Source organism: Buttiauxella warmboldiae, assembly GCF_003818135.1.
Taxonomy (GTDB): domain Bacteria; phylum Pseudomonadota; class Gammaproteobacteria; order Enterobacterales; family Enterobacteriaceae; genus Buttiauxella; species Buttiauxella warmboldiae.
This window is the reverse complement of record NZ_RPOH01000086.1, coordinates 1-40944: the sequence shown is the minus strand read 5'-3', so window position 1 is coordinate 40944 and position 40944 is coordinate 1. Positions and strand designations below refer to the sequence as shown.

Annotated in this window: 38 protein-coding genes; 23 read left to right on the top strand and 15 right to left on the bottom strand. The window is 52.1% G+C overall.

Annotated features, from left to right (window positions below; all coding sequences use genetic code 11):
* A partial coding sequence (locus tag EHN07_RS17960) for an RNA-guided endonuclease InsQ/TnpB family protein (RefSeq protein WP_148085478.1) occupies positions 1-752 on the bottom strand: 752 nt, incomplete at its 3' end.
* A gap of 23 nt (positions 753-775) precedes the next feature.
* On the opposite strand from EHN07_RS17960, the gene EHN07_RS17955 reads away from it, so the two are divergent.
* The 3 genes from EHN07_RS17955 to tusE all read left to right on the top strand — a co-directional run bounded on the left by EHN07_RS17955 (position 776) and on the right by tusE (position 2237).
* A complete protein-coding gene (locus EHN07_RS17955) occupies positions 776-979 on the top strand; it encodes a hypothetical protein (RefSeq protein WP_124025400.1) in 204 nt (67 codons plus the stop codon).
* Between the two features lie 160 nt (positions 980-1139).
* On the top strand, positions 1140-1799 hold the full coding sequence (yccA, locus tag EHN07_RS17950) for an FtsH protease modulator YccA (protein WP_124025399.1): 660 nt from the start codon (positions 1140-1142) through the stop codon (positions 1797-1799).
* A 108-nt stretch (positions 1800-1907) separates the two neighbouring features.
* Complete coding sequence (gene tusE, locus EHN07_RS17945; RefSeq protein WP_124025401.1) at positions 1908-2237, top strand: sulfurtransferase TusE; 330 nt, start codon at positions 1908-1910, stop codon at positions 2235-2237.
* Here tusE and yccX read toward each other — a convergent pair.
* Positions 2234-2515, bottom strand: coding sequence for an acylphosphatase (gene yccX, locus EHN07_RS17940; RefSeq protein WP_124025398.1), 282 nt, complete (start codon positions 2513-2515; stop codon positions 2234-2236). The genes tusE and yccX overlap by 4 nt on opposite strands.
* Positions 2516-2605: 90 nt before the next feature.
* Here yccX and rlmI point away from each other — a divergent pair, with 90 nt between their 5' ends.
* The gene (gene rlmI / locus EHN07_RS17935) at positions 2606-3796 is read left to right on the top strand and encodes a 23S rRNA (cytosine(1962)-C(5))-methyltransferase RlmI (RefSeq protein WP_124025397.1); all 1191 of its coding nucleotides are present in this window, start codon (positions 2606-2608) and stop codon (positions 3794-3796) included.
* A 60-nt stretch (positions 3797-3856) separates the two neighbouring features.
* Entirely contained in the window at positions 3857-4174 is a 318-nt protein-coding gene (gene hspQ, locus EHN07_RS17930; RefSeq protein WP_124025396.1) for a heat shock protein HspQ, read from the top strand.
* 37 nt (positions 4175-4211) lie between these two features.
* Here hspQ and EHN07_RS17925 read toward each other — a convergent pair whose 3' ends face one another.
* Positions 4212-4625 (bottom strand): CoA-binding protein, encoded by a 414-nt coding sequence (locus tag EHN07_RS17925; RefSeq protein ID WP_124025395.1) that lies wholly within the window; start codon positions 4623-4625, stop codon positions 4212-4214.
* A 185-nt stretch (positions 4626-4810) separates the two neighbouring features.
* Here EHN07_RS17925 and csgI point away from each other — a divergent pair, with 185 nt between their 5' ends.
* Positions 4811-5470, top strand: a complete 660-nt coding sequence (gene csgI, locus EHN07_RS17920; protein ID WP_124025394.1) for a curli synthesis inhibitor — start codon at positions 4811-4813, stop codon at positions 5468-5470.
* A 96-nt stretch (positions 5471-5566) separates the two neighbouring features.
* A complete protein-coding gene (gene mgsA / locus EHN07_RS17915; RefSeq protein WP_124025393.1) occupies positions 5567-6025 on the top strand; it encodes a methylglyoxal synthase in 459 nt (152 codons plus the stop codon).
* On the opposite strand, the gene helD is transcribed toward mgsA, so the two are convergent.
* A complete protein-coding gene (gene helD / locus EHN07_RS17910; RefSeq protein ID WP_124025392.1) occupies positions 6026-8080 on the bottom strand; it encodes a DNA helicase IV in 2055 nt (684 codons plus the stop codon).
* 131 nt (positions 8081-8211) lie between these two features.
* Between helD and EHN07_RS17905 the strand changes: the two genes are divergently transcribed.
* A complete protein-coding gene (locus EHN07_RS17905) occupies positions 8212-8664 on the top strand; it encodes a YccF domain-containing protein (RefSeq protein WP_124025391.1) in 453 nt (150 codons plus the stop codon).
* 18 nt (positions 8665-8682) lie between these two features.
* Positions 8683-10818 (top strand): YccS family putative transporter, encoded by a 2136-nt coding sequence (gene yccS, locus EHN07_RS17900; protein WP_124025390.1) that lies wholly within the window; start codon positions 8683-8685, stop codon positions 10816-10818.
* Here yccS and EHN07_RS17895 read toward each other — a convergent pair.
* Positions 10815-11429, bottom strand: a complete 615-nt coding sequence (locus EHN07_RS17895; protein ID WP_124025389.1) for a TfoX/Sxy family DNA transformation protein — start codon at positions 11427-11429, stop codon at positions 10815-10817. The two genes, yccS and EHN07_RS17895, sit on opposite strands and share 4 nt — an antisense overlap.
* Positions 11430-11649: 220 nt before the next feature.
* Between EHN07_RS17895 and sulA the strand changes: the two genes are divergently transcribed.
* Together sulA and ompA are read left to right on the top strand one after the other, a co-directional pair.
* Complete coding sequence (sulA, locus tag EHN07_RS17890; protein WP_124025388.1) at positions 11650-12159, top strand: SOS-induced cell division inhibitor SulA; 510 nt, start codon at positions 11650-11652, stop codon at positions 12157-12159.
* Positions 12160-12520: 361 nt separating this feature from the next.
* Positions 12521-13594 carry a porin OmpA gene (gene ompA, locus EHN07_RS17885; protein WP_124025387.1) on the top strand — a complete coding sequence of 358 codons (1074 nt, stop codon included), beginning with the start codon at positions 12521-12523 and terminating at the stop codon, positions 13592-13594.
* 98 nt (positions 13595-13692) lie between these two features.
* Here ompA and matP read toward each other — a convergent pair whose 3' ends face one another.
* Positions 13693-14145 carry a macrodomain Ter protein MatP gene (gene matP / locus EHN07_RS17880; RefSeq protein WP_124025386.1) on the bottom strand — a complete coding sequence of 151 codons (453 nt, stop codon included), beginning with the start codon at positions 14143-14145 and terminating at the stop codon, positions 13693-13695.
* A gap of 175 nt (positions 14146-14320) precedes the next feature.
* Between matP and EHN07_RS17875 the strand changes: the two genes are divergently transcribed.
* Both EHN07_RS17875 and fabA read left to right on the top strand, forming a co-directional pair.
* Complete coding sequence (locus EHN07_RS17875; RefSeq protein WP_124025385.1) at positions 14321-16075, top strand: AAA family ATPase; 1755 nt, start codon at positions 14321-14323, stop codon at positions 16073-16075.
* Between the two features lie 69 nt (positions 16076-16144).
* Positions 16145-16663: a bifunctional 3-hydroxydecanoyl-ACP dehydratase/trans-2-decenoyl-ACP isomerase gene (gene fabA, locus EHN07_RS17870; protein ID WP_120065166.1), complete on the top strand. Its 519-nt coding sequence runs from the start codon at positions 16145-16147 to the stop codon at positions 16661-16663.
* Between the two features lie 70 nt (positions 16664-16733).
* Here the strand turns inward: fabA and rmf are convergent, their stop codons facing one another.
* From rmf to rlmKL, 6 genes are all read right to left on the bottom strand, one after another.
* Entirely contained in the window at positions 16734-16901 is a 168-nt protein-coding gene (rmf, locus tag EHN07_RS17865; RefSeq protein ID WP_124025384.1) for a ribosome modulation factor, read from the bottom strand.
* Positions 16902-17157: 256 nt separating this feature from the next.
* Positions 17158-17724 carry a membrane integrity-associated transporter subunit PqiC gene (pqiC, locus tag EHN07_RS17855; RefSeq protein ID WP_124025383.1) on the bottom strand — a complete coding sequence of 189 codons (567 nt, stop codon included), beginning with the start codon at positions 17722-17724 and terminating at the stop codon, positions 17158-17160.
* Complete coding sequence (gene pqiB, locus EHN07_RS17850) at positions 17721-19361, bottom strand: intermembrane transport protein PqiB (RefSeq protein ID WP_124025382.1); 1641 nt, start codon at positions 19359-19361, stop codon at positions 17721-17723. Before pqiB ends, pqiC begins: the two co-directional genes overlap by 4 nt.
* On the bottom strand, positions 19351-20619 hold the full coding sequence (gene pqiA / locus EHN07_RS17845) for a membrane integrity-associated transporter subunit PqiA (RefSeq protein WP_124025381.1): 1269 nt from the start codon (positions 20617-20619) through the stop codon (positions 19351-19353). Before pqiA ends, pqiB begins: the two co-directional genes overlap by 11 nt.
* 16 nt (positions 20620-20635) lie before the next feature.
* The gene (locus EHN07_RS17840) at positions 20636-22543 is read right to left on the bottom strand and encodes an ABC transporter ATP-binding protein (RefSeq protein ID WP_124025380.1); all 1908 of its coding nucleotides are present in this window, start codon (positions 22541-22543) and stop codon (positions 20636-20638) included.
* Between the two features lie 5 nt (positions 22544-22548).
* Positions 22549-24666 carry a bifunctional 23S rRNA (guanine(2069)-N(7))-methyltransferase RlmK/23S rRNA (guanine(2445)-N(2))-methyltransferase RlmL gene (gene rlmKL / locus EHN07_RS17835; protein ID WP_124025379.1) on the bottom strand — a complete coding sequence of 706 codons (2118 nt, stop codon included), beginning with the start codon at positions 24664-24666 and terminating at the stop codon, positions 22549-22551.
* A gap of 113 nt (positions 24667-24779) precedes the next feature.
* Here rlmKL and EHN07_RS17830 point away from each other — a divergent pair, with 113 nt between their 5' ends.
* On the top strand, positions 24780-25892 hold the full coding sequence (locus EHN07_RS17830) for a YcbX family protein (protein WP_124025378.1): 1113 nt from the start codon (positions 24780-24782) through the stop codon (positions 25890-25892).
* Here the strand turns inward: EHN07_RS17830 and zapC are convergent.
* Together zapC and pyrD are read right to left on the bottom strand one after the other, a co-directional pair.
* Entirely contained in the window at positions 25889-26431 is a 543-nt protein-coding gene (gene zapC, locus EHN07_RS17825; RefSeq protein WP_124025377.1) for a cell division protein ZapC, read from the bottom strand. The two genes, EHN07_RS17830 and zapC, sit on opposite strands and share 4 nt — an antisense overlap.
* Before the next feature lie 165 nt (positions 26432-26596).
* Positions 26597-27607, bottom strand: a complete 1011-nt coding sequence (gene pyrD, locus EHN07_RS17820; RefSeq protein WP_124025376.1) for a quinone-dependent dihydroorotate dehydrogenase — start codon at positions 27605-27607, stop codon at positions 26597-26599.
* Positions 27608-27855: 248 nt separating this feature from the next.
* Here pyrD and ssuE point away from each other — a divergent pair, with 248 nt between their 5' ends.
* Genes ssuE through ssuB form a run of 5 tightly spaced genes read left to right on the top strand, consistent with a single transcriptional unit; the run spans position 27856 to position 32115 of the window.
* Complete coding sequence (gene ssuE, locus EHN07_RS17815) at positions 27856-28431, top strand: NADPH-dependent FMN reductase (RefSeq protein WP_124025375.1); 576 nt, start codon at positions 27856-27858, stop codon at positions 28429-28431.
* The gene (locus tag EHN07_RS17810; RefSeq protein WP_124025374.1) at positions 28424-29401 is read left to right on the top strand and encodes a sulfonate ABC transporter substrate-binding protein; all 978 of its coding nucleotides are present in this window, start codon (positions 28424-28426) and stop codon (positions 29399-29401) included. Before ssuE ends, EHN07_RS17810 begins: the two co-directional genes overlap by 8 nt.
* A complete protein-coding gene (gene ssuD / locus EHN07_RS17805) occupies positions 29398-30543 on the top strand; it encodes an FMNH2-dependent alkanesulfonate monooxygenase (RefSeq protein ID WP_124025373.1) in 1146 nt (381 codons plus the stop codon). Before EHN07_RS17810 ends, ssuD begins: the two co-directional genes overlap by 4 nt.
* Before the next feature lie 10 nt (positions 30544-30553).
* Complete coding sequence (ssuC, locus tag EHN07_RS17800) at positions 30554-31345, top strand: aliphatic sulfonate ABC transporter permease SsuC (RefSeq protein ID WP_124025372.1); 792 nt, start codon at positions 30554-30556, stop codon at positions 31343-31345.
* Positions 31342-32115, top strand: coding sequence for an aliphatic sulfonates ABC transporter ATP-binding protein (ssuB, locus tag EHN07_RS17795; RefSeq protein WP_124025371.1), 774 nt, complete (start codon positions 31342-31344; stop codon positions 32113-32115). Before ssuC ends, ssuB begins: the two co-directional genes overlap by 4 nt.
* A gap of 41 nt (positions 32116-32156) precedes the next feature.
* Here ssuB and pepN read toward each other — a convergent pair whose 3' ends face one another.
* A complete protein-coding gene (pepN, locus tag EHN07_RS17790; RefSeq protein WP_124025370.1) occupies positions 32157-34769 on the bottom strand; it encodes an aminopeptidase N in 2613 nt (870 codons plus the stop codon).
* A gap of 268 nt (positions 34770-35037) precedes the next feature.
* Here pepN and pncB point away from each other — a divergent pair, with 268 nt between their 5' ends.
* From pncB to EHN07_RS17770, 4 genes are all read left to right on the top strand, one after another.
* Positions 35038-36240, top strand: a complete 1203-nt coding sequence (gene pncB, locus EHN07_RS17785; RefSeq protein WP_124025369.1) for a nicotinate phosphoribosyltransferase — start codon at positions 35038-35040, stop codon at positions 36238-36240.
* Positions 36241-36433: 193 nt separating this feature from the next.
* Positions 36434-37834 (top strand): asparagine--tRNA ligase, encoded by a 1401-nt coding sequence (gene asnS / locus EHN07_RS17780; protein ID WP_124025368.1) that lies wholly within the window; start codon positions 36434-36436, stop codon positions 37832-37834.
* Positions 37835-38385: 551 nt separating this feature from the next.
* Entirely contained in the window at positions 38386-39477 is a 1092-nt protein-coding gene (locus EHN07_RS17775) for a porin (protein WP_124025367.1), read from the top strand.
* Between the two features lie 188 nt (positions 39478-39665).
* Complete coding sequence (locus EHN07_RS17770; protein ID WP_124025366.1) at positions 39666-40856, top strand: amino acid aminotransferase; 1191 nt, start codon at positions 39666-39668, stop codon at positions 40854-40856.
* Positions 40857-40944: the final 88 nt, after the last annotated feature.

Sequence of the window (40944 nt, the reverse complement as noted above, 5' to 3'; positions counted from 1 at the left end):
TGAAGGTAGTCGCGGCGGATGTTTGCGATACGAGAGTGCAGGTTTTGTACTTTGCGTTTAGCCTTCTTCCAGTTGTTGCTGAACTTCACCTTGCGGCTCATTTCACGCTGGAGTCTGGCGAGTTTCTTCTGATTGGATTTAAAGCTGTTTACAGGCTCAAACACGGTGCCATCAGAGAGCGTGGCAAGCTTTGCTACCCCTGCATCCAGCCCAACCATTGATGTTGATTCATGTTGAGGTTCAGATACTTCGTATTCCGTCTGGATGCTGACGTACCACTTACCGCATACCTGACTGACGGTGACGTTTTTCACCTCGCCAACAACCTCACGACTGTTGCGGTAGCTGATCCAGCCCAATTTTGGCAATGATATGCGACTATTGTCCTGATCCAGTTTCACGCCTTGCGGATAGCGGAATGAATCACTTTGACCGCGCTTTTTAAACCGCGGAAATGATGCGCGTTTCTGAAAGAAGTTTTTATAAGCACGCTCAAGATCTTTCAATGCCTGCTGCAAAGGCTGAGAAGGTGATTCTTTCAACCATTGAGTTTCAGGTTCTTTTTTCCATTCAACCAGCCATGCTGTCATTTTTGCACAGGAAAGGTATTTGTTACCGGCCTCATGATTTTCATTCTGCAAGGCCAGTGATTTGTTGAATACAAAACGACACGCCCCAGCGAAGCGCCGCATATCGCGCGCTTGCTGACCATTAGGTCTTAACTGGAATTTGAAGGCTTGTAGTCGTTTCATATGGAAGATGATATTTTTGGCCTATGACAAAAGAAACTGATATTCGTCGAGGAAGACACGGTACTTTCCTGATGCATGTTCACCTGGTATTTGTTGCCAAGTATCGACGCCGAGTATTTGATCAGGATGCTATCGAGAAGTTACGCAGTTACTTTGCCAGTAGTTGCGGCGGAGCGCCAATATCCATCATCAGGCAATACATTGAGCAACAGCAAACACCAGGTTAGGTAGAAAACCGTGCCTTATATCCCTGCCCTGAAGGACGGGGCTTTACGGCACACCGGGTAAAACGGAACAAGGTAAAGATGGGTAAAAAGGCTTTCTTGCAATAAAAGAGGCTACTATTCTCAGTCACCATATACACCTGTAATAAGAGAGAGTTTCTGAATGGATCGCATAATTACTTCCTCGCGTGACCGTTCGTCACTGCTAAGTACCCATAAGGTACTGCGTAACACCTATTTCCTGCTCAGCCTGACGCTGGCGTTTTCTGCCATTATCGCCACCGCCAGCACCGTGTTGATGTTGCCTTCTCCGGGGTTAATTCTGACGCTGGTCGGCATGTATGGCCTGATGTTTTTAACCTACCGCCTGGCAGATAAGCCAACCGGTATTCTGGCGGCGTTCGCTTTCACCGGCTTCCTGGGTTACATCCTGGGGCCAATATTGAACTCTTATATTTCCGCCGGAATGGGCGATGTGATTGGTATGGCGCTGGGCGGCACCGCACTGGTGTTCTTTAGCTGCTCCGCCTATGTGCTGACCACTAAAAAAGACATGTCTTTCCTCAGCGGTATGCTGATGGCGGGCGTTGTGGTGGTGTTAATTGGCATGGTGGCAAACATCTTCCTGCAACTGCCTGCTCTGCACCTGGCCATCAGCGCGGTGTTTATCCTGATCTCATCGGGCGCGATTTTGTTTGAGACCAGCAATATCATCCGTGGCGGTGAAACCAACTATATCCGCGCAACAGTGAGCTTGTACGTGTCGTTGTACAATATCTTTATCAGCCTGTTGAGCATCCTGGGTTTCGCAAGCCGCGATTAATGGCCGAAAACTCCGCTTTTCAAAGCCTCGCTATCGCGGGGCTTTGTTTTTTCTGACACGCAAAAATTTGTTACACTGCCGCCAGTTTGTCTGGAGCAAAGAATCATGATGTTGATGTTTGAAGGCCGAGAAATAGAAACCGATGCTGATGGTTATCTGAAAAATAGCCAGCAGTGGAGCGAGCCGCTGGCACAAGCTATCGCTGCGAATGAAGGCATTACGCTTGCAGTTGAACACTGGGAAGTGGTGAGGTTCGTGCGCGAATTTTATCTGGAATTTAATACTTCCCCGGCGATTCGCATGCTGGTTAAAGCGATGGCAAACAAATTCGGCGAGGAGAAAGGCAACAGCCGCTATCTGTACCGTTTGTTCCCAAAAGGACCGGCTAAGCAGGCGACAAAAATTGCAGGCCTGCCAAAGCCGGTGAAATGCATTTAGTAGCGAATACTAAAGTCTGTCCATTGGCGCTCAGGTTGATGAGGTTCAGTCAGCACTTTATCAACCCTGGCACTGCGTGGCCCGCCAGCTTTTAGCCAGGCGACAAGCTTTTCAACCTGTTGCGCTTCACCGCAGGCCAATACCTCAACGCTGCCGTCATCCATATTGCGGGCATAACCGGTTAACCCCAGTTTTATCCCTTCACGCTGGGTGCTGTAGCGAAACCCAACCCCCTGAACCAGGCCGTGGACCCAGGCAAGTGTGCATACTGTGGCCATAACTTCCTCCGTTTCGGGTTCTTGCGTTGCATTTAGCCGGTGTAAGCCGGAAAATGACGCCCAAATCTTAGCAAGAAAGCATAGTAAATTATGAGTGTACGTTTAGTGTTAACCAAAGGGCGCGAAAAATCTTTATTGCGCCGCCATCCGTGGGTATTTTCTGGCGCTGTTGCACGCATGGAAGGCAAAGCCAATCTCGGGGAAACCATCGATGTTGTCGATAGCCAGGGGAAATGGCTGGCCCGCGCGGCATATTCGCCGTCGTCGCAAATCCGTGCCCGCGTCTGGACGTTCGACCCTAATGAAAGCATCGATAGCGAATTTTTCACTCGTCGTTTACAGCAGGCGCAGCAATGGCGTGAATGGCTGGCCGCTCGTGATGGGCTGGACAGCTACCGCCTGATCGCGGGCGAATCTGATGGCCTGCCAGGCGTGACGATTGATCGTTTCGGTAATTTTTTAGTGCTGCAATTACTTTCAGCGGGCGCAGAATACCAACGTCCAGCGCTGGTTGCGGCCTTACAAAGCCTTTACCCGGAATGCGCTATTTACGACCGTTCGGACGTCGCGGTGCGCAAGAAAGAAGGCATGGAACTCACACAAGGCCCCGTCAGCGGCGAGTTGCCACCAGATCTGCTGCCAATTGAAGAGCACGGCATGAAATTGCTGGTCGACATTAAAGGCGGCCACAAAACCGGTTATTACCTTGACCAGCGCGACAGCCGTTTTGCCACGCGCCAGTATGTGAAAGATAAGCGTGTGCTGAACTGCTTCTCTTATACCGGCGGCTTTGCGGTTTCTGCGTTGATGGGCGGCTGTAGCCAGGTTGTCAGCGTAGATACCTCCCAGGATGCTCTCAATGTGGCGAAACAAAACGTTGAGCTGAATAAACTCGATCTCAGCAAAGCTGCGTTCCTGCGCGACGACGTGTTTAAACTGCTGCGCAAATACCGCGACCAGGGTGAGAAGTTCGACGTTATCGTGATGGACCCACCGAAATTCGTCGAAAACAAGAGCCAATTAATGGGCGCTTGCCGTGGCTATAAAGATATTAATATGCTGGCCATTCAGCTGTTGAACCCGGGCGGCATTCTGATGACCTTCTCCTGCTCGGGGCTGATGACCACGGATTTATTCCAGAAAATCATTGCTGATGCTGCCGTAGACGCCGGGCGTGATGTACAATTTATAGAACAGTTCCGTCAGGCCGCCGATCACCCGGTGATCGCCACCTACCCGGAAGGGCTGTATCTGAAAGGGTTTGCCTGTCGCGTCATGTAGCTTGAAAAAGGGAATGTTGCCCGCATATTTTTGGCAGATAATGTTTCTCAGGAGGTGACTATGATTGCCAGCAAATTCGGCATTGGCCAGCAAGTCAGGCACTCTTTGCTTGGTTATCTGGGGGTAGTGGTCGATATCGATCCCGAATATTCCCTCGACGAACCGGCGGAAGATGAACTGGCCGGCAACGATGCCCTCCGTAGCGCGCCCTGGTATCATGTGGTCATGGAAGATGATGATGGCCAGGCGGTGCATACCTATCTTGCTGAGGCCCAGCTCAGTGGGGAGTCACAAGATGAGCATCCTGAACACCCCTCGATGGATGAACTTGCGGCTTCAATACGGCAGCAGCTGCAGGCTCCTCGCCTGCGTAATTAGCGAAAACCCCGCGGAGGCCAAACTGCGGGGTTTTTTATTATTTAGCCAGACCCAGCCTTGGAATTTCAATCGCCGGGCACTTATCCATCACCACGTTTAATCCCGCATCCTGCGCAAGGACGGCGGCTTGTTCGTTAATCACACCCAGCTGCATCCATAATGTTTTTGCGCCGATAGCGATGGCTTCCTGCGCCACTTCCCACACCGCCTCTGAATTTCTGAACACGTCGACCATATCCACTTTCTGCGGAATATCGGCGAGTGCGCCATAGCCTTGCTGCCCTAACAGCGTCTTACCGGCTACTTTGGGCGCAACCGGGATCACTTCATATCCCTGATCCAGCAGGTAAGCCATTACCCGGTAGCTGGGGCGATCGGGTTTGTCACTGGCTCCCACCAGCGCAATGGTTCGGGTCTGTTTCAGAATTGTTTCGATATCTGCCTGTTTCATCACTCTCTCCGCCGGGACTCAGTCACCAAAAGTGTAAGCCATCCCTTACGGACTCACCATCTTTCCCATACCCTGGTAGTAGAGCAATCCCCGGGAATATGTCTATATGTTAATAAACAGCTATGATGAAAAGTTTTGATACATTCAGATAAGAGTTGGTTCTATTTCCCAGGCAGGAGTGAATAATGAGAAGCGCGTTGTTGATCGCACTATGCTGGGCCTCTGTGTTGCCGTCTCAATCCTGGGCAACCACCCTGCGTCTGTCCACAGATATTGATTTGCTGGTGCTGGATGGCAAAAAAGTGTCCAGTTCGTTACTTCGCGGGGCGGATAGCCTTGAGCTGGATAATGGCCCGCACCAATTAGTGTTTCGCGTGGAAAAAAATATTCGCAGCGGTACGCGTGAACAGCGCCTTTATATCTCCCCTCCTTTAGTGGTGAGTTTCGATACGAAAAAAGTCAGCCTGGTCAATTTTAATCTGCCGCGTATTGAAAACGATAGGGAAAGCAATGCGTTTGACCAGGCTCCCCGTATTCAACTGCTGGATGGCGAGGCGACGCTGATTCCGTTGCAGGTTGATATCCTGCCGGTGAAGGCCACTGCCAGGGGAGTTGACTACGAACGCGATACTCAGCATTACAACAGATCAGGCAAAACTGCAGCGGTAAAGGGCTTCGCAACCATGATGGCTGATGATAGTGAGCTACTTTCAAAAACATCTGAACTCGATGCCCCCCAGTCCGATACCTTAGCCGAGCAGCGCCTGAGATATTGGTTTTTACAGGCAGACCAACCCACCCGCGAGCGTTTCTTACAGTGGGTAAAAGATCGCCCCGTGCAATAAATTGCCTCCGAAATCCCTCATTTTTAAAACCCTTCTCTTGCAGCATCAGTAGCTTCCAGTAAGCTGTAGCCAGGATAAATCACTCAGGAAAAACTCATGGAATTAACCTCCCGCACCCTGGCGGCACAGAAACATATTGCGCTGGTTGCGCATGACCACTGCAAAGACGCGCTGCTGAAATGGGTCGAGCGTCATAAAGCGATTCTGGCTCATCATGTACTGTATGCCACCGGCACGACCGGAAATCTCATCGAGCGCGGCAGCGGTCTTGATGTTAATGCCATGCTGAGCGGCCCGATGGGCGGTGACCAGCAGGTCGGCGCGTTGATTTCTGAAGGTAAAATTGACGTGCTGATTTTCTTCTGGGACCCGCTGAATGCCGTTCCACACGATCCAGACGTTAAAGCGCTGCTGCGCCTTGCCACCGTGTGGAACATTCCGGTTGCTACCAACCTCTCAACCGCCGATTTTATTATTCAGTCGCCGGGCTTTGATCGGCCAGTGGAAATCCTGATCCCGGATTACGTGCGCTATCTGGCAGAACGACTCAAGTAATTACGGCCGGTTTGCTGCGGGCACGCCAAGGTGTTTCAGGATATCGACAAAGCGGGAAGGTTCCTGTTTGTTGAACAATAGCCAGACGCGGTGGCGAGCCCGCGTCATCGCCACATACAGTAAGCGCCGCTCTTCAGCGTCAGGATACTCTTCCGGCTGCGGTAACAATGCCGCTTCCATTACCGATTCCCGCGCCACCGCCGGGAAACCATCTTTGCCCTGCTGCAATCCCAGCACCACAACGTAATCAGCCTGTTGCCCTTTGCTGGCATGAATAGTCATGAAATCGATGGCCAGTTTTGGCCAGCGCGTCGCGGCCTTTTCCAGTATCGATGGGCGTAAATGGTGATAACGCGCAAGCACCAGGATCCGCTGCTGCGGCTGCACATAGCCGCTCATCTTATCCAGCAGCGCTTCGAGCTGGTCATCAGCCAGCAACGTCACGGCTTTTTTATCGCCTTTTGAAAGACTATTCAGCGGTTTGGCAAGCTGGTGTGGGTTCTGTTGCACAAAACGGTTAGCAATTTCACCAATGCGATCGTTAAAGCGATAGGTGGTGTCCAGAGCACACTGGTCAGCAGCGCCGAAGTGGTGCGCAAAGGCAGTGGTCAATGTCATTTCAGCACCGCTGAAACGATAAATTGCCTGCCAGTCATCGCCCACGGCATAGAGTGAAGTTTGTGAGTTTTGTCGGCGCAGCGCCGCCAGCAGCGCGGCCCGCTGCGGTGAAATATCCTGAAACTCATCCACCAGAATATGTTTCCAGGGGCTGATAAAGCGCCCTTTTTCCAGCACATTGATGGCCTGATGAATCAGGCCTGAGAAATCGACGGCCTCTTCGGCCTTGAGCGCGCTTTTCCAGGCTTTAAGTAACGGAGCCATTAACTTAACGCGCTTTGCAAACAGATCGCGGATCTCGATCGGAGCGGAGTCAATCATTTCAGCCTGCGAGCCGCCATGCATGCGCATTAGCCCCAGCCAGCGATCGAGGCGGCTTGCCAGACGTTTAGCTAATCGCTCATCTTGCCAGTATTCACCTTCCGGCACTTCCCATTGCAGCTCGTCACGCAGCCAGTCGCGCCAGCCTTTCGCCTGCGCTTTTTTCTCACGACACTGCTGCTGCCAGCTGTCGATAAGCAACCGCTGGCGAGCGCCGGTATCGGATTCCAGTTCGCTCACCCGCGGCGCTTTTTTGCTTCCCTGCTGAATGATATGGAGCGCCAGGGCATGGAACGTACGGGTAGAAATGGCATCCGTATGCAGGCGCTCAGCGATGCGAGCATCCATCTCCTGCGCGGCTTTACGCCCGAATGCCAGCAGCAAGATTTGTTCTTCACTGGCTTCGCCACGCTGCAGTAACCACCCTGCCCGCGCCACCAGAACGGAAGTTTTGCCGCTTCCCGCGCCAGCCAGAACTAACAGCGAATCCTCACCGTTGACCACGGCACGAGCCTGAGAAGGGTTAAGCGGTGAGCTCTCAACTTGCTGGAAAAAATCAGCGTATTTTTCCAGCATATGATTAGCAAAAGCGCTATTACGCTGGTGCCTGCGCGCCTCACCTTGTTCAAGCCAGGCTTTGCACTGTAACCAGACCTCACGGCAATGATCAAAAGCTTCAAGACGGGCCTGAGGCAGGGGTAGTGCGGAAAAAGCTGCGCTAAGGTTTTGTTGTAACGCTTTCATATCGCTACGTTTGAACCATTTCTCTTGCTGAAGCTGGCGCATTATTTCGCCATATTGCTGGTGCAGTACCTGAGCCGCCACCTCGCTCATCTCGGCGCTCCACTTCTGCCATAGCTCATCAAGATGTTGGTAGAAGCGCTGCGTTTCACTCCATTCCGTGCCGTGCAGTCGCACCACTTTGTCATCCGGCAGCACAAACTCCAGCTCGCCCCACACCAGTCCACGCTTACAATTAATTGCTATTAACTGATTGAATGGAATAAGGTATTCATGACGATCGCCCTTAACCTCTACGCCCGCCGTCAGCAATCTCACGCGATTGTAAGGATGTTGTGCTAAATGTTTGCCAAGGGAGGTCGCTTTCAATTCCATTACGCTGTGCCTGATCCAAAAATGGGTTGAGGTTAAGTTTACCCCTCGAAGGAATGACGCTCCAGAGTAAAAACGCGTTACAATTATTGTGGTTATTCATTTATCTATATTTAAACCCACGAAGAGCGATTATGCGTACGGTCCTTAATATCTTGAATTTTGTGCTGGGGGGCTTTCTCACCACCCTGGCCTGGCTGCTGGCCACGCTTGTCAGTATCATTTTTATTTTCACGCTTCCGCTGACTCGATCCTGCTGGGAGATAACCAAACTCTCGCTGCTGCCCTACGGCAACGAAGCTATTCATGTTGATGAACTCAACCCGCAAAGCAAAAGCGCCCTTATGAATACTGGCGGTACGCTGCTCAATATCCTGTGGCTGATATTTTTCGGCTGGTGGCTTTGTTTGCTGCACATCGGCACCGGGATTGCGCAATGCATCACGATTATCGGTATTCCTGTCGGCATCGCTAACTTCAAGATTGCGGCTATCGCGCTGTGGCCCGTTGGCCGTCGCGTCGTTGCGGTTGAAATAGCGCAGGCAGCGCGCGAAGCGAACGCACGCCGCCGCTTCCAGTCATTCTGATAACAATAGTGAGTATTAATGCTTAGCCCAATTCTGCGTCGCTATACCTGGAACAGCAGCTGGCTGTATAACTTGCGCATTTTTATTGCGCTGACGGGCACCGCAGCCCTTCCCTGGTGGCTGGGGGAGGTCAAGCTCACCATCCCACTGACCCTGGGGGTGGTTGCGGCAGCGCTTGCAGATTTAGATGACAGACTAACCGGGCGCATACGTAATCTGCTGATTACCCTGGTGAGCTTTTTTATCGCTTCTGCATCCGTGGAATTGTTGTTCCCGTGGCCGGTGCTGTTTGGTATCGGGCTGATGATTTCCACCAGCGGTTTTATTCTGCTGGGGGGGTTAGGCCAGCGCTATGCAACCATCGCCTTTGGCGCGCTGCTTATCGCTATCTACACCATGCTGGGCATTTCTTTGTACCACCACTGGTATCAACAGCCCATCCTGCTGCTGACGGGCGCCATCTGGTACAACTTGCTGACGCTTGCCGGGCATCTTATTTTCCCAATCCGACCGCTGCAGGATAACCTGGCTCGCTGTTATGAAAGCCTTGCGCGTTACCTGGAAGTGAAAGCCACGCTATTCGATCCCGATACAGAAGAAGAAAGCCAGGCACCGATGCTTGAGCTGGCGATGGCGAATGGCCAGCTGGTTACCACGCTCAATCAAACCAAAGGCTCGCTACTGACGCGCCTGCGTGGAGATCGCGGACAGCGCGGTACGCGCCGCACGCTGCATTACTATTTTGTCGCCCAGGATATTCACGAGCGCGCCAGCTCCTCGCATATTCAGTATCAGGCGCTGCGCGATAAGTTTCGCTACAGCGATATTATGTTCCGCTTCCAGCGTCTGTTAACCATGCAGTCACAGGCCTGTTTGCAGCTTTCACGTTCGATTTTGTTACGCGTGAAATATCAGCACGATCCACGCTTTGAACGTGCATTTACCCATCTTGATGCCGCTCTTGAAAGACTGAAAGCCGACCCATCTCTGGCTGACGAATTAAAAGCGCTGGGCTTCCTGGTGAATAATTTGCGCGCCATCGATGCTCAGCTGGCCACCATTGAATCAGAGCAAGCGCTTGCCGCACCGCAAAACGAGATTGAAAACCGCCTGCTGGACGATCGGCTAACCGGCTTTGGTGATATCTGGCAGCGGCTGAAACGCAACCTGACGCCAGAATCCGCCCTATTCCGCCACGCGGTGCGCATGTCGGTGGTCTTGTGCATCGGCTATGCATTTATTCAGTTTACCGGGCTAAAGCATGGCTACTGGATACTATTGACCAGCCTTTTCGTTTGCCAGCCTAACTACAGCGCCACGCGTCGCCGCTTAGCGTTGCGTATCATCGGGACCCTGGTGGGCGTGGCTGTAGGCCTTCCGGTGCTGTACTTCGTACCGTCCATTGAGGGGCAACTGGTGTTAATTGTCATCACCGGCGTGCTCTTCTTTGCCTTTCGCAACGTGCAGTATGCCCACGCCACGATGTTTATTACCCTGCTGGTATTGTTGTGTTTCAACCTGTTAGGTGAAGGGTTTGAGGTCGCAATGCCGCGTATCTTCGATACGCTAATGGGGTGTGCTATAGCCTGGGCTGCCGTCAGTTTCATCTGGCCAGACTGGCGTTTCCGCCGCTTGCCATTAGTGGTGGAACGCGCGTTTAACGCCAACTGCCGTTATCTGGATGCCATTCTTGAGCAATACCACCAGGGCCGTGATAACCGTCTTGAGTATCGAATTGCGCGTCGGGATGCTCATAATAAAGATGCTGAGCTGGCTTCTGTCGTCTCCAATATGTCATCTGAACCGCGTGTATCGGTGGAGATGCGGGAAACAGCATTTCGCTTGTTATGCCTTAATCACACCTTCAACAGCTATATCTCCGCGTTAGGGGCGCACCGTGAAAAACTCGCTAACCAGGATATTCTGCTGCTGCTTGATGATGCCGTGTGCTATGTCGATGATGCACTTCACCATTTGCCAGCAGATGAAGAGCGGGTACAACAAGCGCTGCGGGGCTTGTCTGAAAGGATAACGACGCTGGAACCACAACCAGATACTAAAGAGCCATTAGTGCTTCAGCAGGTTGGCCTGCTGGTTGCGCTATTACCAGAAATATCTCGTCTCCAGCAACTCGTATCACAACAGCACGATTAACGTCTGTGCCGCTGTTCGTAAAGGTGTCCCCACTCAACTAACTCCTGGCGCATTGCCGCCGGGAGCGCCGCTTCGTGAATGCCGTAAATGGCACCGGCCAACGCCAGTAATACCTGTACACCAAGTCCTTTTTTCATGCTTTTTAGTTTTATCCAGGTCCGTTTTGCACCAAACGCCTGAAGCGTGCGCACATTATCAATCCCCGCTTCCCACAGCATAATTTCCAGGTTATGGGTCAGATTGGGTAAATCTTTCAGCCTCTTCTGGGCTTTCTGCCGGGATTTTTCGCGACGGGCGCTAAACAGCGTCCCCATTGAAAGTTGTAATAGCTGCTGCCGATCGTTCCACAGCCCCTCATCAACACGATAGTAGTTCAGCTTAATCGTGCGCCCACGCTTGGTATAAAGCAGGGGCTGTGCGGCTCTTTTAACGAAATAGACTTCTGTTTCCTCACATGCCCGCAGGTAAAGTTCCCCTTTTGAAACCATGGCAAAGATGACATTTTCAACCATCAAACTATAGCCACCAAACAGCGAGCGGCAGCTAATTTCACCCAGCGGGGATAAATATTCTTTGGATTGGTGAATCCTTGCGTAAGATTTCTTTTTCATGAATATATCCTTAAATATCATGCCATAAATTATCATCCCGGTTTATTACCACTCTCCGTAATACGAAAATAAGTAACCCCTTCCCCCGCGGCAATCAGATTCTTACTTTCCGTCGATTTACATGATGAAATTGCGAGATGCTTTCAGAAATTTAGATTGATCTTTGTGCTGACAGGCATTACTGTACATTCATACAGTAACCCATCAGGCGGGATTAACTATGCAATCACATAACGTTCTAACTCACGTTGCCACTGTTCCAGATTCTGTGTCTTCTGTGGCTCAGGCATTTTCCGGTAACAACATTCAAGGGTTGATCGGTGAAGTGATCTACAGCGAAGACCAGCCATGGGTTACACAACTGGTTTTATTACCGCTCCTGCAGCAGCTGGGTCAGCAGTCTCGCTGGCAGCTGTGGTTAACGCCCCAGCAGAAATTGAGCCGGCAGTGGGTGCTATCAGCAGGTCTTCCGCTGACCAAAGTGATGCAGGTGAGCCAGTTAGATCCCATTTTCACCGTAGAGGCGATGGTAAAAGCGCTACAGACAGGAAATTACAGCGTGGTCATCGGTTGGTTACCGCAAGAATTGACGGATGAGGAGCATTTACAGCTGTCATCGGCCGCTGAAATGGGTAATGCCATTGGTTTCATTATGCGCCCGATGCGCACCTCGAAAACCGGTTGTCGACCACGAAGCGAGTTAAAAATTCACTCTTCTTTGTATCATTAAGTAAATTTAAGAGAATTCCTGGAACTTTTTCTCAACGCCTGACAATTGCCGGTAAATGATCAGAAATCCGCTTCCCAGGCCGCTCCACGCGGCCTTCCTGCCAAGGTTTAGCATGTCAAACAGGCAGCAAAACCGTTAGAAAAGAGATACACAAGTCTTTTTTTTTCATATGCCTGACGGACATCACACTTGTAAGTTTTCAACTACGTTGTAGACTTTAGCTCGCCAGGGTTGCTCTTCCATAACACCGATTGATCGGTAGAGTAACAATTGAGCATAAACTCGGGCGAAGGATTTAACCCTGGGCTTTAGAGCGATTTTAAAGCTCATGGCCTTTTTGGATGATAATGAGGCGCAAAAAATGAAAAAGACAGCTATCGCGATTGCAGTGGCACTGGCTGGCTTCGCTACCGTAGCGCAGGCCGCACCGAAAGATAATACCTGGTATGCAGGTGGTAAGTTGGGTTGGTCCCAGTTCCATGATACCGGTTTCTACGGAAACGGTTACGAGAACAACAATGGCCCAACGCATGAAAGCCAACTGGGTGCTGGCGCGTTCGGCGGCTACCAGGTTAACCCGTACGTTGGTTTTGAAATGGGTTACGACTGGTTAGGTCGTATGCCTTATAAAGGCAGCGTTGATAACGGTGCTTTCAAAGCGCAAGGCGTTCAACTGGCGGCTAAACTGAGCTACCCAATCACTGACGAACTGGATATCTACACTCGTCTGGGTGGTATGGTCTGGCGTGCAGATTCCAAAGGCAACTACGACAACGGTGCTACTCGTAAGAGCGATCACGACACTGGCGTTTCCCCGCTGGCAGCAGTTGGTCTTGAGTACGCAATCACTCGTGATATCGCAACCCGCCTGGATTACCAGTGGGTTAGCAACATCGGTGACGCGCAAACCGTTGGTACTCGTCCAGACAACGGCATGCTGAGCCTGGGTGTTTCTTACCGTTTCGGCCAGTACGATGCTCCAGCACCAGTTGTTGCACCGGCTCCGGCCCCAGCTCCAGAAGTACAGACCAAGCACTTCACTCTGAAGTCTGACGTGCTGTTCAACTTCAACAAAGCTACCCTGAAGCCAGAAGGTCAGCAGGCGCTGGATCAGCTGTATACCCAGCTGAGCAACCTTGACCCGAAAGATGGTTCAGTAGTTGTTCTGGGCTTCACAGACCGTATCGGTTCTGATGAATACAACCAGAAACTGTCTGACAAGCGTGCACAGTCTGTTGTTGATTACCTGATCGCTAAAGGTATCCCAGCTAACAAGATCTCCCCACGCGGTATGGGTGAATCTAACCCAGTGACTGGCAACACCTGCGATAACGTAGCGCCTAAAGCTAAACTGATTGATTGCCTGGCTCCAGATCGTCGCGTAGAGATCGAAGTTAAAGGTATCAAAGACGTTGTAACTCAGCCTGCGGCATAAGTTACCGTTATAAAAAAACCCCGTTTCGACGGGGTTTTTTGTTTCTGAATTCTAAGTCACCAGCAAATGAGAGAAGCACAGCGTCACGACAACTGCTCTTATTCTTTGCCCAGCAATGCCTGCAGATCTTGTTTCAGCGACGACATCTGACTGGCGTATTGCTCTTTACGCTCCGCATCTTCAATCAGCTGCACTATGGTTTCTGAAAGCGTGCATCCACGCCGATGAGCAAGCCCCGCTAACCGCTGCCAGACCAGATATTCAAGATCGATGGACTTTTTACGCGTATGCTGATGTTCGGCATTAAAGTGCCGTTTCCGCCGCGCGCGGATAGTCTGCTTCATGCGGTTGTGAAGCTCTGGATTCATATGTTGCTCTATCCAGCTCAACACATGCACCGGTTCATTTTCGAAGCGCAACAGCCGATCGACGGCTTCCTTCGCTGCACTCGCCTCAAGATAACGTGTGATTAGCTCACCTTCCCGATGCTTCTTAACCAGATACTTCCACTTCCAGCCGCTCTCGAGATTTTCCAACTGTTGATATTTCATTGTTGTCTCAGTGTGACCGTGTAACTCATTTCAGAATAACAGTTTTTTTTATTTTCGCTTACCGGAAAAATGAAAGCTGTGAGCGAAGTAAACTCACCGCTCCGCATAAACCGTGTGCTGCCTTCCCTATTCTTGTATAATCGCGCCTTTGACATCTAATTAATAAATAGCGACTTTGACGACTAATCGACTTGAATGGCGTGCTCTTGTACCTGATACCGAAAGCTATCAGGAAATTTTCGCACAGCCTTATGATTCCGAAACTGCCCCTTTCTCCGCTGTGCAACCCCGTCTGTCTTACGGACTGGTTCAGCTCAGCCAACCGGTAGCCTCGGCCGAACTGATGCTGGTAAAAGCCGCGGAAGAAGCCGAATACCTTAATCTCATTGCCGCAGCCGCACGTGAATGCTGGTCGCAGGATAACGCTCTGACAGGTGGCCATTACCAGATAGAAGGCCATCGCGTGACGTTACGCCCGGCCGAGTCTGCGCAAGACAATTTTGCCGGCCGGTCCGAAGTCGTCGCCGCTGACTGGATTGAAGCAGAACAGCTATTTGGCTGCGTGCGCCAGTTTGCCGGGGAGATCACCCTGACCCCGGGTCTGGTTCACCGTGCAAACGGCGGCATACTGGTGCTGTCATTACGCAGCGTATTGGCGCAACCGCTGTTATGGCTGCGTCTGAAGCAAATGGTGATCCAGGGCCGCTTTGACTGGATTTCGCCTGATGAAACGCGTCCGTTGCCGGTAAATATTCCTTCGCTGCCGCTGAGCCTGAAGCTGGTTCTGGTCGGCGAGCGCGAATCGCTGGCTGATTTCCAGGATATGGAACCCGAGTTAGCAACCTCCGCGATTTACAGCGAGTTTGAAGCGAACCTGCAAATCGCTTCTGCTGACGATATGGCGTTGTGGTGCCAGTGGATTTACGCTGTCGCCAAATCCAAAGCGCTACCGGCTCCTGCGGCTGATGCCTGGCCTGTGCTTATCCGTGAAGCGGTGCGTTATACCGGCGATCAGGAAACGTTACCCCTGTGCCCATCGTGGATTAGCCGCCAGCTACGCGAAGTTGCTGCATTTAGCGCAGATGAAAGCTTTGGCGCTGAAGAGCTGACGCAAATGCTGGCTCAGCGCGAATGGCGTGAGGGTTATCTGGCTGAGCGCATGCAGGATGAAATTCTGCTTGAGCAGATTTTGATCGAAACCGAAGGCGAGATGGTCGGCCAGATCAACGCCTTGTCGGTGATTGAATTCCCGGGCCACCCGCGCGCATTTGGTGAACCTTCCCGCATCAGCTGCGTAGTACACGTTGGCGACGGTGAATTTACCGACGTGGAACGCAAAGCGGAATTGGGCGGTAATATTCATGCTAAAGGCATGATGATCATGCAGGCATTTTTGATGTCTGAATTGCAGCTCGATCAGCAAATCCCCTTCTCCGCCTCGCTGACTTTTGAACAGTCTTACAGCGAAGTCGATGGCGATAGCGCTTCCATGGCTGAACTTTGTGCGTTAATCAGCGCGTTGGCGAACGTGCCGATTTATCAACACATCGCGGTAACCGGTTCTGTCGACCAGTTTGGACGCGTGCAGCCGGTGGGGGGGCTCAATGAGAAGATCGAAGGATTCTTCCGTATTTGCCAGCAGCGCGAGTTTACCGGCAAGCAGGGCGTGATTATCCCGGTTGCCAATGTGCGCCATCTTTGCCTGCACCAGGATGTTCTGGATGCGGTAGAACAAGGGCAATTCACGATTTGGGCCATCGATGATGTCACAGATGCACTACCCTTATTAACCAATCTGCCCTGGGATGGTGAGGGGCAAAACACGCTCATGCGTGCGGTACAGGAGCGAATCGCTCAGGCATCCGCGCAAGATATTCGGCACCGTTACCCATGGCCACTGCGTTGGCTCAACTGGTTCAGTCCAAACTGATCGGAGTTGTTGAGCGTACACGTGTTAGCTAACATGCGTGCTTCATTATAAAAAGGCTTACTGTAAAACATGGTAGATAAACGCGAATCCTATACAAAAGAAGATCTTCTTGCCTCTGGTCGTGGCGAACTGTTTGGTGCTGAAGGCCCACAGTTGCCTGCGCCATCCATGCTGATGATGGACCGCGTGGTCAAGATGACCGAAGACGGCGGTAACTTTGATAAAGGTTACGTTGAAGCAGAACTGGATATCAATCCTGACCTGTGGTTCTTTGGCTGTCACTTTATCGGCGATCCGGTCATGCCAGGTTGCCTTGGCCTTGATGCGATGTGGCAGCTGGTAGGTTTCTACCTCGGCTGGCTAGGCGGCGAAGGTAAAGGCCGCGCGCTGGGCGTGGGTGAGGTTAAATTTACCGGCCAGGTGCTGCCAACCGCGAAGAAAGTGACTTACCGCATTCACTTCAAACGCATCGTGAACCGCCGCCTGATTATGGGGCTGGCCGATGGTGAAGTGCTGGTTGATGGCCGCGTGATTTACACGGCGACCGATCTGAAAGTCGGCCTGTTTAAAGACACCTCCGCGTTTTAATCTCTATTTTCAACGCCCTGATGTGCGAAACCTCCGCGAGCGGAGGTTTCTTTTTCTAAAGAGACAGTGATTACGCGCTAACCGCCCTGTCCTCCATGGCTTCTCGCCAGCCTCCCATCCAGTACGACCTTTGATTCAGCGTCTGATAAGGACACATTTCTTTGGAGCGTCCGACGATACCTGCTTGATAACCACGTTGATGAGCCCGTTCCAGGCGATCTCGTTTTTGTCTCTTCATGCCTCGTTTCCCTCATTTCTCTAATCTGGTGGAAAGAAAACAGTGGCTGCAAAACGTGCAGTCACCTATAAGCAATAATCGCTAATGCCGCTTTCGTCAATGCGCAAAATTCACGCCAGTGTCATAAATGTGAGCTACGAGAGTTTTGTTTTGCACAAAAAGTGTGATGCGAGTTGGGGTAACAAATTAATGCCAAAAGAAAAGCTGCGCTCTGCCCTGCGGGCTGATAACGCAGCTTTTTTGTGCTACCGGATGCTTAATTGATGCGGGTCAGCTGGCTGGCAATGCTCTGGGCTTGCTGCTGCCAGGCCTGAGCTAAGGTTTTCACCATCGCATCATAACCATCGGCCTGCTGCTTGAGCTCCACATGGAATGGGCGCTTAATCAGCTGCCCCTGACGTTTGAGTAACCATTCGCCGCTGACAATCACTTTGCCGTCATAGCGACCGTGGAAGCCGGTTACGTTCACATTCAGAGTATCCTGATCGTTCGCCAGCGGCTGCGAGGCCACAACCCATCCGGGCAATGCGCTACTCAGATTAGCCACCAGGGTATTACGTAACTGCTGATCCAACGGGCTGGCCCATAGGTTACTGGTAGCAATAACGTACTGCACATCGCTGGTCTGATAAACCACGCCGTTACCGGCGAGGTAATCAGGTACCGCAACCTGCTCTATCCACAGCAGATGGGTGCCCGGCTGGCTCACAGCCTGCACGGCAGGCGTTGAGCTTTGAGGTAGCTGGTAATACGTTTTTCCATCGTCGCTGCTGCTACAGGCCGTTAAGGCTAGAGCAGCAATCAGTGGGAGCCATTTTTTCATTCTTTTGCCCTCTTCGGCTGGGGATCTTTTTTATCCTTCGCTTCAAAGACCAGCGAATTGCTCTTGTCGTTAAGCGTGCGCAGCACAGGCTGTAATTCACGCAGAACCTGATCAAGACGCTGCATATCTGCCACCATCTTGTTGTACGCCGCAGACCCCGGCTGGAAGCCTTGCATGCTGCGATTAAGCTCACGCAGGGTAGACTGCATATCCTCAGGCAACGATTGCATCGACTTATTCGCGGTGATCTTGTTCAGATTATCAAGCGTCTGCTGTAGGCGCTTCATGGTTTTCTGACTTTCAGCAAGGGAATGGGTGGTTTGCTCAATCATCGGATTGAGCGGCAGGTTGTTAATCTTATCCAGTGTTTCCAGCAAACGCTGCTGGATTTGCGCCAGGCCGCCGCTCATAGTTGGGATGATGGGATAACCATTAAAGCCTGGCAAATCGGTGATCGGCGGGGCTTTAGGATTGAAATCGAGATCGATAAACAGCGCCCCGGTCACCAGGCTGCCGGTTTTCATCGAAGCCCGTAAGCCACGTTTAATCAACGAAGCCATGTTGTCCTGAATATGAACATCATCGCCAACCAGGTTCTGCAAACGCTCAGGTTCGAGGCGAATCAGAACCGGAATACGGAAATCATCGTTGATTTTCTGGCGCATGCCTTCGGTAAAGAATGGCACCTTCGCCACTGTCCCGAGGCGGATCCCACGGAATTCAACAGGTGCTCCTGGTTGCAGGCCGCGCACGGAATCTTTAAAGAACATCAGATAATCGATATGCTCGGTATACAAGGAGTCCTGAATGCTTTTCTGATCGTCAAACAGATTGAATTCGCTGCCCGCTTTCACCGGTTTACCAAGATCCCAACCTTCCGGCACGTCAAAACTCACGCCACCGCTAAACAGTGTGGTGAGAGACCCCATTTCGACACGCATCCCCTGGGAGGACATATCAACGGCAATCCCGCTGTCTTTCCAGAAACGCACATTACTGGTGACCAGACGATCGTTTGGCGCGCTGATAAATAGCTGATAACTGATGCTGCGTTTTGCAGCATCGAAAGTGCTGGTTTCAACCGACCCCACGCGATAACCCCGGAACAGAACCGGGTCGCCAGCAGAGAGCTGGCCTGCTTTGTTACTATCGAGCGTAATGCGAATGCCTTTTGCATCCGGCGGTGCCAGGGGAGGGGCATCCAGTAAATCATACTTATTTGCTTGCTCCCCCTTGCTGCCAGGCTGTAGCTCAATATAAGCACCTGAAAGCAACGTTCCCAACCCGGAAATACCCTCGCGCCCGACCTGCGGTTTCACCACCCAGAACACCGAGTCCTGATGCAGAAGTTTTTCCATGCCCGAATTTAAACGAGCGGTAATTTCAACATGCAGCAAATCATCTGACAGCACGGCGCTTTCCACGACGCCAACATTAACGCTGCGGCTTTTAATCATGGTCTTGCCACCCTCAATGCCTTCCGCATTGGTCGTGATAAGCGTCACTTGCGGCCCTTGATGGCTGTAGTGATAAAATAAGATCCACGCGCCGATCAGCACGGTAACGATAGGAAAAATCCATACCGGGGACCAGTTCTTCACCTTTGCTACTTTTGCTTCCCCGCTTTTATTTTCCATGCTCAGACAACTCCTCATGCGTTGAATCCGGTGCGCGATCCCATGACAGGCGAGGGTCAAAGGTCATCGCCGCAAACATTGTCAAAATAACCACTAGTGCAAACATCACGGCGCCGATCGCCGGGTAGATGCTCATCAATCCCCCCATGCGCACCAGAGCCGACAAAACGGCAATCACAAAAACATCAATCATCGACCAGCGGCCGACAAACTCGACGACTTCGTAGAGTAGATGCATGCGCTCGCTGTCACGCTCCCCATGCCCTTTGGCATCCCAGCACAGCCAGGCAATCGCCAACATCTTGAGCGTGGGAACCATAATACTGGCGATGAAAATCACCCCGGCAACGGGATATGAGCCTTCACTCCACAATAAGATAACGCCGGCCAGAATCGTCGACGGAATTTTGCTGCCCAGCACTTCGGTTATCATGATGGGCAATATATTCGCGGGTAGATAAAGCATAATGGAGGTCAGCAAGAGCGCGAGCGTCCATTGCAAACTATGACGGCGGCGGACATATCCTTTCGTGCCACAACGCGGGCAAATTTCCCGGTCTTCCGGCACGATGGCGGTGCAACATGAACAGGAACGTAGCCCCTGACGAATACCCGCAACGCCAACTTTTAGCGGCGCGTCGATCGCCGGCGGCGGCGCAATATCATCCCATAGCCAGCGCCTGTCCACGCACTGAAAAGCACGCAGCTGCAAAAAACAAAACAGGCACCAGGGAATAAAGCTGCTGCCAACGCCAATATCACCGTAGGCCATGAGTTTAACGAAGCTGACCAGCACGCCAGCGAGAAAGATTTCCGCCATACCCCAGGACTTTAGCTGGAACAGGATACGGGCCAGGCGTTTTTTCAGCGCCAACGGTATAGCCGCCTGGTTGACCAATAACAAAATGGCGATCAAACAAAATGCCGGCACCGCTTGTACAAACGCCATAAAGAAGGTGCCGAGGCTGGCATAATCTTCATTAAACAGCACCCCAGGGATCTCAAGCAGTGAAACTTCACTGCTGATGCCTGCGACTTTCATGTTGATAAAGGGGAACAGATTGGCCAGCAGCAGCATAAACAGCGCAGCCAGCGCATAAGCGGTAGGACGTTGCCGTGGCAAAGCCCATTGGGTGATAAGGGTGGTACCACAACGCGGGCAGACGGCCTTGTGGCCGTCCTCCAGTACTGGTAAGGCTACCAGTAAATCACATTGCGAGCACAATATGTGTGAACGATGATGATGCGTGGCACACATATCGTGTCTCCTTGTGTTACGCGCCGTTTTTCAGCGCTTCAAGATATTCCCAGCGTTCAAAAGCCTCTTCCAGTGCTTTTTCCGCCGCAGACATGTCGCTCAATGTTTTTTGCGTAACATCATGTGGCTGGTTAAAGAACTCAGCATCGCCAACCTTCGCCTGAAGCACTTCCAGCTCGGCCTCAAGTTGTTCAAGACGCTGTGGTAACTGCTCTAATTCACGCTGCAGGTTATAGCTTAGCTTGCTGCTCGCGCGTTTAACAGCCTCCGCCTTTGCCGGCTGGCTGTTTTGCGCTTTATCTGTCACCGGCTGGCGCAAAGAGTGGGCAGAAGACTGCTGGCCTTTGGCATCGTGATAGCCACCCACATAGCGGCCAATTTTGCCTTCGCCTTCAAAAATCCAGCATTCGGTAACGGTGTTATCCACAAATTGACGATCGTGGCTCACCAGCATCACGGTGCCCTGGTAGCCATCGATCAGCTCTTCTAATAGTTCGAGCGTTTCAACATCCAGGTCATTGGTCGGCTCATCGAGAATCAGCAGGTTGCTTGGCTTCAGGAATAAGCGCGCAAGTAACAGACGGTTACGCTCACCGCCTGACAACGCACGTACAGGCGTCATCGCGCGTTTGGGATGGAACAAGAAGTCCTGCAGGTAGCCCAGAACATGGCGTGGCTTACCGTTCACCATCACTTCCTGTTTGCCTTCCGCAAGGTTGTCCATCACGGTACGGTCTGGATCAAGCTCGGCACGGTGCTGGTCAAAGTACGCCACTTCCAGTTTAGTACCGCAGTGTACGCGCCCGCTGTCGGCTTCCAGTTGCCCCAACATTAGTTTCAACAATGTGGTTTTGCCGCAGCCGTTTGGCCCCACCAATGCGATTTTGTCGCTGCGTTGCACCTGAGCCGAGAAGTCTTTGACCAATGCGCGTTGTGCAATGGAGTAGCAAACATCTTCCATCTCAAAGACGATTTTGCCGGAACGAGCGGCCTCCTCGACCTGCATTTTAGCGCTGCCCAGCACTTCACGGCGCGCGCTGCGTTCGTTACGCATCGCTTTTAACGCGCGAACGCGCCCTTCGTTACGGGTGCGACGAGCTTTAATGCCCTGGCGGATCCAGACTTCTTCCTGCGCCAGCTTGCGATCGAACTCGGCATTTTGCAGATCTTCAACGCGCAGCGCTTCTTCTTTCGCCAGCAAATACTGGTCGTAGTCGCCTGGGTAAGAAACCAATTTGCCGCGATCGAGATCGACAATGCGCGTCGCCATATTGCGAATAAATGAACGGTCGTGGGAAATAAACACGATGCTGCCCTGGAACTCTTTCAGGAAGCCTTCCAGCCAGTCGATAGCTTCAATATCCAGGTGGTTCGTCGGTTCATCCAGCAGCAATACGCGCGGAGAACTCACCAGCGCACGGCCCAGCGCCGCTTTACGCAACCAGCCGCCGGAAAGCGCAGACAGCTCAGTATCCGCATCCAGGCCCAGCTGCAGCAGCACTTCGGTAATACGGCTTTCGAGCTGCCAGAGGTTCTGGTTATCCAGAATTTCCTGAATACGCGCCATCTCGTTGAGGTTTTTATCACTCGGATCGGTCATCACTTTATGAGAAATATCGTGATAGGCCTTGAGATGTTCCGCCTGCTCTTCCACGCCTTCCGCAACGAAATCGTAAACCGTGCCCGCCACGTTACGCGGGGGATCTTGCTGCAAACGCGCAACGATCAAATCTTGCTCGTAAATCATGCGGCCGTCATCCAACGGCACTTCACGATTGAGGATCTTCATCAGCGTGGATTTACCCGCGCCGTTACGGCCAACCAGACAGACGCGTTCGTTTTCTTCGATATGGAGTTCAGTGTTATCTAATAGCGGCGCGTCGCTAAACGACAGCCAGGCACCGTGCATACTAATTAATGACATGACAATTAATCCTTGGCGACGTGAGTCACGAGCCAGCAGTTATGAATTTGGCGATTACGGGCAAAGTCTTGCGACAGGGTTTTTTGCGTGATTTCCTGAGCGCTCAGGCCGAGGTTAGCCAGCCCGTCAAAGTCCATTTTGAAGCCGCGTTTATTGTTGGAGAACATAATGGTGCCGCCATGGCGCAACAGGCGCTTCAGGTCTTTCATCAGCACCAGGTGGTCGCGCTGGACATCAAAAGATTCTTCCATACGTTTTGAGTTTGAGAACGTCGGTGGATCGATAAAGATCAGATCAAACTGTTCATCGGTTTCACGCAGCCAGCCCAGGCAGTCAGCCTGAATCAGACGGTGCGCGCGGCCGCTCAAGCCGTTAAGACGTAAGTTACGCTCCGCCCACTCCAGATAGGTACGCGACATATCGACGGTGGTTGTCGTTTTCGCGCCGCCCAGGCCCGCATGAACGGTCGCACTGCCGGTGTAAGCAAACAGGTTAAGGAAGTCTTTCCCTTTGCTCATTTTGCCCAGCATCTGGCGCGCAATACGGTGGTCGAGGAACAGACCGGTATCAAGGTAATCAGTCAGGTTGACCCACAGACGAGCGTTATATTCGCTCACTTCCATGAAGTCGCCCTTCTCATCCATTTTCTGATACTGACTTTTCCCTTTCTGGCGCTCGCGGGTTTTCAGGATCAGGCGGTTGGATGGCAATTCCAGTACAGACATTGTTGCTGCAATCACATCAAACAGACGCTGACGCGCTTTGTTGGCATCAACCGTTTTCGGCGGCGCATATTCTTGAACCACAACCCACTCGCCGTAGCGGTCAACAGCAACGTTATAGTCTGGCAAATCGGCATCGTAAATTCGATAGCATTCGATGCCTTCCTGGCGCGCCCATTTGTCGAGTTTTTTGATATTTTTGCGCAGGCGGTTGGCGTAATCATCAGCAATCTGGCCTGATTGCGCACCCGTGCTGGTAGCCGATAATTGATAGTTTTTCTGCACGCAATCCAGCGGACCGTTCTTCGCTTTGAACTGGCGTTCAGCACGCAGCTGCAGGCAGCTCAACAGATCGGGCGATGCGCTAAACAGCGACAAATTCCAGCCGCCAAAATGGCTCTTCATGTTGCGGCCAAGCAGGCTGTGCAGCGCGATCAGCGCAGGTTCGCTGTCCAGGCGCTCGCCGTAAGGTGGGTTACTGATAACGGTCCCCACCGGGCCTTCCGGCAGCGGGTTGTTCAGCTTCGCCACATCTCTGACTTCATAGCTGATGATATCGGCCAGACCCGCGCGGCGGGTGTTGGCACGCGCGCGTTCGATTACGCGTGAATCATTATCCGAACCGAAGAAACGCGAAGTATATTCACCCAGGCCTTTACGGGCGCGAACCTGCGCTTCAGTGGTAATTTCTTTCCATAAATCCACATCGTGATTCGCCCAGCCCAGGAACCCCCAGTGCTTGCGGTGCAAACCCGGGGCGCGATCGGTGGCGATCATCGCCGCTTCGATCAATAACGTACCGGAGCCGCACATGGGATCGAGCAGCGGCGTGCCAGGCTGCCAGCCTGAGCGCATCACGATGGCGGAGGCCAGCGTCTCTTTTATTGGCGCAGCCCCGGTGCTGTCACGGTAGCCGCGCTGGTGCAGCCCTTCGCCGCTTAAATCCAGCGCAATGCTGGCGGTGTCTTTATTCAACCAGACGTTAATACGCAGGTCTGGCTGTTCACGTTCGACGTTTGGACGCGGCAGGTTTTTGCGGGTAAAGGAGTCAACAATCGCATCCTTCACTTTTAATGCGCCGTACTGGCTATTACGAATGACGTCGTTCAGGCCGCTGAAATGCACCGCGAAGGTGGCATCCGGGCCAAACAGCGCAGGCCAGTCGATGGTCTGTACGCCGAGGTACAAATCCAGATCGCTATAAACACTGCATTCGTTTAAAGGCAGCAGAATGCGGGACGCAAGGCGGCTCCACATCAGGCTTTGATAGAGCAGACGTGAGTCCCCCTGGTAATGTACGCCGCCCTGAACCACCTGGCATGCTTGCGCACCAAGGCCCTCCAGTTCAGTTTTTAATAGCTCTTCAAGCCCACGCGCCGTACTGGCAAACAGAGAATTCATATCGTCACTTATCAGGTGTAAAAAGAAAATTGTGGCGCATTATAGCCAATCCGCCACGCATGTCATAAAGTTGGCCTCTTATATTGCCTATTTATTTCTGCATGGAGCGCGCGATGATCGTCTTATCCCAGCTTTATATTCACCCGGTGAAATCGATGCGCGGACTTGCCCTCTCCCATGCGCTGGCAACCAGCAGCGGTTTCGCCTGCGATCGCATCTTTATGCTGACCGAACCCGACGGCACTTTTATTACCGCGCGCACCTCACCGGAAATGGTACTGTTTACTCCAGCAATCACTCACGATGGTTTGTTCCTGAGCGCACCCGACGGCAGTTCCGCCTGCGTACGTTTTGCAGATTTTCAGCCGCAGGCCGAGCCGACCGAGGTCTGGGGAAACCATTTCACCGCGCAAATAGCGCCTGATGAAATCAACCAGTGGCTGAGCGGCTTTTTCTCGCGCCCCGTTCAGTTACGCTGGCTGGGCGCAACGTTAACGCGCCGCGTAAAACGCCATCAGGAAGTCCCTTTATCTTTTGCCGATGGTTATCCGTTCCTGCTGACCAATGAAGCTTCACTGCGTGATTTGCAAAACCGCTGCCCGGCAAGCGTTAAAATGACGCAGTTCCGCCCGAATATAGTCGTTACCGGAGCACAGCCCTGGGCAGAAGACAGCTGGCAGGTGGTACGCATTGGTGGCGTCATGTTTGATGTCGTCAAACCCTGTAGCCGCTGTATTTTAACAACCGTCAGCCCGGAACGTGGGCGTAAACACCCGAGCGGCGAGCCGCTGGCAACTCTGCAGCAATTCCGCACCGCGCTTGATAATGGCGACGTTGATTTTGGTCAGAACTTAATTGCCCGTAATAGCGGCGTTATCCGCGTTGGCGATGAGCTGGAAGTATTAGCGACGAAACCCGCAAAAGCTTATGGCGCAGGGCAAGTTGAGCCGGGCATTCAACCTGAATCACAGCCTGAAAGCCGCGTTGAAATTAACTGGCAGGGCCAACAATTTCACGGCAATAACCAGCAAATTTTGCTGGAACAGCTCGAACAGCAGGGTATTCGCGTCCCCTATTCTTGCCGGGCGGGCATTTGCGGCAGCTGCCGAATTAAGTTAGTCAGTGGTGAAGTTAAGGCATTGAAGAAAAGCGCTATCAGTAATGACGGCACGATTCTGTGCTGCAGCTGTATTCCGGCGGGAGACGTAGAGCTTTCAGGGAATTAAACAGCCTGATCGAGGTTAAGCTCATTTCTTAGCGGGTGCGGCCTTAATCTGTCATTCATCACTTTTATTGCATCACCCAACTGCATGGTGCGGCCAGCCAGTTGTAGACCCGGTTGCGCCAGTAAGCAGAGCGCCGCGTTATCGCCCGTTTCGACCACCAGCAGATTGACCTGCTGCATATCATCACTCAACCAGACGCAGGCCGCATCGCCCGCAGCGGGCTGCCAGCTTTCCCCATGGGAGATAAAGTGCCAGCTTTTTGGCATTTGTGGCTTCAGATAACGAATCGCCACCAGCGCATTTAATACCAGTTCCGCACGCTGTTCTTTGCTTAACAGCAGGTCGCGACATTTTTCTTCAAAGGAGAAGAACAAAGCGGCATCGTCAACGCAAAAACCTGTGTTTTCAAAGGCATCAGGGGTAAGCATCTTACGTGGAAAACGGGAACGGAACAGCATGCCATTGGCTAAATCGAGCATCATGCGATCGTGCTCTTCGTCATAATACCAACGCCAGTTATCGTCCGGTTTCATCCGCATAATTATTTGCCTTTTCGTCTTTTTCTGCGCTTTAAAATATCCTTATCGCCGCTTCGTAAATCAACATATTAATAAAAGACCAATATGTTCAAATTAGCAACAGTGATGGAATATAAAACAACCGGAGCAGGAAATAAAGCTCCGGTTATCTGGAAAGTAAAATGATTACAGACCTGAAATGATTTCTTTAATCAGCGGTGGGCCTTTAAATATGAAGCCGGAATATATTTGTACCAGCGAGGCCCCCGCCGCCATTTTCTCACGTGCTGCAATCACTGAATCAATACCGCCAACACCGATAATCGGTAACCGACCGTTTAATTCTTGTGATAAACGGCGAATAATTTCAGTACTTTTCAACTGCACCGGGCGGCCGCTTAATCCCCCCATTTCATCACAATATTTCATGCCCTGAACCAGGCTACGATCCAGAGTAGTATTGGTCGCAATGACCCCATCAATATTATGGCGAACTAAGCTATCGGCTACCTGGATCAATTCCTCTACGGAAAGATCCGGCGCGATCTTCACCGCCACTGGCACATATTTGTGATGCAACGCCTGAAGTTCCTGCTGCTTATTTTTGATGGCAGTTAACAGATCGTCCAGTGCTTCACCATATTGCAGCGTGCGTAACCCTGGAGTATTTGGCGACGAAATATTGATCGCGATATAACCGGCATACGGATAAATTTTATCCATACAGATCAAATAATCGTCTTTCCCTTGCTCTACGGGCGTATCTTTATTCTTACCAATATTGATGCCCAGTATCCCGTCGAAATGGGATTTTTTGACATTCTCGACCAGGTTATCAACGCCATGGTTATTGAAGCCCATGCGGTTGATCAGACCTTCGGCCTCAACCAGACGAAAAATGCGCGGCTTGTCATTTCCAGGCTGTGGGCGAGGCGTTACGGTGCCAATTTCAATGGAGCCAAAGCCCATTGCACCCAGCGCATCAATGCATTCACCATTTTTATCCAGGCCTGCGGCCAGGCCTAATGGATTCTTAAAGGTCAATCCCATGCAGGTAACGGGTTTAAACGGCACATTTTGCCGCACCAGCCATTCGAGTGGTGTACCTGATACACGACGCAATTGCTGGAATGTCACTTCATGAGCGCGCTCTGGATCGAGCCTGAAAAGGGCTTTACGAACGAAGGGATAGTACATGAACTCTCCTGGATTCCCGGTATGCAAACCGGGGCCGTATTATTCACGATAACTGCGCTGAATGGAATTGACCTGCAACAAAAAAGGCTCAATCAACGCAAACGTTTTCTTCTCTCCCGTCTGTTATGCGTTTTTTAGAATTTCTATCCCGGATAAATCATTTAGTGGAATAACAGTTCTGCGCCACTATCACCCTCAATTGTTATCAATACCACCTAAATGTGAACAATTAGTTATAAGGAAACGCTATGCGAGTGATAACCCTGGCTGGAAGCCCGCGCTTCCCCTCCCGTTCCAGCGCGCTGCTGGAATATGCCCGCGAAAAATTAAGCGCTCTGGATATCGAGGTGTGTCACTGGCACCTGCAAAACTTCGCGGCTGAAGATTTACTGTACGCCCGTTTTGATAGCCCGGCGCTGTTAGCGTTAACCGAACAGTTGCAGCAGGCTGACGGCGTAATTATCGCCACCCCCGTCTATAAAGCGTCGTTTTCAGGCGCGCTAAAGACGCTGCTCGACCTGCTGCCTGAGCGCGCGCTGGAGAAAAAGGTGGTTCTGCCTTTCGCCACCGGCGGCACCGTCGCGCATATGCTGGCTGTGGATTATGCCCTGAAACCGGTGCTTAACGCGCTGAAAGCTCAGGAAATCCTACATGGCGTCTTTGCTGATGACGGCCAGATTGCGGATTACCAGCATCAACCCGTGTTCAGCAGCAATTTACATCTGCGTCTTGACGACGCGCTGGAAACTTTCTGGCAGGCACTGCATCGCCGCGATTTTATTATCTCTTCCCCTTTTAGCACTCAAGGAGTGGCTCATGTTTAACCTGCTAAAACAAACGGCCCCCTGGCTAATGCTGGCGGGTGCACTGAGTCTGAGCGCTACGCTTCACGCCGCCGAACCCGGGCCGGAACAGCTGCGGATTGGTTATCAAAAAGGCTCAGTCAGCATGGTGCTGGCAAAAAGCCATCGGCTGCTGGAAAAAGAGTACCCGCAAACCAAATTCCAGTGGATTGAGTTCCCCGCCGGCCCGCAAATGCTGGAGGCGTTGAATATTGGCAGTATCGATTTGGGCAGCACCGGTGACATTCCGCCCATTTTCGCCCAGGCGGCAGGAGCCGACCTGGTTTACATCGGTTCTGAACCGGCCAAACCAAAAGCCGAAGTGATTCTGGTGCCGGAAAACAGTCCGCTTAAAACCGTGGCCGACCTGAAAGGGCATAAAATCGCCTTCCAGAAAGGCTCCAGCGCCCACAACCTGGTATTGAGGGCGCTACAAAAAGCCGGGCTGAAATTTACCGATGTGCAGGCCGCTTATTTAACACCAGCCGATGCTCGCGCCGCCTTCCAGCAGGGCAACGTGGATGCCTGGGCGATTTGGGATCCGTACTACTCCGCAGCGCTTTTAAACGGTGGTGTTCGGGTATTAACCGATGGCAGCGGGCTAAATCAAACCGGTTCGTTTTACCTCGCATCCCGCCCGTATGCCGAAAAAAATGGCGCATTCCTGCAGCAGGTACTGAAGAGATTCAGCGACGCCGATGCGTTAACCCATAGCCAGCGTGATGCAAGCGTTGCGCTACTGGCAAAAACCATGGGGCTGCCTGAAAACGTCATCGCCACCTATTTCGATCACCGCCCGCCGACGGTGATTACCCCGGTCAGTGCCGAAACCGCTGCGAAACAACAGCAAACCGCAGACCTGTTTTATGACAACCGCTTAGTGCCTAAAAAAGTCGATATCCGCACCCGAATCTGGCAGCCAACAGCCACTGCTAAAGGAGATAAATCATGAGCTTGAATATATTTTGGTTTTTACCTACCCATGGCGATGGCCATTACTTAGGCAGCAACGACTCCGCGCGCCCGGTTGACCATGGCTACCTGCAACAAATTGCCCAGGCGGCAGACAGAATCGGCTTTACTGGTGTACTGATCCCAACGGGTCGTTCATGTGAAGATGCCTGGCTGGTTGCCGCATCCATGATCCCGGTGACGCAGCGTTTGAAATTTCTTGTCGCGCTACGCCCGAGCGTAACTTCCCCAACTGTCGCCGCACGTCAGGCCGCAACGCTCGACAGGCTTTCCAACGGGCGCGCTTTATTTAACCTGGTGACCGGCAGCGACCCGGAAGAGCTAGCCGCAGATGGCGTATTCCTTAATCATCAGCAGCGTTATGAAGCGTCCTCCGAGTTTACCCATGTCTGGCGTCGCGTGCTGGAAGGCGAAACGGTCGATTTTGAGGGCAAACATATTAAGGTTAAGGGAGCGAAACTGCTGTTCGCGCCGGTACAACAGCCCCGTCCACCGCTCTACTTTGGCGGCTCTTCAGAGGTGGCGCAGGATCTGGCTGCTGAGCAGGTTGATCTCTATCTCACCTGGGGCGAACCGCCGCATTTGGTGAAAGAGAAAATCGAGCAGGTTCGCGCAAAAGCCGCCGCACACGGACGCACCGTACGTTTCGGTATTCGCCTGCATGTGATTGTGCGTGAAACGAATAAAGAAGCGTGGGACGCCGCCAACCGTCTGATTTCCCAACTTGACGATGAAACTATTGCCAAAGCGCAGGCCGCTTTTGCGCGCACCGATTCCGTCGGCCAACAGCGCATGGCGGCGTTGCACGGCGGCAAGAGAGACAACCTGGAAATCAGCCCGAACCTGTGGGCGGGGGTCGGCCTGGTACGTGGCGGCGCAGGTACTGCGCTGGTAGGCGATGGCCCAACGGTTGCGGCTCGCATCAACGAATATGCAGCCCTGGGTATCGACAGCTTTATTTTCTCCGGTTACCCGCATCTGGAAGAAGCGTATCGCGTGGGCGAATTACTGTTCCCGCATCTGGATGTTGCCATTCCACAGATCCCACAACCGCGCCAGGTCCATGAAAAAGGTGAAGTTATAGCGAATGACTTCATCCCGCGCAAAACTGCACAAAGCTAAGGAGCCGCCAATGACCCAGACAACGCACAAACTACTATTGCGGCTGGCCCCGTGGGCGCTGCCGGTGGCGGTTATCGCCATCTGGCAGCTTTCATCAAGCGCAGGCTGGCTCTCCTCGCGTATCCTCCCTTCGCCGGAAGGGGTGGTGGTGACATTCTGGAATCTTTCCGCGAGCGGTGAGCTGTGGCAACACCTGGCAATTAGCTCATGGCGTGCGGCGATCGGTTTCAGTATTGGTGGATCGCTGGGTTTAATTCTTGGGCTGATTAGCGGCCTGTCGCGCTGGGGGGAACGCCTGCTGGACAGCTCAATACAGATGCTGCGCAACGTCCCGCACCTGGCGTTAATTCCGTTGGTGATTTTGTGGTTCGGCATTGACGAGTCGGCGAAGATTTTCCTGGTGGCCCTCGGCACGCTGTTCCCGATTTACATCAATACCTGGCACGGTATTCGCAATATCGACCAGGGCTTACTTGAGATGGCACGCAGCTATGGGTTGTCTGGCGTTAGCCTGTTTGCCCAGGTGATTTTGCCCGGCGCGCTGCCGTCGATAATGGTTGGCATTCGTTTCGCTTTAGGCCTGATGTGGCTGACTTTAATCGTGGCCGAGACCATTTCAGCGAGTTCGGGAATTGGTTACCTGGCGATGAACGCCCGCGAATTCCTGCAAACCGATGTGGTGGTGGTCGCCATTATTTTGTACGCCCTGCTCGGCAAACTGGCCGATCTCAGCGCGCAATTACTTGAACGTATCTGGCTGCGCTGGCACCCGGCTTATCAGCTTCAGGAGGAGAACGCATGAATACCTCTCGTTTAAATCAGGGCACTCCCCTACTTCTCAACAACATCACCAAACGCTACGGCAATAAAACGATTCTTGATGAACTCGGATTACATATTCCCGCCGGGCAGTTTGTTGCGGTGGTCGGGCGCAGCGGCGGTGGGAAAAGTACCTTGCTGCGTTTGCTGGCTGGGTTAGAAACGCCTAATGCTGGAACGCTAATTGCCGGAAATGCCCCGTTACGCGATAGCCAGGATGAAACGCGTTTAATGTTTCAGGATGCACGCCTGCTGCCGTGGAAATCAGTGATTAATAATGTCGGCCTGGGACTGAAAGGCAGCTGGAAAGATGCGGCTACAAGCGCGCTTGAGGCGGTTGGGCTTGCGAATCGAGCCAGCGAATGGCCTGCCGCCCTGTCTGGCGGGCAAAAACAGCGCGTGGCGCTGGCCCGAGCGCTGATTCATCATCCACGGCTATTATTGCTCGATGAGCCTCTGGGCGCGTTGGATGCCCTGACGCGTATCGAAATGCAGGAGCTGATCGTCTCTTTATGGCAGGAATACGGATTTACGGTGCTGCTGGTCACGCATGATGTCAGCGAAGCGGTGGCGATGGCAGACCGGGTTTTGTTAATTGAAGAAGGGAAAATTGGTCTCGATTTGACCGTTGATTTACCTCGCCCACGCAAGCTCGGCGCTGTCCGGCTGGCTGAACTGGAAGCACAGGTGCTGGAACGCGTGATGAAACGGCAAAGAGTGAAAGAACCGGAGCGCGTGGTGCGCACCGGTTAGTGGTTTTGCCCTAACTCTCAGGGAGAGGGTTAGGGTGGTTTTTAAGCCAATGCTTTAGAAATCTTCTCAAACAAATCGCCAGACAAATTCTCCAGCCCTTTCAACTGCTCCAGCGCCGCACGCATCATTTCCTGACGTTTTACATCATAACGTTTCAGACGAATCAATGGCTCAATCAGACGTGAAGCCACCTGCGGGTTACGGTGGTTCAGCTCACTGAGCATTTCCACCATAAACTGATAACCGCTACCGTCGAGTGCATGGAACGCCGCCGGATTCCCCGCCGCAAAAGCACCAATCAGCGAACGCACACGGTTCGGGTTGCCCATGCTAAATGAACGATGGTTCAGCAATTCGCGCACTTTGCTGAGTGTGTCAGCCGCAGGGCTTGTCGCCTGCAATACAAACCACTTGTCCATCACCAGACCATCCTGATGCCATTTCTCATCAAACGCCGCCAGCAGCTCTGTGCCGCAAGGCAGCTGTGCAGCAACGGCAGCTGAAAGCGCAGCGATAGAGTCGGTCATGTTATCAGCGCGTTGATACTGGTTGCGCACCAGTTGTTCAGCAAGCGGCCGCTCGCCAAATGCCAGATAACGCAGACAAGTGTTACGCAATGCGCGTTTGCCGATATCCGCATGCTCCACGCGGTAAGCATCTAGTTTGTTGGCGTTGTAGACCGCGAGGAACTCGTCCGCCAGCTCGTTTGCCAGCGTGCGGGTTAATGCCTGATGCACTGTTGCAATCGCCTGTGGATCGATTTTCTGGAACAGTTCGGCAATTTCGTTTTGCGAGGGCAGCGTCAGAATTTCTGCCGCCAGCGCCGGGTCGATTTTCTCATCCAGTAGAATCGCTCGGAACGCATCGGCGACGTGCAGCGGCAGCGATAGCGGCTGCCCCTGCTGGCAGCGGTTAATATTCAACTTGATATAAGTGGCCAGCAGGCTTTGTGCCGCATCCCAACGGGAGAAGTCGTTGCGCGCGTGGCGCATCAGGAACGTCAGCTGCTGATCGCTCCATTTATATTCCAGTTTCACCGGCGCTGAGAACTCGCGCAGCAAAGATGGCACCGGCTGGAAATAGACGTTATCGAAGACAAACGTCTGCTCTGCCTGCGTCACATTCAGCACGTGATGAATCGGATGGCCATTTTTCTGCAATGGGATCACTTTGCCTTCGTTGTCATACAGTTCAATGTCGAACGGAATATGTAACGGATGCTTGTCCTGCTGCTCGGCGGTTGGCGGCGTGTGCTGGCTGATAGTCAGCGTATACAGCTCTTTTTCCGGGTCGTAGTCATCACGCACGGTAACGACTGGCGTACCGGCCTGGCTGTACCAACGGCGGAAGTGAGACAGGTCAACGTTTGAGGCATCTTCCATAGCCTGTACAAAATCATCACAGGTTGCCGCACTGCCATCATGGCGTTCAAAGTAGAGCTGCATCCCTTTCTGGAAGTTCTCTTCACCCAGTAAGGTGTGCAGCATACGGATCACTTCTGAGCCCTTCTCATACACCGTCAGCGTATAGAAGTTGTTCATTTCGATAACTTTATCCGGGCGAATCGGGTGCGCCATCGGGCTGGCATCTTCAGCAAACTGCGCAGCGCGCATGGTGCGTACGTTCTGAATGCGGTTAACCGCACGCGAGCCGAGATCGGAGCTAAATTCCTGGTCGCGGAAAACCGTTAGCCCTTCTTTCAGGCTTAGCTGGAACCAGTCGCGACAGGTGACGCGGTTGCCGGTCCAGTTATGGAAATATTCGTGGCCGATAACGCGTTCGATATCGAGATAGTCTTTATCCGTCGCCGTTTCGGCACGCGCCAGCACGTATTTAGAGTTAAAGACGTTAAGCCCTTTGTTCTCCATGGCGCCCATGTTGAAGAAATCGACGGCGACAACCATATAGATGTCGAGATCGTATTCGAGGCCAAAACGGGTTTCATCCCACTTCATTGAGGCTTTCAACGACGTCATCGCCCAGCCGGCGCGGTCAAGATTGCCACGGTCGACAAACAGCTCCAGCGCCACATCGCGGCCTGAACGCGTTTTAAAGGTATCGCGCAGCACGTCGAAATCACCGGCCACCAGCGCAAACAGGTAGCACGGTTTTGGGAAGGGATCTTGCCACTGTACCCAATGACGGCCGTTATCCAGTTCACCTTCGGCAATGCGGTTGCCGTTAGATAACAGGAACGGGTATCTGGATTTATCGGCAATGATTTTGGTGGTGAAACGCGCCAGAACGTCTGGCCGGTCGAGATACCAGGTAATATGACGGAAACCTTCCGCTTCGCACTGGGTGCAAAGCGCATCACCGGAAAGGTAAAGGCCTTCGAGCGCGGTATTGGTGGCCGGGCTGATTTCATTGACGATAGTCAGCGTGAAGGCTGCTGGCAAAGAGTCGATAATCAACGCGCCCTCTTCCTGGCGATACTCTTTCCAGGCCGCGCCATTTACCTCAATCGAAACCAGCGTCAGATCTTCACCATCAAGGCGTAGCGGGGCACCCGCCGCGCCCTGGCGGGTAATTTGACTGATAGCGGTGACCAGGGTTTTTGTGGCATCAAGGTCAAAGGTCAAATCGATATCGGTAATCGTGTAATCCGGCGCACGGTAGTCGTGGCGATATTTGGCTTGTGGCTGTTGTGTCATAAAAAACCTTATATATCATCCGTAAGTTTGCGGAGTTCAGTCTATTCCTGTTGCCCTGATGTTGCCACGCAGAATCATCAACTTTTCAGGGCCTCTCACGCGATTTGCTACATATATGTAACAAAAGGCCCCTGCGACCAGCGGCACAGAAAGTGCGCACGTGTTGTGATCCTGGTTTAATAAACAGATAATCAGGGTATACTCCTGCGTCTTTTATCTGCTTAGCCCTTGATGGAAACGCTCCTGTGAGAGGATGCTGCAACGCGCCATGACTCGATACGCTTCCCCAATTTTGCAAACGCTGCTGGATACTGACGCCTATAAGCTTCATATGCAGCAGGCGGTTTTCCACCGTTATCACGACGTGAGCGTCGCGGCAGAATTCCGCTGCCGCGGTGACGACCTGCTGGGCGTTTATGCTGATGCTATCCGTGAACAGGTCGATTTAATGCGCCACCTTGCCCTGAGCGGCGAGGAGTTCACTTATCTTGAAAGTCTGCCGTTCTTTAGCGCAGATTATCTTAGCTGGCTGCGTACGTTCCGCTACGACCCCTCTCAGGTTCACATCAGCAATAACAACGGTCATTTAGACATTCGTCTGAGCGGCCCGTGGCTGGAAGTGATCATGTGGGAAGTGCCTCTGCTTGCGGTAATCAGTGAAGTGGTGCATCACCACCGTTCGCCTGGCGTGACCCCGCACATGGCGCTGGAGCATCTGGAAAGTAAGCTGGCGCAGTTCAACGAGCTGACGGCGGATATCGATCTTTGCGCATTCCGTCTGATGGACTTCGGGACGCGCCGCCGCTTCTCGCGCGAAGTTCAGGAGGCTATCGTGAACCGCCTGCAGCAAGAAAGGTGGTTTGTGGGCACCAGCAATTATGACCTGGCACGCCGCCTGAATTTAACGCCAATGGGCACTCAGGCGCACGAATGGTTCCAGGCACATCAGCAAATCAGCCCGGTGCTGGCAAACAGCCAACGTGCGGCACTTCAGGCGTGGCTTGACGAATATCCCGATAAACTGGGTATCGCGTTAACGGATTGCATCACCATGGATGCTTTCTTACGCGACTTCGATCGCTCTTTTGCCAGCCGCTATCAGGGGCTGCGCCATGACTCCGGGGACCCGGTTGAATGGGGTGAAAAAGCTATCGCGCATTACGAAAAACTGGGCATTGATCCCACAACCAAAGTACTGGTGTTCTCAGACAATCTGGATTTACCGAAAGCGGTTGAGCTGTATCGTCATTTTTGCACCCGCGTCAATCTGAGTTTTGGTATTGGCACTCGCCTGACCTGCGATATCCCCCAGGTGAAACCGCTGAATATCGTTATCAAGCTGGTGGAATGTAACGGCAAGCCGGTGGCGAAACTTTCCGACAGCCCGGGGAAAACCATCTGCCACGATAAAGAGTTCGTGCGCGCCCTACGTAAAGCCTTCGATTTGCCTCAGATTAAAAAAGCCAGCTGACGCTAATAAACCTGTGGCCTGCCTCACTCCCACAGGTTTCTTTCATCTATCGCGACAACACCTCTCTTTATTGTATTTCTGCATCTCCATTGATTTTTCTGCTTGTCAGTCGGCGCGCGACAGGTAACATAGATGACCCCCGTTTATGGGGAGTTATTTTTTTTGTCACTGACTTTTTAATAGAGAGAAAAATATGAGCGTTGTGCCTGTAGCCGACGTACTCCAGGGCCGTGTAGCCGTTGACCAAGAAGTCACCGTGCGCGGATGGGTGCGTACTCGTAGAGATTCAAAAGCTGGTATCTCCTTCCTCGCCGTCTATGACGGTTCCTGCTTTTCTCCTGTACAGGCCGTCATAAATAATTCTCTGCCTAATTACAATGAAGACGTACTGCGCCTGACGACCGGCTGTTCCGTGGTGGTCACCGGTAAAGTGGTTGAATCTCTCGGCCAGGGCCAGAGCTTTGAGATCCAGGCGACTGAAGTTGAAGTCAGCGGCTGGGTTGACGATCCCGATACCTACCCGATGGCGGCAAAACGCCACAGTATTGAGTACCTGCGCGAAGTGGCACACCTGCGCCCGCGTACCAATATGATTGGCGCCGTCGCTCGCGTGCGTCATACCCTTGCTCAGGCGCTGCACCGTTTCTTCCATGAGCAGGGTTATTTCTGGGTTTCGACCCCGCTGATTACGGCGTCCGATACCGAAGGCGCAGGCGAAATGTTCCGCGTCTCGACCCTTGATCTCGAAAACCTGCCGCGTACCGATGCCGGCAAAATTGATTTCGATAAAGACTTCTTCGGTAAAGAAGCGTTTCTGACCGTATCCGGCCAGCTGAACGGTGAAACCTACGCCTGCGCGTTGTCCAAAGTCTATACCTTTGGCCCAACCTTCCGCGCGGAAAACTCCAACACCAGCCGCCACCTGGCTGAGTTCTGGATGTTAGAGCCAGAAGTCGCTTTTGCAAGCCTTGACGACGTAGCGGGCCTGGCCGAAGCCATGCTGAAATATGTCTTCAAAGCGGTGCTTGATGAGCGTATGGATGATCTGCAGTTCTTCGCCGAGCGCGTTGACAAAGATGCCGTGGAACGTTTACAGCGCTTCATCGAAGCTGATTTTGCCCAGGTGGATTACACCGACGCAGTAACCATTCTTGAGAATTGCGGTCAGAAATTCGAAAACCCGGTCTACTGGGGCGTTGACCTTTCTTCCGAACACGAGCGTTATCTGGCTGAGCAACATTTCAAAGCGCCTGTGGTCGTGAAAAACTATCCGAAAGACATTAAGGCCTTCTATATGCGCCTTAACGAAGACGGTAAAACCGTTGCGGCAATGGACGTGTTAGCCCCAGGCATCGGTGAAATCATCGGAGGCTCTCAGCGTGAAGAGCGTCTGGACGTGCTTGATGCGCGGATGGCCGAGATGGGCCTGAATAAAGAAGACTACTGGTGGTATCGCGATCTGCGCCGTTACGGCACCGTTCCCCACTCCGGTTTCGGCCTTGGGTTTGAGCGCCTGATTGCCTATGTCACCGGCGTACAAAACGTTCGCGATGTGATCCCATTCCCGCGTACGCCACGTAATGCAAGCTTCTAAGATTTGATTTTTACTCAGGCCAGCATTGCTGGCCTTTTTTCTTCCCGTCTGTTCCCCCCACCTTCCAGCTTTACCTTCACTAAGAATGTCCTGCAATACAAACGTAAAAAATAACCCTACTTTTTCCTTGCATCTTTATTTTGCGCATTGACTTAGCACATATGGTCAAAATCCACACAGATGTCTGGACATCCAAAAATTACTCAAAGAATGTACAAATGTAAGCAATATATGCACAAAGTTTTAACTTATTAAAATTAAACATAAGTAATTCATATACATATATTTAAATGGAGGGTTTTTTAGCCGAAGCGGCAAGGAAGTTTGAGGTGGTTCACAAAGTTCCGTAAAATACACAATTTATTACAAAAACTTTCTTTTTGTAACTCACTCTCGATGTTTGTAGCACTTTCGGGCTAGCGAAACGGTTTCATGGATGGAAAGATGCCTGACAGATACAGAAAGACACCAAACTCTCATCAATAGTTCCGTAAAGAATTATTGACGGCAGTGGCAGGTGTTCACAAAAAACCTAATGAGGGTAATAAATAATGATGAAGCGCAATATTCTGGCAGTGGTTATCCCTGCTTTGCTGGCAGCTGGCGCAGCTAACGCTGCAGAAATCTATAACAAAGACGGCAATAAACTGGATCTGTACGGTAAAGCTGTAGGTCGTACTTCTTGGACAACTTCAGGTAATGGCGACAACAGCAGCCAGGATGCATCTTACGGCCAATTAGGCTTTAAAGGTGAAACTCAGATCAACAGCGACCTGACTGGTTACGGTCAGTGGGAATATCGTGTTGGCGCTAACAAACCTGAAGGTGAGCAAAGTGCAGGTAACACCCGTTTAGCATTTGCTGGCCTGAAAGTTGCTGATGCAGGCTCTCTGGACTACGGCCGTAACTACGGTGTGGTATACGATGTTGAAGCTTACACCGATATGGCCCCATACTTCTCGGGCGAAACTTGGGGTGGTTCTACCGATAACTTCATGACCAACCGTTCAGCTGGTCTTTTAACTTATCGTAACACTGATTTATTCGGTCTGGTGGAAGGCCTGTCATTCGCTGTTCAGTACCAGGGAAAAAATCAACCTGGCACCATCGACAAGCAAAATGGTGATGGCGTAGGCTACTCTGCTTCATATGATTTCGAAGGCTTCGGTGTTACTGCGGCATACAGCAATGCTGACCGTACTAACCAGCAAGAGCAGCGTGATGGTAATGGTAAACGTGCGGAGGCTTGGGCTCTTGGTGCTAAATACGATGCGAACAACATCTACCTGGCGACCATTTACTCTGAAACCCGTAACATGACCAACATTGTAAGTGCAACTACTGGCACTGAAATGGCAAATAAAACTCAAAACTTTGAAGTTGTTGCACAGTACCAGTTTGATTTCGGTCTGCGCCCAGCAATCTCTTATGTACAGAGCAAAGGCAAACACCTTAACGGTGCAGACAGCACTGCTGATCTGGCTAAATATGTTCAGTTGGGTACAACTTACTACTTCAACAAAAACATGAACGTCTATGTTGATTACCGTTTCAACATGATGGATAAGAATGATTACAGTGCTGCCACCTATGGTATCGGTACTGACGACCAAGCTGCTGTTGGTCTGACTTACCAGTTCTAATTATCCCGCAACTTTGTTGCCAGGATAGTTTAAAAACAGGGCTCCGGCCCTGTTTTTTTATGCCTGAAAAGGTGAAAAAAATGAGTTGTGACGACACCCGTTTCTTTTTATTGCAAACGGTTGGCATTTGCTAAAACAGCAGTTAACCTGAGAGCGTTACTCCCTCGCTATCACAATGGAAACTCGTCATGTTTGAGAACATTACCGCAGCCCCTGCCGACCCCATTCTTGGTTTGGCCGATCTGTTTCGCGCCGATGACCGTCCGACTAAAATTAACCTCGGTATTGGTGTTTATAAGGATGAAACGGGCAAAACTCCGGTTTTGACCTGCGTAAAAAAAGCGGAGCTTTTTCTGCTGGAAAATGAGAACACCAAGAACTACCTCGGTATCGACGGTATTGCAGAATTTGGCCGCTGCACCCAGGAGTTGCTGTTTGGAAAAGCTAACGCGCTGAGTGCGGCCCATCGCGCCCGCACAGCACAAACCCCTGGCGGCACCGGTGCGCTACGCGTTGCTGCAGATTTCCTCGCTAAGAATACTAAAACCGCGCGCGTGTGGGTCAGTAACCCGAGCTGGCCGAACCACAAAAGCGTGTTCAACTCTGCGGGCCTGGAAGTCTGCGAATATGACTACTACGACGCGCAAAATCACTCGCTGAATTTCGAAGGTCTGGTTAACAGTCTGCAAGCCGCGCAGGCTGGCGATGTGGTTCTGTTCCACGGCTGCTGCCATAACCCAACGGGTATTGATCCCACCGCCGAGCAGTGGCAAACCCTGGCAGAGATGTCGCTGGCAAAAGGCTGGTTGCCGCTGTTTGATTTTGCCTACCAGGGCTTTGCCCGCGGTCTGGAAGAAGATGCGCAAGGGCTGCGTATTTTTGCGGCGAGCCATAAAGAGCTGATTGTGGCCAGCTCCTACTCTAAAAACTTTGGCCTCTACAATGAGCGTGTTGGTGCCTGTACGCTGGTTGCTGCCGATGCCGATACCGTTGACCGCGCATTCAGCCAGATGAAATCTGTGATTCGCGCTAACTATTCAAACCCACCCGCACACGGTGCGGCGGTAGTGGCAACAATCCTCAGCAACGAGGCACTGCGCACTTTGTGGGAGCAGGAGCTGACTGACATGCGTCAGCGTATTCACCGCATGCGTCAGCTGTTCGTTAACACCCTGCAGGAAAAAGGCGCTAACCGCGACTTTAGCTTTATCATCAACCAGAACGGCATGTTCTCATTCAGCGGCCTGACCAAAGAGCAGGTACTGCGCCTACGTGAAGAGTTTGGTGTGTATGCGGTAGCATCAGGGCGCGTCAACGTGGCGGGAATGACGCCAGACAATATGGCTCCGCTGTGCGAAGCCATTGTCGCCGTGCTGTAAGCCAGTAGCAGACAATAAAGCCGCTTATCTAAGCGGCTTCAGACTGATGGCAAACTCACGTGTTTCGCAAAACGTACATAGACCATCA

Bases quoted from the DNA above. Each gene is read 5' to 3' on its own strand.
- EHN07_RS17955 (WP_124025400.1), top strand. From the start codon at position 776: ATGACAAAAGAAACTGATATTCGTCGAGGAAGACACGGTACTTTCCTG.
- yccA (WP_124025399.1), top strand. From the start codon at position 1,140: ATGGATCGCATAATTACTTCCTCGCGTGACCGTTCGTCACTGCTAAGT.
- tusE (WP_124025401.1), top strand. From the start codon at position 1,908: ATGTTGATGTTTGAAGGCCGAGAAATAGAAACCGATGCTGATGGTTAT.
- yccX (WP_124025398.1), bottom strand. From the start codon at position 2,515: ATGGCCACAGTATGCACACTTGCCTGGGTCCACGGCCTGGTTCAGGGG.
- rlmI (WP_124025397.1), top strand. From the start codon at position 2,606: ATGAGTGTACGTTTAGTGTTAACCAAAGGGCGCGAAAAATCTTTATTG.
- hspQ (WP_124025396.1), top strand. From the start codon at position 3,857: ATGATTGCCAGCAAATTCGGCATTGGCCAGCAAGTCAGGCACTCTTTG.
- EHN07_RS17925 (WP_124025395.1), bottom strand. From the start codon at position 4,625: ATGAAACAGGCAGATATCGAAACAATTCTGAAACAGACCCGAACCATT.
- csgI (WP_124025394.1), top strand. From the start codon at position 4,811: ATGAGAAGCGCGTTGTTGATCGCACTATGCTGGGCCTCTGTGTTGCCG.
- mgsA (WP_124025393.1), top strand. From the start codon at position 5,567: ATGGAATTAACCTCCCGCACCCTGGCGGCACAGAAACATATTGCGCTG.
- helD (WP_124025392.1), bottom strand. From the start codon at position 8,080: ATGGAATTGAAAGCGACCTCCCTTGGCAAACATTTAGCACAACATCCT.
- EHN07_RS17905 (WP_124025391.1), top strand. From the start codon at position 8,212: ATGCGTACGGTCCTTAATATCTTGAATTTTGTGCTGGGGGGCTTTCTC.
- yccS (WP_124025390.1), top strand. From the start codon at position 8,683: ATGCTTAGCCCAATTCTGCGTCGCTATACCTGGAACAGCAGCTGGCTG.
- EHN07_RS17895 (WP_124025389.1), bottom strand. From the start codon at position 11,429: ATGAAAAAGAAATCTTACGCAAGGATTCACCAATCCAAAGAATATTTA.
- sulA (WP_124025388.1), top strand. From the start codon at position 11,650: ATGCAATCACATAACGTTCTAACTCACGTTGCCACTGTTCCAGATTCT.
- ompA (WP_124025387.1), top strand. From the start codon at position 12,521: ATGAAAAAGACAGCTATCGCGATTGCAGTGGCACTGGCTGGCTTCGCT.
- matP (WP_124025386.1), bottom strand. From the start codon at position 14,145: ATGAAATATCAACAGTTGGAAAATCTCGAGAGCGGCTGGAAGTGGAAG.
- fabA (WP_120065166.1), top strand. From the start codon at position 16,145: ATGGTAGATAAACGCGAATCCTATACAAAAGAAGATCTTCTTGCCTCT.
- rmf (WP_124025384.1), bottom strand. From the start codon at position 16,901: ATGAAGAGACAAAAACGAGATCGCCTGGAACGGGCTCATCAACGTGGT.
- pqiC (WP_124025383.1), bottom strand. From the start codon at position 17,724: ATGAAAAAATGGCTCCCACTGATTGCTGCTCTAGCCTTAACGGCCTGT.
- pqiB (WP_124025382.1), bottom strand. From the start codon at position 19,361: ATGGAAAATAAAAGCGGGGAAGCAAAAGTAGCAAAGGTGAAGAACTGG.
- pqiA (WP_124025381.1), bottom strand. From the start codon at position 20,619: ATGTGTGCCACGCATCATCATCGTTCACACATATTGTGCTCGCAATGT.
- EHN07_RS17840 (WP_124025380.1), bottom strand. From the start codon at position 22,543: ATGTCATTAATTAGTATGCACGGTGCCTGGCTGTCGTTTAGCGACGCG.
- rlmKL (WP_124025379.1), bottom strand. From the start codon at position 24,666: ATGAATTCTCTGTTTGCCAGTACGGCGCGTGGGCTTGAAGAGCTATTA.
- EHN07_RS17830 (WP_124025378.1), top strand. From the start codon at position 24,780: ATGATCGTCTTATCCCAGCTTTATATTCACCCGGTGAAATCGATGCGC.
- zapC (WP_124025377.1), bottom strand. From the start codon at position 26,431: ATGCGGATGAAACCGGACGATAACTGGCGTTGGTATTATGACGAAGAG.
- pyrD (WP_124025376.1), bottom strand. From the start codon at position 27,607: ATGTACTATCCCTTCGTTCGTAAAGCCCTTTTCAGGCTCGATCCAGAG.
- ssuE (WP_124025375.1), top strand. From the start codon at position 27,856: ATGCGAGTGATAACCCTGGCTGGAAGCCCGCGCTTCCCCTCCCGTTCC.
- EHN07_RS17810 (WP_124025374.1), top strand. From the start codon at position 28,424: ATGTTTAACCTGCTAAAACAAACGGCCCCCTGGCTAATGCTGGCGGGT.
- ssuD (WP_124025373.1), top strand. From the start codon at position 29,398: ATGAGCTTGAATATATTTTGGTTTTTACCTACCCATGGCGATGGCCAT.
- ssuC (WP_124025372.1), top strand. From the start codon at position 30,554: ATGACCCAGACAACGCACAAACTACTATTGCGGCTGGCCCCGTGGGCG.
- ssuB (WP_124025371.1), top strand. From the start codon at position 31,342: ATGAATACCTCTCGTTTAAATCAGGGCACTCCCCTACTTCTCAACAAC.
- pepN (WP_124025370.1), bottom strand. From the start codon at position 34,769: ATGACACAACAGCCACAAGCCAAATATCGCCACGACTACCGTGCGCCG.
- pncB (WP_124025369.1), top strand. From the start codon at position 35,038: ATGACTCGATACGCTTCCCCAATTTTGCAAACGCTGCTGGATACTGAC.
- asnS (WP_124025368.1), top strand. From the start codon at position 36,434: ATGAGCGTTGTGCCTGTAGCCGACGTACTCCAGGGCCGTGTAGCCGTT.
- EHN07_RS17775 (WP_124025367.1), top strand. From the start codon at position 38,386: ATGATGAAGCGCAATATTCTGGCAGTGGTTATCCCTGCTTTGCTGGCA.
- EHN07_RS17770 (WP_124025366.1), top strand. From the start codon at position 39,666: ATGTTTGAGAACATTACCGCAGCCCCTGCCGACCCCATTCTTGGTTTG.